The following is a 57,671-nucleotide window of genomic DNA, read 5'->3' on the forward strand; positions in this document are numbered from 1 at the left end:
CGGTGACGAAGACGATGTGCTCGATGCCGGCCTCGAACGCCTCGTCAACCGCATATTGCACGACAGGCCTGTCGACCACCGGCAGCATTTCCTTCGGCATGGACTTGGTCGCCGGCAGGAACCGCGTTCCGAGCCCCGCCACCGGTATGACTGCCTTCCTGACTTTTTTCATTGCATGTTCCTTCTGAGGAGATCGATTTCAACCCTGTCGCAGGCGGCGAAACTGTCTTCATTCACCTGCAGCCCTTCACCTCCCCGCCACCACGGCAAACTGTGCCGCTACCCTTCGCAGCCGGACGGCGATCGGCATGCTCATATGCCGAACCGCCGCCGGATCGCTGAGCGCCGTCCATATCGCCTTGAGCGGGGACCGCGCCTTGATGTGCTGGACCAGCGACAGGAATGATGCCGCCCGGCGCAGGCTGCGAGCGCGCCTGGCGAACGCCGCCTCGGCCGCAGCATCCATGGAATGGGTCGCGGCGAAGGTGGCATCGGCCCTGCGCATCGCCTCGACGTGATGAAGTTCGAGCACCCGGGAGATGGAGCCGGTGCGAATGTGGTAGATATAGCCCGTCGTCGGCTCGACCACGCATTTGCCCCCCTTGGCCAGAGCACTGGCCAGGAGGATATAGTCTTCGCCAATGATCAGGCTTTCATCGTAACGCAGCCCGTTCTCGTTCAGGAACCGGCGCTGGAAGATCGGCTTGAGGTAGCCGAGATTGAACCTCGATTCGAAGAGGACGTTGCCGCCGATGAAATCCGCCAGCGAGATTTCACCGAGGCCTTCCAGATAGTCGGCCGGGAACATCGTCTCTTCGGCAACGCCATCCTCGCGAACGACCTGCAGATTATCGACCGCGATTTCGGCGCCCGCTTTCTCCGCGCGTTCGATCATGGTGCAGAGTCGCCCGGGATAGACCGCGTCGTCGGAATCGAGGACCGCGACCCACCTGCCGCGTGCAAGCTCAAGGCCGGCATTCCTGGCGCCGCCGGGGCCACGGTTTTGCTCAAGCGCGACAACGCGTACGATGTCTTCGGGGTAGGATCTCGCCAGGTCGAGCGTCCGGTCGCGCGACTTGTCGTCGACGACGATGACCTCGACGCTGATATTGCGCTGGGCGACGGCGCTGGCAATCGCCCGATCGATGGTCGCCTCGGCATTGTAGGCGGCAATCACGAAGCTCACGTCAGGCTGCACGCTTGCCCCCTTGCTGCGGCGAAGACAGGCCGTATTGGCGGATTTCACGAACCCCGACGAGGCCGCTGACGACGCCGACATGCATAATGCCGCGAAGCACGCTGCGGTTCCGGCGTACGGGGTCGATGGCGACCGGAATTGCCGACAGGAAACTGTAGGCGGCCTTTGCCGCGGCAATGCCGACCTGCTTGAGCCGGGCAAGGCCGTGTGCGTTGCGCCCCAGAAGATGACCATGCGTCTGCCCAACGCGGAACCGGCGGCGGCCGAGCCAGTCGAATGCCGCCCTGGCAGGTGGCACCGCTTCGTCGACCCAAGCCTCCGGCGAAAAGGCGATGCGGCCGCCGGCCTTGACCATCTGGTCGAAGAATTCCGTATCTTCGCCGCCGGTCTGGCCACGTGCCAGGCTGAAGCGCCGGCCGCGCAGGCTCTCAGCGCCAATCCTGAGCAGGACGTTGCAGGTGTAGCCGGTGCGGATTTCGCCGCTCACCCAGACCGGCAAGGTCGAGTGGAAATCGCCTTTGCGCATCCAGGCGGGCGCATCCGGCAGGTAACGGGCTTGCACCGGCCCAAGCACCGTCGCAGCACCTGTTGCTTCTGCCGTCGCCACCAGTTCGGCAAGCCAGCCAGCGGTGGCCGTCTCGTCGTCGTCGATAAAGGCGACGAAATCCGCCGCACTGGTATCGAGGCAAGCGTTGCGCGCGATCGAGATGTTGCGGGCCGGGGCGTGCCGGTAGGTCACCGGCAGCTTCAACTCCCCCGCCAGCTTGGCGACCAGCGTTTCGGCCGTCGGCGTATCGTCGTTGTCGGCGATGACGATACCGACGTCGAACCCCGCAGGCATGTCCATGGCCGCTATGGAGCGAAGCGTGTCGGCAAGCTCCGGCCGGCGGAATGTGCAGACGCAGATATCGATGCTTCGATTTTTCCTGACCGGGTCCATCACGCTACCCCGCGCTGCGGTCGCGGTGCGAGCAGTTGCAGCCAGAAACCGACCGACCAGCCGAAATGCATGATCATTGCCGAGACCCCGGCAAGCGCAATGTCGGCTTTGCGCTGGCTGACGGCGGTCCAAAAGCCGTAGCCGAGGCAGACCGACGCCCATAGCAAAAGCGGCACGGCCGCCAGCCAGTGGACGAAGGAAAAGGCGGCGAGAAGAACCACGGGGAACACCAGAAGCGGCACCATCTGCCGGATCTTCGGGATCATGCGGTGCTTGAGAACGTTCTTCGCCCGGCCACGGCCATAGCCGAGATATTGAAAATAGAGGCCCTTCAGCGAGGAGCGCGGGTAGTAGACCATTTGCGTCTTGCCGGTCATCCAGATACGGTAGCCGGCCTGGCGGAGCCGATAGTCGAGTTCGGCATCCTCATTGTGGCTGAAGGTTTCGTCATAGCCGCCGACCGCGGTGAAGGCCGATATCCGTATCAGTGCGTGGTGGCCATGATCGACCCATTCTCCCGCCGAAAGATGCCGGTGCTTGGAGCCGCCGGTGCCGAGCCTGGAGTTCTGCGCCGCTGCCGCTGCTTTCTGAACCATGCCGCTGCCACTGGTCAGCATCGAGACGACGACCGAATCCGCACCGGTGGCCTGCGCTTCTTCGACCAGCCGGTCGCAATAATCCGCAGGATAGCCGCCATGCGCGTCGATGCGAATGAGATAGTCGACGCCTTCCCCGAACCTGGCGACGGCGAGATTGATTGCCGCGCTCTGCAAGCGCTTTTCATTGTGCAGCAGGATCACCCGCTGATCTTTTGCGGCGATGTCCGCGACGATCGTCCTGGTGCCGTCCGTGCTGCCGCCATCGGCAACGATGATCACGGCGTCCAGCCTCTCGGCCGCAGGGCGGAGCTCTCGAAGCAACGCGCCGATATGGGCCGCTTCGTTCAGGCACGGAACCACGATCATGCAGGATGGAATTTCGGTTTGCGTCATCGGCAGTCCTTCTATGCCAATGCTTCGGCAGCATATGGACCGGGAGCCGCAGTCAGCCCGCGGAGCTTTTCGACGAGCGCCCGGCAATCGGCGCGGTCGTAGCTCCAGGTGCGCGGATTGCGGGCGAGAACACGCGCCCTCAATGTCTCGAACCGATGCTGCTCCATCGTGCCGACGGCGGCTTCGAGCGCCTCGGGCGTGGCTTCTGGCAAAAGAACCCCTATGCCTTGCCGGTCGAGGAACCGGCCGGTTTCGGTGGCTCCCATCGAAATCGGCACGGCTCCGAAGCGGCAGCCCTCATAGAGCCGGTTGGGCAGCAGCCATTCGGAGTTCAGGCCCTGCTCAAAAAAGTCGATGGCCCAGGAAAAGTGAACCTCGCGGTAGATCGCCGCCATGTCCTCGGGATTGCGGTAGGGCCCGCCAAACGAGAGCCAGGGTTCCGATTCGACAAAACCGTGGAAATCGGGAAATTCGGACAGCGCCGGGCGGCCCCTGAGGACGATTTCAAAGCGGCCGTCGAGGCGGCGCGAAAATTCGGCCAGAAGCTCCAGGGAACGGCGGCAGCGGAGCGCCCCGAACCAGCCGATCCGCCAAGGCGGCGCTACGGGGTTCTCCGGCGCCGCGCGGTCATCCAGCGAGGCCGCGGCTGGCTCGAAATACTTGTTTTCGAGCAGTTCGACCGGGGCGGCAATCTGTCCGAACGGCTTGAAATAGTTGGCGATGAAGGCCGGAGAGCTGGTCACCAGAAGCTTCACATCCCTGGCCAGGAAGCGTTCTGCGCCGCGCATCGCCCAGCCCAGCGGATCGTCGCGAAGCAGCAGGCGATGGATATCCAGGCACTCGTAGACGATCGGCACCGTTGCCTGGAAAGCCGACCTGGCGCGGCGGGCAAGCGCCAGCATTTCCAGATTGCGCGCGATAATGAGGTCGGGCCGTGGCATTGAGCCCAGCTTCGAGCCGGTCGAGACGACTGCCTTCATGATCGCGGCCAGACGTTGGGCGAATCGGCCATCACGAGTCGGGCCGAGATCGATCGGCTGCAAGCCCTCGACATCAGCAACTGCGCTTGCCGTACGACGAAAGCCCGCCAGCGTAACCTGGGCGCCGCCTGCCTTGAGCATTATGATCCGCCGGCGCACTGCCGGGTCGGAGACGTCGTGTACCAAGTACAAGACATGCAGCATGAAAACTCGACCGCTGTTGGCCCGCCCGCGACAATGCTAGTACAGCTCTTGCTGCATCGCAACATTTTTGGTTGCAGCGTAGCAAAGATCCCCGTTTTTTGTTGCACTGCAAAATCGATGGGTTAATCTCGCTCTGCTTGGGCCACATGGACCGCGCGTTGGCCTGCCATCGGGCTGCGCGCCAATAATCACGACGCGAGGACCATCCTTGGCGTGCAGCATTTTCGGCCAACCCGCCTGCAATCCGCCCCTTCGCACCCGTCGATGGAAGCACGGGACTACTCACGAAATGAGGTCATTCCATGAAGATCGCGGTTGAAAACACCGTCTGCCTGAATACCGGGGATGCAGCGATTCTCCTGGCGATCCGCCATGTTTTCAAGACGATCGTGCAAGACGATATCCAGTTCTGCGTCTTCGACAGCCAGCCGGAGGTGGCGGCGAGGCTCTACACGAAGAAAGAGTATCCTGATCTCGAATTCCACAAGCTGCTGTCGGAATCGCTGTTCCGCTACAAATACGGCAGCGGGCTGAAGAACCTGTTCAAGCCGATCTACAATCGGCTCGTCCTCAATGCCCTGCGGCGGTTCGGCATCCGCGGCGTTCTCGGGCGTTTGTTCAGCTCAAGCAATCGCCGTGGTCTCGAGATCTACAAAGGCGCCGACCTCGTGGTCACGACAGGCGGAACCTATCTTGTCGAGACTTACAATCTGGAACGGCGACTCAATCAATTCCGGATCGACGCGATTCTGGGCAAGGACCCCGTCTTCTTCACGCAATCGCTCGGCCCGTTCAACAAAAGTTACAATCGCCAGGAGTTGAGCCCAATCTTCGATCGGAGCCCGCTCATCCTGCTGCGCGACGAACGTTCGCGAGGCCACATTGTGGACATGGTGAAAGACCCCGGCAAATGCCACGTCGTGGCCGACGCCGTCTTTGCCCTGGCCGACACCGACAGGATCGGAAAAATTCTGGCCTCCGGCCAGTCGGCGACCGTCACCGGCCGCGTCGCCATTTCCGTCCGTCACTGGAACTATGTCAGCGACGGCGAGGGCGGCATGCGCCGCTACATCGACTCGATCCGCGCGATCGCGACCATCCTGGTCAGGGACCACGCCAAGGAGGTCACCTTCGTCTCCACCTGCCAGGGCGTGCCGGAATACGCCCATGATGATTCCAAGACGGCGCGGGCTATCGTTGCCGAACTCGATCCGGAGATCGCCAAGCATGTCAGCGTGGACGCTTCGTTCCACACGCCGGAGCAACTGATGGCACTGGTGAAAGGCTTCGACTTCGTTGTCGCAACGCGCATGCACATGATGATCATGTCGCTCTGCGTCGGCACGCCGGTGCTGCCGATCGCCTATGAATTCAAGACCAAGGAACTCGCCAAGCGGATCGGCGTCGCCGACCTGCTGCTCGACATCGACACGGTGACGCCCGAGGAAGCGAGCGAGAAGCTCGGCAGACTTACCGCCAATCTCGACCTCTATCGCAGGACGAGCCTTCAGGCAGTGCTTGAGGAGCATGCGTCGGCGATGTCGGCAGGTGAGCTTTTGAGGCCGGTGATTGCCGGCCTAGCGGGCGTTGCGCATGGCGCTGGAAAGCGTGGTGAACAGGGCGCTGCGCGACTGGCGAAGGGCAAGCATGAGGACCAGGCCGATCGAATAATTGAGGGCAACCGCCAGGACCACCGCGAGCAGGTCTGACTGGCTGGTCAGCGATGCCGGCAACTCCCGGTACACGGACCAGGCAAGCAGCGATGACGCGATGAAAAGCCCCTGCATGACCAGGAAGTCGGCTGCGGTCACCGGGCCGACCCGGTGGACAAGAACGGCAAGCACCGGGACGCGCAGCACATAGCCGCTGATCGCATAGGCCGCCGCGACACCGACGGCGCCCCAGTGCAGGCCGATGATGAAGGCGGCGACCGTCGTCAGCGACGAGTAGATGCCCCAGTGGAACATGGTCTTGGTCTTGCCCTGGCAGATGAAGATCCAGCCGGTGGTGCTCGAGACGGACTGGATCAGGCTGGCGATGCCCAGCCAGGCGAAGATCGGCGCCACCGCCGTCCAGCGCTCGCCGAAGAGAAGCCCGACGACCTGGTCCGACGTCAGCGTCAGCGCCGCGATGCCGGGCATAGTGATGGCCGCCAGCATCCAATTGGTTCGCACATAGATGTCGCGAAACCGCGCCTTGTCCTCATGGATGCGGCTCAGCAGCGGCACCATCACGCGTGTCAGCGGCTGGTTGATGTTCTGCAGCGGAAACAGCAGGAGCTTGTAGGCGCGGTCATAATAGCCGAGCTCGATCGCGCCCGAATATTTTCCGATCAGGATGTTGTCGAGATTGCGCGAGAAGAAGTTGGCCAGATTGAAGCCGGTCAGATTGGCGCCGAAAGACAATATGTCGGTATCGACCTTCAGGTCCGGCCGCGACGGCGTCCAGCGCGCCACCTGCCATGCCGCGGCCAGCGCGACAACGGCCGATACCGCAGGGCCGATGACCAGCGACCAGTAGCCCAGCCCCGCATAGGCGGCGATTGCGGTAGTCGCAAGTCCGGCAGCAGCGGTTATCACGTCGTTCAGCGCGAGCTGGCCAAAGCGCAAGTGACGGTTCATCAGCGCCAGCGGCACCGCGGCGAGGCTGCCAAGCAGCAGCGGCAAGGCAGAGCCGATGGTGATCCCCACCATGCGTTGATCGCCATAGAAGGCAGCGATGGCGGGCGCCAGGCATGCAACCACCACGGCACTGCCTATCCCCACCAGCGCACTGATCCAGAATACCTGGTTGAGCTGCTCGGTGCTGATATCCTTGCGCTGGACCACGGCCTGTTGCAGGCCAAGATTTTGAAGCAGCCCGACAAAGGCCACGATCGGCCCGACGGAAGCCACCAGGCCGAAATCCTCGGGCACGAGCAGACGCGCAAGCACGATGACGGAGAGAAACTGGATCGCCATCTTAAAGCCTTGCGCGCCGATCGTCACCACGCCGCCGCGCAGGGCGACGCGACCGAACTGGGGGGGCGGGTTGGCGTTCATGCCGGCTGCCTGGCTTCGGCCAGTTGAGCAACGATCTGCGCAAAACGTTCGTTGAGTACGTCCGCGTTGAAATCCTGCTCGATCTTGCGGCGCGCCGCACGTGCGATGCGCTCGCATTTGTCCGGGTTCTCGGCCACCCAGACAAGCTTGCGGGCCAACGCCGCAACGTCTCGCTCCGGTGCGAGGAAGCCTGTCTCCTGATCCTCGATCAGTTCGGGGATGCCCGAGTGATAGGTGCTGACGACGATCAGCCCGGCGGCCATAGCCTCCATCAGCGCCACCGGAATACCCTCGAGATCGCCGTCTCGCGCGGCAACGCTAGGCAGCAGGAATACGTGGGCATTGCGCAGGCGCTGCTTGACCTCGGCGTGCGGACGCGGCCCGAGGAAAGTCACCCGGTCGGCAATGCCGAGATTTGCGGCGAGCTTCTTCAACTCTTCCAGCAATTCGCCGCCGCCAATCACCGAATAGACCCAGTCGCGCCGCGGCAGGCTGGCGAGCGCCCGAAGGGCGAATTCGATGCCCTTCTTTTCGGTCAGCCGGCAGACCGAGATGAAGGACAGCGTGTCCCGGTCCCAGGAACGCCAATGGTAGCCGATCTCACCGGGCCGCACGCCCATATGGTGAACCATGACTTGCGCGGGGGGTGCGCCGACGCCGATCAGGGCGTCGCGGAAAAACGCGTTCACCGGGAGCTGGAGAACGCCCTTGTCGAAGACAACCTTGTAGCGCGTGAGCGTGTTGTCATGCAGCGGTTCGCCAACATCGCGGCCGTGGAATATGGTCACCAGCGGAGCGGAAATCCGGCCTCGTTTCATGGCGCGGGCGACGCGCATGCCGTTATTGCCGAAATGCGCGACGATCACATCGGCGTCCTGCAATTTGCGCGCAAAAGCGATGTCGATAGCGGTCGAGAGCTTATCCCAGAACCTGCCCGACCATCTCCTGAGCGTCGGGCGAAAGCGCCCCAGCCCGCCCCACCAGCAGACGACCTTGCCAGGGAGAGCCTGCCAGCGGCGATCGTCGATGTTGCGGTCCTTGCCGAAGGACGTCTCGTTGCAGACGACGCCGACTTGCATGCCGCGCTCGAGGCACCCTTCTATCTGGTCGAGGACGAAGGTCTCCGACAAAGAGGGGAACTTATCAACTACGAAGCAAATCTTCATCGGATGGACGATCTTTCGAGGCCGGTCGGCGATCTGCTCGCGCGGATGAGGGCTGACGCCCGTCGCTACCGTGCGAGGCGCCTCAAGCGTCTGGTGTTGTGCGTGTCGTTGTCCCAAGGCAGCTCCCACCCCGGTCAGGCGCGAGAGCCGGCTTTTGGGCAACGTGCATGGTTTTGGACGAAATGCATCAGGCGGCACGCTCCAGCGCGCCTTGCCTGGCGTTGTCGAGAACGCGGAGGAAGGTCGCGAACTGGCTGTCGGGGTTCATTTGCGGCCGCTCCGAAAACAGCTGCGCCGCCGCCGACAGCCGATCGTACTCGGCCTTGTCGCTCCATAGTCGCCTGACCGCGGCGACCCAGTCGTCGAGCGGTGCGTCATAGTCGAGCACCACGCCGCCGGCGCCAATCGCTTCCGGCAGGCCGCCGCGACGGGACCCGACGACTGGAATGCCGCTGCAATGGGCCTCGGATGCCACCCGCCCCCAAGCTTCTTCCCATTTGCTGGGCGCCAGCAGGATCTTGGTGCGGCCATAGACGGTCTTCATGTCGCTGGTGCGGCTTTCCAGCCTGACGTTGCGCAGCGGCGCGATGATCCGTTCGATCTGCGCCCGGTGGTCGTCGTCGAGCTTCCAGCTTTCGACGAACAGGAACGGAATTTCGGGGCATTGGCCGGCGATGCGCACGGCGAGTTCGAACCCTTTTTCATTGTAAGGATTGATCAGCGTGACGAATTCACCGGTGGTCGGCGTGCTGTAGAGCCCGGGATTGATGGTCGGCGGGATCACGGTCGAATCGATGCCGAACCTTTCCTTATAGGTGCGCGCAGTGAATTCGGAGTTGGCGATATAAAGCGCCGAATGCAATTCGCGCAGGTCGCCGGCCAGTTCGTGGAATTCGACGTTCCGCAGATAGACCACCAGCGGCACGCCGAGCGCCTGCAGCGCCTTTCCGATCGGCACCGATTTGTGGCACTGCACGACGGCGACATCGGGATCGAGCCGTTCGACCGCGAAGCGCGCCGCCTCCCAGGGAAACCATGCCCGCACGACCGGATAGCCGGGATAGCTGTCGATGACCGCTCGCTGGCGAAGCAGCTTCATCTTGGCGCGCGCCTTGAAGCCGAACATGCCGTCACCGAACAGCGCCGCCAGAACCGAGGCGTCATGACCGTGCTCGCGCAGCTGCTCGACCAGATGATGCGTGCTCGACTGAACGCCACCGCTGAACTGCGGCGTGTAGCCGTTGCCGCCCGCAAACAGAACTTTCATGGACCTGGCTCCTTGCTGGACCGCCCTAGCGTCACGCCGCCATTCTGCCGATGCTGTGGTATTCGATGCCGTGGCGGGCGATGACCTTGGGGTCGTAGAGATTGCGTCCGTCGAAGATGACGGGCGTGGTCAGCGCGTTCTTCAGCGCATCGAAAGACGGCGCGCTGAAGCTTTTCCACTCGGTCACGATCAAGAGCGCATCGGCGCCTCGCAGCGCGGCCTCCTTGGTGCCGCACAGTTGCAGGTCGTCGCGCAGCCCGTAGATCGCCTGGCATTCCTGCATCGCCTCCGGATCATAGGCCTGCACATTGGCACCAGCGGCCCAGAGCGCTTCCATCAGCGTGCGGGCCGGGGCCTCGCGCATGTCGTCGGTATTGGGTTTGAAGGCCAAGCCCCACAGCGCAAATGTCTTGCCTTTGAGATTGCCCTTGAAATAGCGGTCCACCTTCTCGAACAGGACCGACTTCTGCTGGTTGTTGCGCTCCTCGACGGCACGCAGCAGCTTGGCGTCGAACTTGACGGCCTCGGCAGTCTTGATCAGGGCACGCACATCCTTCGGGAAGCACGAGCCGCCATAGCCGAGGCCCGGATAGATGAAGTGGTAGCCGATCCGCGGGTCGCTGCCGATGCCCTTGCGGACCTCCTCGATGTCGGCGCCCAGTTGCTCGGCCAGGTTGGCCATTTCATTCATGAAGCTGATCTTGGTCGCCAGCATGCAATTGGCCGCGTATTTGGTGAACTCGGCACTGCGCACATCCATCACGATCATCTTTTCGTGGTTGCGGTTGAACGGCGCGTAGAGCTCGCGCATCACCGCCTCGGTGTCCTCGTTGCTGGTGCCGACGATGATCCGGTCGGGCTTCATGCAGTCGCTCACAGCGGACCCTTCCTTGAGGAATTCCGGATTGGAGGCGACGTCGAAAGCCAGATCCTCGCGCCCGCGCGCCTTCAGCGTTGCGGCGATCCTGGCCTTTATCCTTTCGCAGGTGCCGACGGGCACGGTCGACTTGCCGACGACGATCTTGGGCTCGTCCATCTCACGACCGATGGCCTCGGCGACGGCCAGCACATATTTGAGGTCGGCCGAACCATCCTCGCCCGGCGGCGTGCCGACGGCGATCATCTGGATCTGGCCATGCTTGATCGCCGCGGCGGCGTCGGTGGTGAACTTGATGCGGCCGGCGGCATGGTTCTCCTTGACCATGCTTTCGAGCCCAGGCTCGAAGATCGGGACATGACCCTGGTTGAGCCGCTCGACCTTTTTTGCATCGATGTCGACGCAGACCACCTGATGGCCGACTTCGGCAAGCACCGCCGCCTGTACAAGACCGACATAGCCGATTCCAAAGACAGTCAAATTCATTCGGTTTCATTCCTGTTCAGTGTTTCGGGCCTGTTCGAGCTTCGGTTTTCCGACCACCTTCGGCCCGGCCGGTTCAGATGCGCTTCTAGTTTGTGTTGCATGCCAGCGATTCGGGGAATTGGCAGGGCTGGCCAAGTGCGGTGAATGCAACGCGATCCACCTGCATGGTGAGCTTGCGGCCGGGATCGGAGAACGGCCCCATCCAGCCCTTCATTGTATCGCTGCCCCAAAGGCTGAAATAGATCCTTTGCGAATGGGTGGGCAGCTTCGCCGGATCGGTGATCTCGTGGACAAGCTTGCCGTTGACGTACCAGCGCAGCCGGTCCTTTTCCCAGACGAAGGCGTAGTCGTTGAAGGCCTTGTCGGTGCCGCCAGCGACGTCGACCAGTTTCTCGTTCTTGCCTTTGCCGGCTATGTAGGCGTTGACCTGAACCTTGGACGTGTCCTTGGTCAGCACCTCGAAGTCGATTTCATCATGCGGCTGCTTGTCGGCATCGCCGACGAAGCTGAAGAATGCCGCGTTGACGCCGGAGCCCGTGTCGGTCTTCATCCGCGCCTCGTAAGTGCCGTAGCCGAAGCGCTGCTTGGTCTGGATCTCGGCGCAGGCGAATTCGCGATCCTTCAGCTTGCGCTTCTCGAAACCGAGCGTCAGCATGCCGTCGGAAAGCCCGATCAGGCTTTTGGACCAGGTGCAGTTCTGATGCTTGCCGTTCGTCCAGCCGTCGGAAATGTACCAGCGCGCGCGACTGAGGCTGGTGAAATCATCGACAAAGGACGGCGCGGTTGGGAGATCCTGGGCGCGCACGGGGACCAGGCCCGCAACCATGCTGCCGAGAACGACCAGCAGAAACGCGCCGTCTGAACGGAGCCGCCGCAGCTTGCCTGGGATCGGGCGCGTGAACGGGGTGCCTCGGGTTGCCGGGGCGGGCGTGCTTTTAGGATCTGCGTTCATATCAAACTCACCTTGTGCTGTGCGCCCCCAAAGCGATCGTTCGAACCGTGACGAAACAACCTGATCTTGACCTCTGTCGCTCCCAAGCTCCGTGTTGTGCCTAAAACCATTGCGCCGACTCGGGGTGTTCGCTCAGCCTGTGCCGGAATCGGCGGGCTTCACAAAATCGGTCCTTATGTCGGGGCCGTTCTGCCGATTCTCATCGAAGATTTCATCCAGCGAATGACGGAGATCCTTCATCATCTGCTTCTGGCGCGAGAGCGCCGCGATGCGTCGCTCGCAATTCAGGATCGACCTGGTCAGTTCGCCGACTTCGGAGGACTTGCGGGAGGAGACCGCTCCGTTCTCCATGGCCTCGACCAGGAAGGCGGCATTGGTAGCCGTTGTCCTGTAGCGGTTCTCAAGCCCGTTCTTCTCTGCCTCGACCTCGGCCGAGATCTGGTCCAGCAGCTTTGCCAAGCGATCGAGGCGCGAGGTGTCGGTCTGCGTGTCGCGCGCCGGATCTCTCGATCGGAAGCGAAAGATCGAGGCCATGCAGTCAGCGCCCCATCATCGTCGAGCTGGTGACCGGCCTTGGCGCCCGTCCGCGTTCAAAAGACATTTCTTGCATCGTCCAGCTCCTCTGACAGGGGGATATCTTGGGCCAGTTCGGTTGGCCGTCCAAAATTGCTGCACCGCAACATAGATTGCCATTCCCTGCGCGGATAGGCAACCACCTAGATCGTAAACTCATGAATCTCGTTGAAACCGTCCGAGCCGACCGAAGGGTAAGGGAGTAGCTACCGCCGTCGCACGTTGACGGGCCTAGCTTTCGCTGGCCGTGCTGGTTCCGGCCATGAGGAAGCGCAGCGGCGGCACATGCTGACGCTTCGCGGCGAGGCCGGCGCGGCGAAACAGCGCATCCAGCTTATCGGAGGCGACGCCGCGGACGACGGCTGTGAGGTTGGACGAGCCGGCCAAGGCGTAGGCCGCGGCCGGCGCCAGCCCGCGCTCAGCCTTCACGTCTAAAAACTTCCGCAACCGGTATTTGTCGCGGATGTGCCGCTCGTGCCTTCTCAGCGCAGCCTTCGATGCCTCCGGCAAACTGTCGATCGCAAGCAGTGCCAGGTCGGCATCGGCCAGATGCTTCAGGTCCTGGGTCTTGTGCCGTCCGCTCAGCGAATCGGCGCGCACGATCGCGCCGTAGCCACAGGATTTGATGACCTTGAAGCGCGCGCCATGGGCAACCGCGCGCGCATAGAGTTCATAGTCTTCACCCAGGCGCAGCTTCTCGTCGTAGCGCAGCCCATGCCGATCGAGAAAGGCGCGGCTGATCACTGGCTTGAGGAAGCCCAGTTCCCCGCGTTGCACACGGCGCCTGGAGATGTTGGCGTCGATGAAACCCTCGAAATCGAGGAATTCCGGCTCGGGCGAGAACGGTGGAGCAACGATTTTCGAAACGTCGGTTGCCGCGTCATCCCTGACAAGCATGATATTGTCTGCGGCGAAATCCCAATCGGTGCTGGCGAACAGTCTGTGAAACCTGCCTTCGAAAAAGAAATCATCAGCGTCCAGAATGCTGATGAACGGCGACCTGGAACCGGCTATCGCGGCGTTGCGTGCAAAGGATGGGCCGCGATTGACGTCGAAGCGGATGACGGAAAGGCGGCCCGTGCCGTCGCCGGCCGCGTGGGCGACTTTCGCGGTATCGTCGGTGGACGCGTCGTCGACGACGACAACTTCCGCAACCTCAGGCTCGCGTAATGCCGATGCAATGGCAGCCGGGATTGTCCGCGCCGCATTGCGGGCGGCGATGATCACGCAGACCTGGAATGATGTCATGGACATGCCTCTCGATTGCAGAAGTCGTTGCGGATTTCCTCGCCCCGTCCGCTCAATGCCCCACCGCCCATTCTGAAATGCATCGGCCCAAACGCCTATGCTGCAAGTGCGAAGCAAGCATCGCCAAAATCATCGGCGCCGTCCAGTTTTTCATTTTGCTGGGTGTCATGGCCCGGTTGGGCAGGCGGCGAGCCTCAATCGGGATGGCTCCAGAAATGCGCCGCTTTGGCAGAGCCGTTCCTACACGCTCTATAGAGCGCTCGACTGGCAGAAACCAGTTGCTGATCCTCGCCGACCGGACGGCGGCGGGGCGGAGCGAGCGCGTCGAGGCCCGCAGTGTCAAGGAATTGAAAGAACAGGAATGCCGACTGCCGGTGTTGTTGAGGCGAGCAATTCGTCAGAGGACCGGCGAGCTTAACCACAGGTCATATGGACATCGCAGACCGCGGCCAGGCCCGAAATCAGTGAAGGCCTCTCCTGGCGCTGAGTTTCTCGCCTTCGGCCGCTTCGTTCGAACTCAGCTTTCGTTCAGCGTCGCGAATTTTGTCGGCCGGGGTCGGGGCATTTCTGGCGACCATGGCAAAGACCAGCAGAAAATAACCCAGTTGGATGACTATGGCACAGCCGATGACGCGAAACAGCGTCGTACCGAGCGAGGCGCCGCCCAAATAGGACCAGACGATCACGATCGCCAGCGCAAAACACATTCCGATAATGAACTTTGGCAGTGACATACCCGATAGCCCATCAACCGGCTCGGGAAAAAATGTCGACAAGCCCACCCCGAGCACCTCCCTTAAACTCTGCGAGCTTATTTAGGTTGCCCGCGTCTGGCCGGTTGCTTCCGGCCTAGCCCAATCTGTCCATAGTCCGACAGAAACAATTTACAACTCTATTGAGCCGCGCAATAGGCGGCAAGGGCAGCTGCGGAATAAATTTTAAACGAATCCTCGGGATCGACTCTGCCATGGTGCAACGCACACGTCGGCATCACCACTGATTGCCGGATATCGACTCGCTCCAGTATGATTCATAATATTGAATAGTATTTTATCATAACATCAGTCATTATCTTGAAATTCTAAATGACGGCAAAGCTCCACAGGAGGGTATAAAGAGCGATTCGCCTAAAATCAGCCCAAAAATTGGACTAGCTTTTCCAAAATTGCCCATAATCTGTCTCTTTTGCGACATAAATGGGAAATTTTGTGCAGGACGAGTTTATTATTTAGTCAGTTCATGACGCGACTATTACAGCCGTCTGAGAAATTGTGTGTTGCGCTGCAACATTTTTTTGGTATCGTGCGGTAAACCATCCGTTCAACGTATGGAGTTTACGCATGAGGGACGTAGCCAAGCCGGCCGATGCGGATTTTTCGCAGGCCGGCGTCGATTTTCCGCCACCGATTGGCGGCCTGCTCAAACGCAGCTTCGATATTGTCGGTTCGCTGATCGGCCTGGTCGCTCTCAGCCCGCTGTTCGTAATGATAGCGCTGCTTGTCAGGTTTTCCGATGGCGGGCCGATTTTCTATGGTCACAGCCGAATCGGCCGCGGAGGACGGATTTTTCCGTGCCTCAAGTTCCGCACCATGGTTCCAGACGGCGAGCGGGTGCTTGCTGCCTATCTCGCCGCGAATCCGGAGGCCAACGCCGAATGGATAGCGACCCGCAAGTTGAAGAACGACCCGCGGATCACGCGCGTCGGAGCGGTGCTGAGGAAGCTCAGCCTCGATGAGTTGCCGCAGATCATCAACATCCTGCAGGGGGATATGAGCCTGGTCGGGCCTCGTCCCGTGGTGCGCGATGAGCTGGAGATATATGGCAATTCGGCCGTCTATTACCTGAAATCGCGCCCCGGCCTCACCGGGCTTTGGCAGGTCAGCGGACGCAACGATGTTTCGTATGACAGCCGCGTCGCATTCGACAGGCACTATGTCGAGAACTGGTCGATGTTCGAAGACATTCGCATCATCATCAAGACCGTACCTGCGGTCTGGATGTCGCGAGGCTGCTACTGACGGCCGCTTGCTGGCCGTGCATCGAGGAGCGACTGTCCAGAATTCGGGCCCAGAACTCAGGCCCCTAACTCAGGCATCGGCAGCTCATCGGGCGGGGCAAACCAGATCGGAAACGCTCAGTTGAAAGCAGATATAATCGATATCTTTTGCACCGGCATTCTCTCCAGACGCATGCGGCGAGTACGGCTTTTGACGACTTGCCTTACAATGGCGACCGGCCTGACGCTGTCGCTAGCCCTGCCACAGTTTGCCTTCGCCGACGACTATCGCCTAGGAGCACAGGACAAGCTGACCATCCGCGTGGCGGAATGGCAGACCGTCGAAGGCACGTTCCGTGACTGGTCGGCCATCAATGGAGAATACACGGTCGGCCCCGCTGGAACCTTGTCGGTTCCCTTCGTCGGCGAGATGCCCGCATCCGGCAAGACGACTTCGGAGATCGCGGCATCGCTCGGTGAGGCGCTGCAGCGCAAGCTCGCTCTGGCCGACAAGCCGGAGGCTTCCGTCGAAATGGCGCAGTACCGGCCATTCTACATCTCTGGCGAGGTGCAATCGCCCGGCCAGTATCCTTGTGTGCCTGGGTTGTCCGTGCTGAAAGCGATGAGCATTGCCGGCGGAGCCCGGCGGAACCCGGAGAGCGGACAGCGCTACGACCGCGACCTGATCAATGCCAAGGGCAATTTCGACGTACTACAAGACCAATTGGTCAGGCTGACCGTCAAGCGCGCCCGCATCGAAGCGGAACTAGCGGACAAGCCGACATTCGCGGTGCCGAAAGAGGTGGCCGACGATCCGAAGCTGCCCAGCATCGTTGCCGATGAGACGGCGATCCTGGCGGCCGACCAGAAGAAACTCAAGCTGCGCTTGCAGGCGCTCGACGATTTGAAGGCACTGCTGCAAAGCGAGATCGATTCGCTGCAGAAAAAGATCGTCAACCAGCAGAAGCAGGTTGATCTGGCGAAGGAGCAGCTCAACGGCATCGGCTCGCTGGCGCAAAAGGGGCTGGTCGTCAACACGCGGGTTTTGAACTCGCAGCAAACCATCGCCGACCTCGAGGGCCAGATCCTGGATTACGAAACGGCGATTCTCACGGCCAAGCAGTCGATCAGCAAGGCCACCCAGGACGCCATCGATCTCGAGAACACCCAGAACTCCAGCCTCGCGACCGACCGGCAACAGACGGAAGCCGATCTCAACGAGGTGACGCTGAAGCTGAATATGGAAAAGGCCTTGATGTCCGAAGCCTTGTCGGGCAGCCCCATGCCGCAATTCTACGGCAACAACGAACCAGCGGCCTTGTCATTTTCCCTGGTGCGGGTGGTCGACGGCAAGACCAGCGAAATCACCGCCGATGAAGACACGCCGGTGCTGCCAGGGGACGTGATCAAGGTCAAACCGGCGCCCATGGCCATCCAGTAGCTTCTTTCCACCGGAGCAAAGCACCAACCCCGCAGGCAGCGGTCTGCGGGGGGTTTTTGCGTTTGGGATCTTATGGGTCAGAAAACAAGGCGGCCTTCGGGCAACGAACCGCCTGCCGCCCGCTCTAGCCTCGCACGGCGTCCGGTTCCTCGAGATGGTTCACGGCGCTCCACCGGGAAGGAGCGACGGCCGGCACCCTCACCAGCTTGAAGTAGCTGTAGTACAGCAGGAACGATCCCATGATGTAGGGATTGAGGGTCTCGACCTCGACGAAGGATCGGATGAACAGAAGCACCATGACGCCGGCAAGAATCACGGAGTCGGCTTGCCATGTCCTGAATATCAGCGCCGAGACGTGACCCCAGAGCGTGCGCAGGATGATCAGCGAAAGCAGTGTCGCGCCGACGAAGCCGAGTTCCACCAAGGTCTCGATGTAGGTGTTGTGGAAGTGGAAGCCGCTTCGCGCGGCGATATAGAATTCGTTCCACAGCCGCTCGGCCTCGGAGAAGCCCTGCACCCAATAAGCCGCGTAGCCGACGCCGAGGATGGGCGATTGCTGCGCGGCATTCCAGCCCTGTTGCCAGAGGTAGGTTCGTCCGGTGAGCGTCGAATCCTTGCCGAAAAGGCCAAGGACAAAGTCCATCAGCCCGAGATTCAGCGCAATCACGGTGCAGGCGACCAGCCCGCCCGCACCGATTATGAAAATCACCCGGCGATGGCGGAGCGAAAGCAGCTTGCCGATGGAAAGCAGGGCGACCAGAGCGAGAACCGCCGGGGTCGACGCCATCGAAGTGGCCGAATGCGACACGACCAGCAGATAGCCCGACAGAAGGACGATCGGTACAATCAACAAAAAGCTTATGCGTCCGCGCCTGAGAAAGGCGAGGTAGACAACGCAGAAATAAATGCCGAGCGATGCGACAAAGCCGATCTGGTTCTTGGAGCTGAAAGCGCCGACGAAATTGTATGTCCCGTCGAGAACGTCGTAGGAATAACTTGCGACCTTGAGCGAGTAGAGCAGAACGACGAAAATCCCGATCAGGGCGCCTATGGTCAAGGTCCGGACGCTGACGGTGCGCGCGGCAATGTAGGCGCAGGCGATATGGGAGCAATATTGGACGGCCGTTCTTGCCGTGGTGCCGGGAGCCGCCGACCAGAACACCGAGAAGCAGACATAGGTTGCAAAGGCCAGCGGAAGCCAGGCGCTGGAAGCGTGCCTTAATATCTTGCGGTAGTCGACCAGGATGAGCGGTAGCCAGACCGCATAATAAGCCAGGATCATGGCCTGGCCGAAAATGGTCGAGTAGGAGAACGCCCAGATCGAGACGGCAACGGCAAAGCTGCCATAGACCGTGTTCTTGTCCGGATCGATCAACAGAGATTTTGGAATCTTCATCTCGATAGCGGTTTTCCGTCCTTGCAGCTCAATGCCGATTTCATGGGCCGCTCGTGGGCCGATTCGTCGGATCGATGGGAGCCTCGCCTGCAGGCGCTCGCATTGTGCAGTGCAATATAACCCATCCGGCGCCGCCTGTCACCCGGATGCCAACCGGGCGCGTCGTTCCAGCCGTTCTCTCCATACCGGGCGAGACGATTTGGCCAGAAGGCAGTGCCGTACAATTGACCGGTGCTGGCCCATCATAAGCTGTTCTGAGGTTGCAAGTCCGCGCTTGAACTTGTCCGCCGTTGACTTCACATTCGCCGCCCATTGGGAGGAAGACCACATGCCGATGAGTTTCGCGGGACGATTTGCCGGACGATCTGCTGTTATCACCGGCGGCGCCTCAGGCATCGGCCTGGCCGTCGCGCAAAGGATCACTGACGAAGGCGGGCGTGTTTCGGTCTGGGATCGCGATGCCGCCCAGATCGAGCAGGCCAAGGCCATTGTTCCAGGCCTGCACAGCGTCACCTTAGACGTCGCCGACCCCATAGCGGTCGAAGCCGCCGCCGGAGAGACGATCGAAGCGCTTGGCGCGGTCGATGTCCTTGTCACCAGTGCTGCCATCACCGGGCCGAACATGACGACCTGGGAGTATTCGGTGGAGGATTGGCGCCGGGTCACCGACATCAACATCAACGGCGTCTTCTTCTGCAACAAGGCGCTGGTCCCGCATATGCTCGAACGCAATTACGGCAGGATCATCAACATCGCCTCGATTGCCGGCAAGGAAGGTAACCCGAACGCCTCGGCCTACAGCACCTCCAAGGCGGCGGTGATCGGCATGACCAAATCGCTCGGCAAGGAACTGGCCAAGACCAAAGTAACGGTGAACTGCGTCACGCCGGCGGCCGTGCGCACCGCGATCTTCCAGCAGATGAGCCAGCAACACATCGACTTCATGCTGTCCAAAATACCGATGGCGCGGTTCGGCGAGGTCGAGGAGGTGGCGGCGCTGATTTGCTGGATCGCGTCCGAGGAATGCTCGTTCACGACGGCGGCCGTCTTCGACGTCTCCGGCGGCCGGGCGACCTACTGAGGCGGGGCCGGACGCAAACCGCCCGACCGGATCGCGGCGCCTCAGTCGTGAAGCTCCCGCGAGATCGGCGGGCCGATCGAAAAATCGCTGAATGTCACTTCGAAGCCCTCGCGCTGCGGCGAACAGCACATCATGCCGACATCGACCGTTTTCGACGGCGGGAAATAGGCAAGCCGCACCGGTTTCCAGTGCTTGTCAGATGCGTCGCGATACTGGACGCGGATCGTCTCGGCATGGCGGGTCATGCGGATCCTGACCCCGTCCGGATCGGCCGGAATGCTGGCCAGCGACCAGTCGGAGGCATCGTTGGTGACGACGACGGAAAAATACATCAGCCCGTCGGTGTATTCGATGCCGGCCTTGATCCAGTGCGTCTCGCTCAGGCGGACCATAAGCCCGGCCTGATCGTAAAGCACCTCATAGTGCCCCTTGACCGTGACTTCGGCGCTGAAATCGCCCTCGACCTCACGATAGAGGAAATGGCCATTGTCGCGCCAGAAGCCGTAGAACGTCTCGCGCCAGAAGTCGGTCTCCTCACCGGTCCGTACATGCACCGTATTGTTGCCGAAGGCGTGGTGCGGCGGCGGATTGAGCCAGGTCAGGTCCGTATTCTCAGATGCCATCGACTTGCTCGCTGCCTGGCTGGTCTGCCGCCTTTTCTTAGCCGGCAAACGTGTAAGCGGTCTTCACCGTGGTGTAGAACTCTGCGGCATAGCGGCCCTGCTCGCGCGGGCCGTAGCTCGATCCCTTGCGCCCGCCGAAAGGCACGTGGAAGTCGACGCCGGCCGTCGGCAGATTGACCATGACCATGCCGGCTTCCGAATTGCGCTTGAAGTGCGTGGCATGCTTGAGGCTCGAGGTGCAGATGCCGGACGTCAGCCCGAACGGCGTGTCGTTGGCCACCGCCAGCGCCTCGTCATAATCCTTGACGCGGATGACGTTGGCGACCGGGCCGAAAATCTCCTCGCGCGAGATGCGCATGGCGTTGGTGGTTTCGGTGAACAGCGCAGGCTGCAAATAGAAGCCGCGGGTTTCGCGATCGAGCCGCTCGCCGCCGAAGGCGAGATCGGCACCTTCCTGACGTCCGATGGCGATATAGTCCTCGTCCTGTTTGAGCTGGCTCTGGTCGACAACCGGCCCGATCTGGGTCTTCGCATCGAGAGCGTCGCCGACGATCAGCTTGGCCATGCGGTCCTTGAGCACCTCGACGAAGCGGTCGTGGATGCCGTCCGTCACCACCAGCCGGGACGACGCCGTGCAGCGCTGGCCGGTCGAGAAGTAGGCACCGTTGATGGCGCAGTCGACGGCGACGGCAAGGTCGGCATCGTCGAGCACCACAAGCGGGTTCTTGCCGCCCATTTCGAGCTGGAACTTGCGCATGTGCTCGACGCTGGCGGCGGCGACGCGCTTGCCGGTGCCGACCGAGCCGGTGAAGGTGATGGCGTTGAGGTCAGGACTGTCGAGCATGGCCTGGCCGACCACCGAACCTTTGCCCATCACCAGGTTGAGCACACCCTTGGGCAGCCCGGCGCGGTGCAGGATGTCGACAATGGTCCAGGCGCTCTCCGGAACGAGTTCCGCCGGCTTGAAGACGATGGTGTTGCCGTAGGCCAGCGCCGGAGCGATTTTCCAAGCCGGAATGGCGATCGGGAAATTCCACGGCGTGATGATGCCGACGACGCCGACCGCTTCGCGGGTGATCTCGACGCCGACGCCGGGCCGCACGCTTGGCACCAGCTCGCCCGACAGGCGCAACGCCTCGCCGGCGAAAAAATCGAATATCTGGGCGGCCCGCACAGTCTCGCCGATGCCCTCGACCAGTGTCTTGCCTTCTTCGCGCGCCAACGCCCGGCCTATTTCATCTTTCCGCGCGGTGATCTCGTCCGACGTCTTCCTCAGCACCGCATGGCGTGCCAGCAGGCCCGATCGGGACCATGCCGGAAATGCCGCTTTCGCCGCGGCGATGGCCTGCCGAGCATGCTCCGCGCCCCCCGATGCATATTCGCCGACCACGTCGTCGAGATTGGACGGGTTGATGTTGCGGGAGCCGGCATCGCCTACCCACTCGCCATCGATGAGGTTCTTTCGAAACGGGATCATGTTGCTGTCTTCCTTGTCGTCCTTCGATCGCCGTCTATCTGGACCACCGACCGCCGCACCGCAAGGCCGAAGAAGGCAAACTTCTCCTTCTCGACAGGCATGTGATAGGTGTCGGGGGCGGGAAAAGACGATTCTTGTGTGGTGCGACGCGGATCGCACGGGAGGTAAAGTATCATGTCCGACAGCGCCTTGCCGCTGGTGATCAGCGCACCCGAACCGCGCACGCTCGACCTGATCTTCACGCCGGCTGCGCTGGCGAAATTTCGATCGAAATACCGCATCGTCGAAACATCGCCTGAAGGTGTCGCGGCGCTGCCGGCCGATATCCTTGGCGAGGCGCGCTACATTGTCGGCCAGCCGCCGATCACGCCGGAGACGCTGGAGAAAATGAAGGCGCTGCGCTGCGTCTTCAATGTCGAGAGCAACCTTATCGACAACATGCCGTACGAGGCGCTGTTTTCGCGCGGCATCCATGTCGTCACCACCGGGCTGGTGTTTGCAGAGCCGGTGGCCGAGCTCGGCCTTGCCATGGCGCTCAACCTCGCCCGCGGAATCGTCGACGCCGATCTCGCATTTCGTCAGGGCAAGGAGCTGTGGGGCGGCGACGGCAACCGGACGGCGCGGCTTCTTTCCGGCGCGGATGTCGGCATTATCGGCTTCGGCGATCTTGGCCGTGCGCTCAACCGGCTGCTGTCAGGCTTTCGCACGCGGACAAAAGTCTTCGACCCGTGGCTGCCGCCGTCGATCCTGATCGAAAACGGCGTCGAGCCGGCCTCTCTTGACGACGTTCTGTCGAACAGCGATTTCGTCTTCGTCGTCGCTTCGGTGACCAGCGAAAACCAGGGCTTCCTCGGCGCCGAGGCGTTTGCCAGGATGCGCAAGGGAGCCGCTTTCATCCTGCTCAGCCGAGCCGGCGTGGTCGATTTCCCGGCACTGATGGACGTCGTCCGCAGCGGCCATATCGTCGCCGCCAGCGATGTTTTTCCTGAGGAGCCTCTGGCCCAGGATCACCCGGTCCGTACGTTGCCGGGGTTCCTGTGCTCCGCCCACCGGGCCGGCGCGCTTGACATCGCCTTCAAGCGGATGGGCGACATGGTGCTGGAAGACATGGACCTGATCGACCGCGGCCTGCCGCCGATGCGTTCGAAGCGGGCCGAGCGTGAGACCGTTTCGCGAATGCGTTCGAAGCCGGTCGACAAGAATTAAGCCGCCTGCCGACGGTCGCACATGCTCAGACGGTGAAGGACCAAAACAGGCAGGCCAGTGTCGCTGCGGCGAAGATGACGAAGAACAGGCTTCTCAACAAGATGTTGCGGCGCAGCTCGTTGATGAACAGATGGCATCCGACGACGCCTGCGACAAACAGGAAGCGCCAGTTCAGGAGTGCGGAGAGCACATCGCGCTGACCGAAAGCAAATCTCGCGGCGAGACATCCAACGATGAGCGCAAACAACACGATGACCGTCCAGAAGATCGCATCGGCGGCATGTGTCAGGACGATGCCAGCGAGCCTGATCGGCAGAACCATCATCAGCAGTGCGCTGAAAAAATAGATCGCCGCGAGCGGAATGAACGTCCCCGCATCGGCGACGTCGCTCAAGCGCTTGGCGCCGATCGCGCCATAGGGATAGCCATGCCTGGCCACCGCCAGGCTGAGCGCCATCAGCAAGGCCGTCAGCACGGCGGCAAGCGCGAATGAGGTCAGGGCTTTGCTCATGAGGCTCCCGTTCCGAGCGAATCGAAGTCAGAACGTTGGTAGCCCATGGTTTGTAAATTGCTAGTAAGCATCATGCAGCGGCGCGGCAGAGTTCCTCCGCGCATCACTCCGCAGCTTGCAGACGCCGCCCGTCGATAATGGTCTTGATCTCGGCGCGGCAAGAGCCGCAATTGGTGCCGGCGTGAAGGGCGGCGCCGATTGCCGCGACGCTGGTACAGCCGCCGCGTACCGCTTCCGCGATCTGGTTGGCACCGACCCCGAAACAGGCGCAGACGATGGCACCGCGGTCGACGCTGTTGCCGCCCGGCCGCCCGGCGACAATCGCCAACCGCGCCTGCCGATCGGCATGGTCAGCACCAAGTTGTTCGACCGCCCAGCCGCGCGACACCGCCACCGGGGTAGGCGCCAGATAGAGCGAGCCGACCAGCCGACTGCCCGCGAAACGGGCGAAGCGATGGTGCCCGCCGGCGATGTCGTGATAGGCGAGCGTCTCGCCTTCGAGGCCGAACAGCGAGGCGGCAAACCCGGTCCAGTCACGGCCGGACTGCAGCGCAATTTCAAGGCGCCAGCCGGCGGGGCAGCGGGCGAGGCTCCAGTAATCGGCGTCGATCGATGCGGGTCGTTCGGCAAGCACGGCGAAGCCGAAGGCAGTGGCGGCGAACCGCTGGATGCGGGCGGCAACGTTCTTCGAGGCCGGCTGACCTGAAATCGCATCGGTCGTCGGCGGGACCAGTGCATCGACACGCGCGCGGGCGGAGATCTGATCGGTCCAGTGCATCGGAACGAATACAGAGCCTTGGCGTTGGCGCACCGTCACCAGCGCGCGGACCAGCACCTCGCCATGGCCAGTCGAGACGCGCACGATGTCGGCATCGCCGATACCATAGTGCTGCGCATCCGCCGGGTGGATTTCGACGAACGGTTCGGCCATGTGCTGCGACAGGCGCGGGCTCTTGCCGGTCCGCGTCATGGTGTGCCAATGGTCGCGGACGCGCCCGGTGTTGAGGACGAGCGGGTAGTCCGGGTTGGTGCGGGTTTGTGCGGCTGGGCGGATGGCAATGAAGCGCGCCTTGCCGTCGGGCGTGTAGAAGCCGCCATTGGCGAAGAAGCGGATGCTGGCTGAGCTATGTCCAGCCTGAACACCCCCCTCTGGCCTGCCGGCCATCTCCCCCTCAAGGGGGGAGATTGGCGGTTTTGCCGGCTGCGCCCACTCATCAACCTGGGAGACTGGCGACAGCCGAGCAGCAGGCTGATCTCCCCCCTTGAGGGGGAGATGGCCGGCAGGCCAGAGGGGGTCATCTGCGACGGCCTCCACCTCGGTGGGGCGACCCGGAGAGGTCGAGACTTCACCACCGACCCCACCCCGTCCCGCTTGTTTCGCTTTGCTCAACGCGCGTGCCGACCCTCCCCTCAAGGGGGAGGGTGAGGCCGGCGCTGGCCATTGGAACGGCAGAAGATCCTCATAGGCCTCTGCACCGATATCGCCATACGCGCCTATATCAAAATCGCGCGCGCCGTCATTCTCGAAGCCCGACAGCGCCGCGTGCTCGGCGAAGATGTCGGTCGGCGACACATGCGAAAACGCCTCGCCGAAGCCCATCAGCTTGGCAACTTCAGCGATGATCCACCAATCTGGCCTTGCCCCGCCGGGCCTGGCCAAAAAAGCCCGCTGGCGCGAGATGCGGCGCTCCGAATTGGTGACGGTGCCATCCTTTTCGCCCCATGCGGTGGCCGGCAGCCGGACATGGGCGTGGCGGACCGTGTCGGTCTCGCCCAGCACGTCCGAGACCACAACAAACGGGCAGGCCTTGATCGCCGCTTCGACGGCATCGGCATCCGGCATCGAATCGACCGGGTTGGTGGCCATGATCCACAGCGCCTTGATGCGTCCGTCGGCCACCGCTTGGAACATCTCGACCGCTTTCAGGCCGGGTTTTTCGGCGACGGTTGGGGCATTCCAGAAGCGCCGCACGCGTTCGCGGTGCTCGGGGTTTTCGATCTCCATGTGGGCGGCCAGCATGTTGGCCATGCCGCCGACCTCACGGCCGCCCATGGCGTTGGGCTGGCCGGTCACCGAGAACGGCCCGGCGCCGGGCTTGCCTATGCGGCCGGTGGCTAGATGGCAGTTGATGATGGCGTTGACCTTGTCGGTGCCCGAAGACGACTGGTTCACGCCTTGGCTGTAGACGGTCACCGTCTTCGCCGTCGCGGCAAACAGGCTGTAGAAGCGGGCCAGTTCGTCCTCACTGAGACCCGTGGCAGCCGCGATGCCGGCAAGATCGAGCGCCGAGGCGGCGAAAAGCGCTTGCCCGAAGCCGGTCGTGTGCGCCGTGATATAGGTGCGGTCCAGCGCGTTGTGCTGGCCGAGATAGGCGAGCAGCCCGGTGAACAAAGCGACGTCGCCATCGGGCGCGATCGCCAGATGCATGTCGGCGATGTCTGAGGTCATTGTGCGGCGAGGGTCGATCAGCACCACCTTCATCTCGGGCCGCTTTTCCCGGGCGGCGGCAATGCGCTGGTAGAGTACCGGATGGCACCAGGCGAGATTGGAGCCGACCAGCACGATCAGGTCGGCAAGTTCCAGATCCTCGTAATTTCCCGGAACGGTGTCCGAGCCAAAGGCGCGGCGGTGGCCGGCGACCGACGAGGCCATGCACAGGCGCGAATTGGTGTCGATATTGGCCGAGCCGATAAAGCCTTTCATCAGCTTGTTGGCGACGTAATAGTCCTCGGTCAGCAACTGGCCGGAAACATAAAAGGCGACCGAACCGGGGCCGTGTTCGGCAATGGTTTGCGAGAAGGTCGAAGCGACAAGGTCGAGCGCTTCGTCCCAGTCGGTGCGGCGACCGTGGATCTCCGGGTATAGCAACCTGCCGTCGAGGTCGATGGTCTCAGCCAGCGCCGAGCCTTTGGAGCAGAGCCGGCCGAAATTCGCCGGGTGGTCCGGGTCGCCACGAACGGTTATTTCACCGTCCGCGGCGACCTTCGCCAGCACGCCGCAACCCACCCCGCAATAGGGGCAGGTGGTCCTCACCTCGCGCGCTTCATCAATCTGCATGGTTCACGCCGCGCGGCTGGCCAGCGCTTCAAGCGCAATGAACAGCCGCTCGCCGTCGATCCGCACCGCAATGGTGCGCACCGCGCCCTCGTCCGCGCCGAGCGCCTTGCCTGTCTCCAGCGAGATCACCCAATTGTGCAAGGGACAGGTCACCGCCGTGCCATGGACGATGCCCTGGCTGAGCGGCCCACCTTTGTGCGGGCAATGGTCGTCGATGGCGAAGACTTGATCGTCGGCCGTGCGGAAGACGGCGATCTTGCCTTCGGGCGTGGCGACGCAGCGCGCGCCGCGACGCGGAATGTCCGAGAGCGTGCCTATCGATACCCAGTTCATGTGGCTATTCCTCTTTTGCGCGTGTTCTTGTCCGAAAACGCATTCCACTTTTCGGGAACACGCGCCTACTCCGCCGCCTGGGCAAAGCCGACCGAAGCCATCGGCCGGAATTCATGCTTGTCCTTGCCGGAAGCACGTTCCGACCATGGGTCGACCTGGGCGAATTTCTGCGAAAAGACGAAGCGGTCGAAATAGGCTTTGCGCTTCTCGCCATCGTCCATGATCTGACGCTTGATCTCAGCTATGCCGACGCGCTTGGCCCATTTGTAGATACGCTCGAGATAGCGGCCCTGCTCGCGATACATCTGCGTCAACGCCACGATATGCTCCAGCGCCTCGTCCTCGGTCTTGACCAGGCCGAGCACTTCGGTGCCCTTGATGTCGAGACCGGCGGCGCCGGCGAAATGGATCTCGTAGCCGCTATCGACGCAGATCACGCCGACATCCTTGCAGGTCGCCTCGGCACAGTTTCGCGGACAGCCCGACACCGCCATCTTGACCTTGGCCGGGGTCCACGAGCCCCACATGAATTTTTCGATACGGATGCCCAAGCCGGTCGAATCCTGCGTGCCGAAGCGGCACCAGTCCGAGCCGACGCAGGTCTTCACCGTGCGCAGTCCCTTGGCGTAGGCGTGGCCGGAGACGAAGCCGGCCTGTCCGAGATCGGCCCATACCGCCGGCAGGTCTTCCTTGCGGATGCCGAGCATGTCGATGCGCTGGCCGCCGGTGACCTTGACCATCGGGATCTCGAACTTGTCGACGACGTCTGCGATGGCGCGCAATTCGGCGGCATTGGTGACGCCGCCCCACATGCGCGGCACTACCGAATAGGTGCCGTCCTTTTGGATGTTGGCGTGGACGCGCTCGTTGATGAAGCGCGACTGGTAATCGTCGGCGTATTCGTCGGGCCAGTCGCAGACGAGATAATAGTTGAGCGCCGGCCGGCATTTGGCGCAGCCGCAGGAAGTCTTCCACTCCAGTTCCTGCATGACGGCGGGAATGGTCTTCAAGCCCTTGGCCTTGATCAGCCGGCGGACCTCGTCATGGCCAAGCGCGGTGCAGCTGCACATCGGCTGGACCGCCGCGGGGTTGTATTTGTCGCCGATGGTCAGCACCATCAGCTTTTCGACCAGCCCGGTGCAGGAACCGCAGGACGCCGACGCCTTGGTGTGGGCGCGCACGTCGTCGAGCGAGGTCAGGCCCCTGGCGGTGATCGCGCCGGTGATCTTTCCCTTGCATACGCCGTTGCAACCGCAGATTTCCGCATCATCCGGCAAGGCTGCAACGGCCGCCATAGGGTCCAGGGGGGCGCCTCCCTGGTAGGACTGGCCGAAGATGAGCGTATCGCGCATCTCGGATATGTCGGTCTGCTTCTTCTTGAGGTCGTTGAACCAGGCGCCGTCCGCCGTCTCGCCATAGAGCACGGTGCCGATGATGCGGTCGTCCTTGAGTACCAGGCGCTTGTAGACGCCGGCCGCGGCATCGCGCAGCACGATCTCCTGGCGGTCATCGCCCTCGGCGAAGTCGCCGAGCGAGAACAGCTCGATACCGGTGACCTTGAGCTTGGTCGGCGTGTCCATGTGGACGAAAGCCGCCGCCTCATTGCCGGCCAGATGGCTGGCGGCGACGCGCGCCATCTCGTAGAGCGGCGCGACCAGCCCGTAGACCTGGCCGTTGACCTCGGCGCATTCGCCGATTGCGTAGATATCGGGATCGTTGCTGCGCATGCCGGCGTCGACGACGATGCCGCGATTGACCGCAATGCCGGCTTCCTTCGCCAGCGCCGCGTTCGGCCTGATGCCCACCGCCATGACGACGAGCGTTGCGGGAATGACTGTGCCGTCGGCAAGCTCCACCCGCTCGACCTTGCCGTTGCCGGTGATCGCCTGGGTGTTGGCCTTGGTGATGACCTTGATGCCGCGCTGCTCGACGGCGCGCTGCAGGAGATATCCGGCGGCCGGGTCGAGCTGACGCTCCATCAGCGTCGGCATGACGTGCAGCACGGTGACGTCCATCCCTTGTGCGTTCAGACCCGCAGCCGCTTCCAGGCCGAGCAGGCCGCCGCCGATGACCACCGCCTTGGCCCGCGACTGGGCGGCAAGCATCATCGCCCGGACGTCGTCGAGATCGCGATACGTGAGCACGCCGGGCAGATCATGGCCTGGCACCGGAATGATAAACGGCACCGAGCCGGTGGCGATGACGAGCTTGTCGTAGGGCTCGGTCACGCCATGATCGGAGGTGACGGTCTTTGCCTGCCGGTCGATGGCGACGATCTTGTGGCCCTTGTAGAGGGTGATGCCGTGCTTGATGTACCAGCCGTCGCCATGGATGATGATCTCCTCATAGGCCTTTTCGCCCGACAGAACTGGCGAGAGCATGATGCGGTCGTAGTTCACGCGCGGCTCGGCGTTGAAGATGGTGACCTGGTAGCGCCCAGGCGCCTTTTCCAGGAGGTGCTCCAGCATGCGCCCGGGGGCCATGCCGTTGCCAATGATAACGAGTTTCTCGGTCATGTCCTGATCCACTCCGGTCTCACTCAGCCGCGTAGGAAAGGCCTGAAGCTTCGTCAGACGCCGTGCGCTCCATCCGACGGATGGAAAAATGCATCCAGGCAAAGCAGGTGGCGACGATGACGAAGAGCAGCATGAAGCAGCTCGACCAGACGCCGGTGAGGTCGTTGAGCACGCCGAAGACGATTGGCAGGATAAAGCCGCCGAGCCCGCCAATCATGCCGACAACGCCGCCGACCGCGCCGACACTCTGCGGATAGTAAGCCGGGATGTGCTTGTAGACGGCAGCCTTGCCAAGGCTCATGAAGAAGCCGAGCACACAGGCAACGGCTATGAAGGCGAGCGGGCCGACCTCGAAATGGAAGGCGATCGGCCCGCTGACACCGCGCACGACGTAATCTGCCGAGGGGAGAGACAGAACGAGAGTCGCGGCGGCACTGACAGCGAAGGTCCAGTAGAGCACGGTGCGGGCGCCGATCCGGTCGGAAAGCACGCCGCCATAGGCGCGGAAAATACTTGCCGGAATTGAATAGGCCGCCCCGATCATGCCGGCGGTCGCAAGCCCGAAGCCGTAGACGCCGATCAGGTAGCGGGGCAGCCACAGCGAGAGCGCCACGAATGCACCGAAGGCGAAGAAATAATAGAAGGCGAAGCGCCAGACCTGCAGGTTCTTGAGCGGCGCGAATTCCTGCAAGAAGCTTCTCGCGGGCGCTGCCTTGCCGGCGCGGCGCTCGCGGATGACTGGATCGTCGCCGGTCGTGAACCAGAAGACGGCGGCCATGACGACGAGTGCTGCCGCCCAGATCAGCGCGACCGACTGCCAGCCCCAGGAGAGAAGCACGAACGGTGCCAGGAACTTGGTGACCGCGGCGCCGACATTGCCGACACCGAAAATGCCAAGCGCCGTACCCTGCTTGCCGGCCGGGAAGAAGCGCGAGACATAGGCGACACCGACGGCGAAGGAACCGCCGGCGAGCCCAACGCCTAGTGCGGCGACCAGCATCTGCCCGTAGGTGTGCGCAAAAGCGAGCAGAAAGGTCGCGACCGCCGCCGCAAGCATGGTCGCGGTGTATACCGGCCGTCCGCCAAAACGGTCGGTCCAGACACCGAGCACCATACGGACGAGCGAGCCGGTGAGGATCGGCGTGCCGACGAGCAGGCCGAACTCCGTCTCGTTCAGCCCCAGCTCCTGCTTTATGCGCACGCCGATGATTGAAAAGATCGTCCACACCGCGAAGCAGACGGTGAAGGCGATGGTGGACATGGCAAGCGCCTGCCGGGGAGCGCTGTCCTGGCTGGGCGCGGCTGGGAGATTTGCGGTCATTTTCTGGCTCCGGTTTGCGGCGTGGGAGGCACCGCCCTTGTCTGTTCGTTCGCGACTGTCAGCGGCGCAGCATCGGCGAACTGGTTGAACCCGACCTTTGCGCGGTCACTTCGAGACCCTTGCCGTCAGTCTTGGCGCCGGCGGGAAAGAGGACGAGCGCGGCGGTGAACAGCGCGCTGCTGGCCAGAAAATGGCGGCGCGTGAGTCCGCGAGGCACGCGCCAGTTCCAATCCGTTTCGTCATCGTCGTCTCCGGTTGGGCGCCGCTTGGGACCAGCGCCGTCGATTGCGTCAAAACAAAAAAGCCGCCGGCCAGGTCTTCGCGTCCGGGGTTCCGGGAGCGCGTGTGGACCTGAGCGGCAGCTTTGCCTGTGGCGCCCGCCATTGGACGCCGTTTCACTTGGCCCTTGCGGGCCCTACATTTTGGAAAGCAGGAAGCGTGCCAATTCGACAGCGCTCTTAATTATCGAATGAAATCAATATGAACCGCAGCCGCGCGACTTTTGACCAAGCTCGGCAGCGGATCAAAGATTAGTCAAAATGCCTTGCACAGCAGCATAATATTTGTGCAATGCGGTAGATTGCCCATTGCCGATGCAGATTGCCAATGATGATGACGAGTTTTCCCGTTATGGCCTTACTCCGCGGCTTCGACGAAGCGGTGGCGTTCGTAGAGGAATTTCAGCACCGCCTCGCGGCAGCGCAGGAAGGTGCGGTCGGAGGAAAGCTCGATGCGCCGACGCGGCCGGGCCAGCGGCACGGGAAGAACCTCGCCGATGGTGGCCGCCGGCCCGTTGGTCATCATGACGATGCGGTCGGACAACAGCACCGCCTCGTCGACATCGTGAGTGATCATGATCGTCGTCGAGCCGAGCCTCGAATGGATATCCATCACCGCATCCTGAAGATGGGCGCGCGTCAGCGCGTCGAGCGCCCCGAACGGCTCGTCGAGCAGCAGGATCTTCGGCTCCATGGCCAGCGCCCGGGCGATGCCGACGCGCTGCTTCATGCCGCCCGAAATCTCGGCCGGACGTTTGTCCTTGGCATGCGCCATCTGAACGAGATCGAGATTGCGCATGATCCATTCATGCCGCTCGGCCCGGCTCTTGCTCCGGCCAAAGACCTTCGTGACTGCCAAATTGATGTTTTCGTAGACGGTGAGCCATGGCAGCAGGCTGTGGTTCTGGAACACCACGGCGCGTTCCGGGCCGGGACTATCGACCTCCTTGTCTTCGAGCAGAACCGCGCCGGCCGAGACCTTGGTCAGGCCGGCGATCAGGTTGAGCAAGGTCGACTTGCCGCAGCCGGAATGGCCGATGATCGAGACGAATTCGCCCTTGTCGATGGTCAGCCGGATGTCCTTCAGCACGTCGCTGACCTGGCTGCCGCGGGCGAAGGATTTGTCGATATGGTCGAGTTTCAGATAGGCCGTCATCGTCCCTCTCCTCACTTTGCCGTTGTGCCGCGGGTGACGAAGGCGCCGACCGCCGCGACCAGGCGGTCGAGGCAGAAACCGGTGACGCCGATATAGGCGAGTGCGACGATGATGTCGGGCAGCCGCGACGAATTCCAGGCATCCCAGATGAAGAAGCCGATACCGACGCCGCCGGTCAGCATTTCGGCGGCGACGATGGCCAGCCACGACAGGCCGATGCCGATGCGCAGGCCGGTGAAGATGTAAGGTGCCGCGGCCGGCACCATGATCTTCACAAAGAACTCGAACTGGTTGAGCCGGAGGATACGGGCGACGTTGCGATAGTCCTCTGGAATGTTGCGGACGCCGACGGCGGTGTTGATGATCACCGGCCAGATCGAGGTGATGAAGATGACGAAGATCGCCGACGGGCTGGAATCGCGGAACGCCGCCAGCGACAGCGGCAGCCACGCGAGCGGCGGCACCGTGCGCAGGATCTGGAAGACCGGATCGAGACCGCGCATCGCCCAGATCGACTGGCCGACGAGCGCGCCGAGCGCGACGCCGACGATTGCTGCCAGGCCGAAGCCCATGGCGACGCGCTGCAGCGACATCAGCACCCGCCAGGCGAGCCCAATGTCCTGCGGGCCATTGTCGAAGAACGGGTGGGCGATCAGGTCATAGGCCTCGTTCCACACCTGGCTCGGCGGTGGCAGGCTGGCTGTGGGCGACGAACAGGCGACCTGCCAGACGACGAGCATAATGGTGATGACGATGACCGGCGGCACCAGCGTGCTGGCCAGCTTGCCTGCGATCGCGGCCGGGTCGAAGCGGCGCCGCGCCCTGGCGGTGAAGGCGATGATTTCGGCGGGCTTGGCAGGCGCGGGGAGCGGCTTCACCTTGCGGTCCTCGATGGCTTGGATAGACATTTCTCGAAAAACTCCTTGGCGGCAGGTGCAATGCAGGCGGCGCTGCCACCGCCTGCCGCGCATCTATGTCAGGCTCAGGCCGACACCTTGATTTTCAGGCTGTCGAGATAGGCCGACGGGTTCTCCGGATCGAAGATCTTGCCGTCGAAGAACGTTTCGGTGCCGCGCGACGTAGACGCCGGAATATCGGCCGCGGCGACACCAAGATCCTTGGCCGCCTCGCGCCACAGATCCTCACGGTTGACTTGGCCGACCAGTGCTTTGATGTCGGTGGTCGGCGCGAACTTGCCCCAGCGGATATTTTCGGCGAGGAACCAGCTGTCGTGGCTCTTGAAGGGATAGGACACGCCGCCCTGCCAGAACTTCATGTAGAGATCGGTGCCGTTGGCGACGCGGCCATTGCCGTAATTGATGTCGCCCTTGAGGCGGCCGATGATGTCGGCAGTCGGCACGTTCATCCATTGCCGCTTGCCGATGATGGCGGCCATCTCGTCCTTGTTTTCCTTGGCTTCGCACCATTGCTGGGCTTCCATGACGGCCATCAGGATCGCCTTGGTGGAGTTCGGGTACTTGTCGATGAAGGCGGCGCGCAGGCCGAGCGCCTTTTCCGGATGGCCCTTCCACAGTTCGCCGGTGGTGGCGGCGGTGAAGCCGACGCCCTGGTGGACGAGCTGCTCGTTCCACGGCTCGCCGACACAGAACACGTCCATGTTGCCGACCTTCATGTTGGCGACCATCTGCGGCGGCGGCACGACGATGGTCGAGACGTCCTTGTCGGGATCGATGCCGCCGGCAGCCAGCCAGTAGCGCAGCCAAAGATCGTGCGTGCCGCCCGGGAAGGTCATGGCGGCCTTCACCTCCTTGCCTGCGGCCTTTTTCGCAGCGAAGGCGTCCTTCAGCTTGGAGGCGTCGAGGCCGACACCGGTGCCGGCATATTCCTGGGCGACAGAAATGCCCTGGCAGTCGTAGTTGAGCCGGGCCACGATCGCCATCGGCAGCGGCTGCTTGTTTTGAGTCACCTTGCCGGTGTGCATCAGATAAGGCATCGGCGTCAGGATATGGGCGCCGTCAATGCCGTTGGCTTCGCCGCCGAGCACCAGATTATCGCGCGTCGCCCCCCAGGAGGCCTGCTTGAGCACCTCGACGTCGGGCATGCCGAATTTCTCGAACAGGCCTTTCTCCTTGGCAATCATCAGCGGCGCCGCATCGGTCAGCGCTATGAAGCCGAGCTTGGCGCCGGTGACTTCCGGCGCGGCGGGCGCCGCATAGGCGCCGGAGGGCAGCAGCGCACGCGCCGCGGCCAGCGTTGCCGCGGTGGCCGCGCTGATCCTCAGGAAATCGCGGCGGCTGATCGCCGTTTGGGCGGAATGGCTCTTGATGCGTTTCGTCATCGTCATCTCCGGTTGGGCGCGGCTTGGGATCGGCGCCGTCGATTGCGTGTTCGACCAAAACAAAAAAGCCGCCGGCCAGGCCGCGCGCGTCCGTCCATCCGGGATCGCGTGTTGACCTGAGCGGCAGCGTTGCCTGTAGCGCCCGCCATTGGACGCCTATTCCGTGACCCGAGAAGAGTCTGCCTATTGCAACGCAGGAACCGTGCCAGTTTCGGAATGGATGACAAACATCAACGAGATCAACGACATGCCAAAATCGTCGGCGCGCCGGCCCGCTGGGCGAGCAAGCCAAAGATTGTTCATTAGCGCAGTTGCACGCACATTTTTTGTGCAGCGCACAAGAATGCCGCCGAAATGATCAGACTTCGGCGCGCGCCAATTTCTGGCCGGCAATGTAGGCCTCGATCTCGTCGGGATCGAAGATCTGGCCATCGAAGAAACCATCGGGACCGAGCACCAGGCTTGCCCCCGCCGAACCGACCGGAGTCGCGGCCTTCAGCGCGCCCTCGACCTTGGCATTGGCACCGGGAAGCGCCACGCCAAGCGGCTTCAACGCCGAGCGGTAGAGATCGGGGCGGTAGCAGTCGCGGGCAATAGCGAGGTTTTCCGGCGTGTGCGCGACATGCCCCCAGCGCACCATCTGCGTGTAGAACCACAGCGCATGGCTCTTCCACGGGAAGTTCGCCGCCTTGCTGAAGGACAGAAAGAAGTCGCCGACGCTCAGTTCGGCGCCGCCGCCGAGCGCAAGATGGCCGCTGAGGATCGGCATCTGCAGCGCCGGCTCAAGCCCGAGGAAGGCCGGCTGCGCCATCAGGGCCGCGAGTTCGCCGCGGTTTGCCGGATCCTGGCACCAGCGCGCCGCATGATGCAGCGCGCGCAGCAGGGCCGAAAGCGCCTCCGGCTCTCTTTCCGCCCATGCCTTGCGCACGCCGACGACTTTCTCGGGGCTGGTCTTCCAGATGGCCGCCTTGATCGTGGCAATATGGCCGGTGCCCGCGACGACCGAGGCGCTGTTCCAGGGTTCGCCGACGCAGTAGCCGTCGATCCTGCCAGCGGCGAGTGCGTCGGCCATGAAGGGGGGCGGCACGATGACGATCTCGATTTCACGCGACGGGTCGATGCCACAGGCGGCGAGCCAGTAGCGCAATTCGTAATTGTGCCCGGAGTGCGGATGGACGACGGCGAAGCGAAGCGGATCGCCGCCGCCATTCGCCCGTTCACGAATCAGCGCTCCCAACGCCTTGCCGGCCCGCGCCGGATCGAGATCGGGTTGGGCGCCGTGCGCGGCCATGCCGGCCCAGACCGCGTTCGAAACCGTCACGCAATTGCCGCCGAGGCCGAGCGAGAACGGCACGACGGTATCGGAGGCGAGCGGCGTCAGCCCCAGATTGCAGGCGATCGGCATCGGCCCCAGCATGTGAGCCAGATCGAAATGGCCGATGGCGATGCGGTCGCGGATGTTGGCCCAGGACGTTTCCCGGTTGAGCGTCAGGTCGATGCCTTCACGCAGGGCGAAGCCGATTTCCTTCGCCGCGACAAGGACAGCGCTGTCGAAGAGCGGCATGAAACCAGCATTGATCCGGTGCTCGGCCGCCATTCTCAACTCTCCTCGGGATCCAGCAGGCCTGCCGCCGTTACCAGGCTCTGGGCGATCTCGGCGATCTTGCGGTTCTGGTTCATGGCGGTCTTGCGCAGCAGCGTATACGCCGCGTCCTCCGACAGGCCGCGCGACTTCATCAGGATGCCCTTGGCGCGATCGATCACCTTGCGGCTTTCCAATTCGCTGCGGGCTTCTTCCAGTTCGCGCGCCATGCGCGAAAACGCATTGAAGCGGCTGATTGCCATGTCGAGGATCGGCTTGACCCGCTCCTGACGCAGGCCGTCGACGACATAGGCCGACACTCCGGCTTCCACCGCTGCTTCGATCGAAGCCTGATCGGAGCGGTCGACGAACATGGCGATCGGCCGCTTCACCACGCGCGAAAGCTGGAACATGTTTTCGAGCATGTCGCGGTTGGGATTTTCGAGATCGATGACGATCACGTCGGGTTCGATCTCGGCGATCCGCCGCGCTATGCCGGCGACGTCGTGGATGACCGTGACCTGCTGATGCCCGGCCTCCCGCAATCCCGCTTCGATTATCGAAGCGCGGATGTGGTTCTCATCGATCACCAGGACAGTGAGGGATTTGCGGATCATGCCGCATTTTGCGCAGGCGAGACGATTGTGCAATGCGGCATCGCGAGATTCACGGAAACAAAGCCGGCGTCCAGGCGCCGCCTGAGGAATTGGACGCGACGGCCAGCGTCGCGGGCGGCGGTCGGCGACAACGAACGGGCAACGCGCCTGTCCGGCGTACGCTGCTGGCAGGTGATCACCGCGCTCTACGTTATCTCGAGCGTGCTCGTCGGCACTGCACTACATCGGCCTGATCAAGGCCGTCGCTCGCCGACCCGCTGGTGCTGCCTTGGGTGGCCGCCGCCGTCGTCGGCGGCACCTCGATCTTCGGCGGCCGCGGCGGCTGCACCGGCACAATCAACGGCGCTGATCCCTACCGCGCTGACGACGCTGCTGACGATTTTGCAGATGCCGGAAGGGGCGTGGTGGATATTGTTTGGGTTAATCGTGCTGTTTGTGACGGCGGCCTATTTGCGGATTGTGGAGGAGAGATAGGGGGAAGCTGAGGCGGGGGCTGCTTTGACCCAATCACGACGCTCACTCCGGTCAGTGGTAACGTCCGGATTTGGCGCGATTCCGACCTCGGCGAACGAAGTTATGACACGCCATTCCAGTGTATGCTTGCTTCGCCAAATTGGGTGTGCGCTGCAATAGCAGCCCGAGACAGTCGCGCTTGCCGAAGGGGCTGTCGGCTTTGACGGGATTGGCGTAAGCTACAGTTAAGGGGGTGCACACATGCACCGCATCATCGCCATAGCGATCTTAGTTCTCGCGGCCGTGTTCAGCTCCGCGCGGGCGGAGGTGCTGATCGGCGTCTCGGCTGCGATGACGGGACGGCTCGCCTGGATTGGCGAGCAGGGACAGCGCGGCGCGGAGATGGCAGTGGCCGACGTCAACACGGCGGGCGGCGTGCTCGGCCAGAAGGTGAGGCTCATCTCGGTCGACGACTTCTGCGATCCCGAGCAAGCTGTGGCGGCCGCCAAGAAGCTGGTGGCTGACGGGGTCGTGCTCGTCGTCGGGCATTATTGCTCCGGGGCCTCGATCCCCGCATCAAAAGTGTACGAGGAGGCGGGCGTCGTTGAGATATCCCCAGGCTCGACCAATCCGCAGCTGACCGAACAGGGCCGTGCCAATGTCTTTCGCACTATTGGCCGCGACGACGCGCAAGGTTTCATCGCCGGCAACTACCTTGCCGATCGCTGGGGCAACAAGAAGATTGCGATCCTCCACGACAATTCGACCTATGGGAAGGGTCTCGCCGACGAGACCAGGAAGCAGCTGAACAAGCGGGGCGTGACTGAGGCCGTTTACGACGCATACATTCCCGGGAAGGACGACTATTCGGCCGAGGTCGCTACGTTGCAGACCGCCGGCGTCTCCGCCTTATATGTGGGTGGGTATCATGCCGAGGTTGCGCTGATTGCTCGCGCTGCACACGACAGTGGCTACACGGTTCAGCTCATATCCGGAGATGCTTTGGCGACCGAGGAATTTGCCCTGATCGCCGGCCCCGCGGCGGAGGGGACCCTCTTCACGTTCCCGGCGGACCCGAGGCGAAGCCCCGAAGCGGCCGCGGTCGTTGAGCAGTTCCGTGCGGAGAAGTTCGAACCCGCGGGCTACACGCTGTTGAGCTACTGCGCGGTCCAGGTTTGGGCCCAGGCAGTCTCGAAGGCAGGTTCGCTGGAGCAGAAGGCCATCATTGCGGCACTGCACGAACAGGAATTCGACACCGTCATCGGCCGGGTCGATTTCGACGACAAGGGCGACCTCACGAAGCAGAGTTGGGTTTGGTACGTCTGGCGCGGCGGAGAGTACGTGCCGGTTGAATAGGGTTCGCTGATCGCCGGCGTGCCGGCTGAGATGTCTAGTCTGATGCAGACCAGTGTGGCCGGACTGTTCCGACTCGCCGAGCTTGAACGCCTCGGCATACGCGGCCGGCTGTTGCTCGCCTTTTTCGGGATCAGCGCCCTTGCGGTGCTGGCAACCGCTGCGGCGCTTTATGCCTTCCTCCAGGTTGGCGACGTCGTGGACCGAATTACCACGGATCGAGTGCCCTCGGCGCTCGCCTCCCTCCAGCTGTCGCGCCAGGCCGAACGGGTCGCTGCTGCCGCGCCATCGGTGCTGGCAGCGACAAGCAGGGCTCAGCACAGCGAGGTCTCGGCTGCCGTCGCGCTCGAGATGTCCCGCCTCGAGGCCCTGCGCACGGACCTCCGGGATGCCACGTTGGGCACAGTGCCTTTGGCCGAGATCGAGGAAGCCGCGATTGTTCTGAGGCGCAACCTGAAGGAGCTCGACTCTCTTGTTGTCGCCCGGCTCGACGTGGTCGCCCGCAAGGAGGAGCTCCTGAACCGCCTCGCCGCGACGACGACCGGAAGCCAGCGCCTTGTGGCCACCGGCATCCTAGTAATGGATTCCAGGCTCCCGCAATGGCGGGCGGTCGCGGCCGACACGTCGCTGTCGCCCGATCGACGCGCAGCGGCGATGGCCGACCTGGTCCAGGCGATTGCGGCTTACATTCCCCAGCAGAAGGCGCAGCTGGAGATCTCCGCGGTCAACGACGCGCTGGTGAAGGTCGCGAACGCGCCGACGCCGGGCGACCTGGCGTTGATCCTTTTTCCGCTACGCCGTTCGCTCACTGCTCTTGAAAAGGTTTCCACGGAGATCGACGAAAAGCTGCGGACCCGCTTCCGGCAGCGTGTTGACGAGTTCAGGGGTTTGACCGACGGCGAGGACAGCATCCCCAAGGTGCGGGAGGACGAGTTTGCTGTCCTGGCACAGGGCGAAAGGCTTCTGGCCGAGAACAATCGACTGTCGCGCAATCTCACCGCTGGCGTCGATCGCCTGGTCGCCACGGCAGATCAGGAGATCGCTGCGTCCGGTCGCGAAGCCGCGCTCGTCCAGCGCTACGGCACCGCGGTTGTACTCGGCTCCGCCTTTCTCAGCCTCCTGAGTTCGGTTCTGGTTGTCTGGCTCTATGTCGACCGCAGCCTCCTCGCCCGACTGGGGGCCGTGAGCCAAGGCATGCTCGCGATTGCGGGGGGCAATCTTCGTGCGCCGCTGCCAGCCGCGGGCAGCGACGAAATCGGGCGCATGGCCGAAGCGCTGAGACTCTTCCGGGATACTGCTGTCGAGGTCGAGGAAAAGAACCTGCGCGACGTTGCGGAAGCTCGTCAGCGGCTCATCGATGCCATCGAAAGCATCTCCGAAGGATTCGCTCTGTACGACTGGGAGGACCGGCTCGTCCTCAGCAACAGCCGCTACCGCGAATTGCTCTACACCGGTCTGGAGAGCGAACTGACGCCCGGCACGACATTCGAGCAAATCATTCGCCGATCCGCTGAGCGCGGCTACATCAGGGACGCCGAGGGGCGGGTCGAGGAGTGGGTCGCCGAGCGCCTCTCGCGGCACCGCAACCCTGGCGAACCTTGGGTGCAGAGGCGAGGCGACGGGCGATGGGTCATGGTCAGCGAGCGGCGGATCAGCGCCGGCGGCACGGTCGCCGTCTATTCGGACATCACTGAGCTGAAGCAAAGGGAGGAGAACCTCGCCGAGAAATCCGTGGTTCTGGAGGCGCTTTCCAGCAAGCTGGCGAAGTATCTGGCGCCCCAGGTGTATCGCTCGATATTCACCGGCCGCCAGGAGGTCAGGATCGCCAGCCAGCGGAAGAAACTGACAATATGCTTCTCCGATATCGCCGGCTTTACCGAGACCACTGACAAAATGGAATCCGAGGATCTCACCCAACTCCTCAATCACTATCTGACGGAAATGTCGAAAATTGCTTCGGATCACGGCGCGACGATCGACAAATATGTCGGCGACGCGATCCTGATGTTTTTCGGCGATCCCGAGACTCGCGGCGTCAAGGAGGACGCGCTGGCTTGCGCGCAGATGGCACTTGCAATGCAAAAGCGGATTAGCGAGCTTGCCGAAGTCTGGCGGGACATGGGGATCGAAACACCGCTGCGCTGTCGCATCGGCATCCATACCGACTACTGCACCGTCGGTAACTTCGGCAGCGAGGACCGGATGGACTACACGATAATCGGCGGCGCCGTGAATCTCGCCTCGCGCCTGGAGCAGGAGGCGCCGCCGGGGGCCATACTCATTTCCTACGAGACGTTTGCGCAAGTGAAGGACGCAATCGACTGTGAGGAACTGGGGCAAGTCCAGGTCAAGGGGATCGCCTATCCCGTCGCCACCTACCGCGTCATCGATCTGAAGGCCAATTTGGCGGCCACTCGTCGTGCTGTTCGAACGGAGCTGCCGCACTTCAGGTTGGAACTTGAACCGGAGCTGATGTCCCCTGACGAGCGTGGCGATGCCGCCAATGCACTTCGAGACGCGCTGGATCGGCTTCGTCACAAGCCTGGGTAGTAGGGCTTGGTCCACAACGACCCCTCCCAATGGACACAAGGAGTGGGATGTGGGACGCCGCTCATTGGCGCTATCGATGCGAAGGCCGCAGAACGGTCGCGGTCAGTCTTCGAACTCGGGCGGAACGTCCGCATCGGAGCCGAGACTTAACATTCACGGCATCACTGGCAAGGCCGGATATGGCGCAAAACAAACTTAGCCCCCTGCATGATAAGCGGTGCTTTCCCAGAGTGAGTTCGTTCCCCCTTCACACCAAACTCCTCTGCTCCGCCTCCTCCGCATTGGGATCCCCCGGCGCAGTCGCCCAGGCGAGTTCAACCAGCGTCACCGTCCGCCTTCCAGTGCTATCAAGCTGGCAGACGATGAGGCCTTGCTCCTCGATATAGGTCAGCAGGCGCCGGGCGCGGCGCAGCGAGTGCGAGCCGTAGGCGCGGGCGATTGCCGCGTCGCTCGGGCAGGGCCAGCCCTCCTTGGCGGCGCGAGCGATCATCATGAACACGCCTTGCATGTCCTCGGGCAGCAGCGAGGCGCGCGCCGAAACGTCCTGCCAGGCGTCGTCGCCTGCCATGTCGGAGCCGAGGCCGGCGCGGGCGCGGGTCAGCATGCGGCGGAACTCGGGCAGGTCCGGCACGACGGAGGCGAGGCCCTCGATGCGGCAGCGGACGACGAACTCCTGATAGAGCACGCCGATGACGCGGAAGCCGGCGTCGGGTTGCGCCAGCACGGCGCGCAGAACCCGGTCGACGCGCTCGCGCCGCTCCGCCAGATCCTCGGCGCTGATCGGCGGCTCCACCGGTCCGGGGCGGATTTCCAGCGCCGCCGATTTTGCTGCCATCAGCTGATCGAGCAGGTCGGCGACGAGCGGCGCTGCGGCCGCACGGTTTCCGGCGGCGGCGCCGCCAGGATGATCGCGCGGGCATCCTCCAACGCCGCTTCCGGCAGCGGCATCAGGCGCGGGGTCGCGTTGCGCGGACTCGTTTCGGTCGGGCCGATGCGCAAGCCGAGCGGACGGCGCGACAGCGCCGGGCCGAGCGCCATGAACTGCCCGCGCTCGAGGTCGCGAAAGGCCTCGGCCTGGCGGCGCTCCATGCCGAGAAGGTCGGCGGCACGCGCCATGTCGATATCGAGAAAAGTCCGGCCATCGGGGCTCTGCTTGGCTTGCCGGTCACACAAACACGATAGGGTTTTTCTCGCGCCGTGCCATGCGGATCAATTCCGATAGTCCATCGGCAAATTCCCGAACCCATGCGTCGGTGCTTGATTCGATCAGCCGCAATTCGCGCTCAAGCTCGACAAAGCTCGGCTCCTCGATGACGTCTCCGACACTGCAGGCTGAAAAAAAGGACAATCCGTTCCAAGGCCGAGCCTTCGCCGAGAAGGCCGGCAATCGCCTCTCTAAGCGCGGCGACGTGGGCGATGTTTCCGACACACCAGTCGCACACCGTGACCACGTCCCAGGTGAGATTTACGCCCTCGGGATGGATCACCTCGCATTCGCCCGTTGTCGGTTCCCGCTGAAAGCGATAGCCGGGGAATTCCCGCTCCATGGTCGAAGCGCTTTTGAAAACTGCAACGTCGAGACCCATTCCGATCCTCCGGCTAGCCCCAAGCCAAAGCAGGCGCGCAGCACTACTCCGGCAGCCCCGCCACCCGCATGGCGTCGGTCACGATTCCTTGCGGGTGCTGCCGCCACGAATCGATCATAAATGGCCTCGCGCCATCAGGCGAAACACATCTAGGTTAGCGCCTACCAAGAAAACACTTGGCGTGAGCGGACTTAGCGATCGGGTAACTCAGCCCAAAGCTTCTTCGCGAAGCCCCGTTCGTCGAGTTCCCACAAGTCGTCTGCTATCTCAGCTTGGCCGTTGCGGCATCGATAGGAATAAACGGTATCGTGACCCGTCGCGACGGCTGGAACGTCTTTCGCGTTTGGATTCTGCCGACAGAACTCATCCGCACCAGGATTGTCGCGTGCCGCATTCATCTTGGTGCAGGGCAGGTTGGCGCCGACGAAGCAGACCATGACCTTGCCGTCCATGCAGCGATATTGGGCCTGTGCCCGCAGTTCGGAATCGTCCGGCGCAATTTGAGCGTCCGGAGCGAGCGCCTTGAACGCCTGGACCGTCTCGTCATGAAGCGCGGGCGAATAGTCCTGGATCGTGTCGTCGTTGTGCACCTGGCGGCACAATTGGTGCATGTCGGCAGCCTCCGCTTTCGTGACGCCGAGCGCGGCAAGGCTGAGCAGGGCTCCAACCAGCCATGCCGCAGCGCCGGTGTTTGAAAAACGGGACATTTTCATCGCAAAACCTCCTTCGAAAAATGCGCATGAAACCGCTCGCGACTTGGCGCCGCAGAGCAGACACTTGAGCAAGAGTGTCAGGATAGCGCGCAATTTGACCGCCACCAGCCAGTAGACAGTCCCACCGACGGCGGCGCAGAATAGCCACCATCAGGATTTTCTCCGCCCGGGAGACGGCATGGATGCCATCAGAGCGCATGTACCCGATCATCACTGCGACCGCCCCGGCAATCTAGAGCCGTAGCGGCTTTCTGCCGATCAGCCGCCGCGGGACCTCGATCCCGATCGCGAAGATCAGCATAGCGTACAGCGCAGCCAATGCGCCGAGCAGCGTGGCGCCAGTCTCATACAGCCAAACTCCCCTGCTCCGCCTCCTCCGCATTGGGATCCCCCGGTGCCGTTGCCCAGGCGAGCTCCACCAGCGTCACCGTCCGCCGGCCGGCTCCGTCGAGCTGGCATACGATCAGCCCCTGCTCCTCGATATAGGTCAGCAGGCGCCGGGCGCGGCGCAGCGAGTGCGAGCCGTAGGCGCGGGCGATTGCCGCGTCGCTCGGGCAGGGCCAGCCCTCCTTGGCGGCGCGAGCGATCATCATGAACACGCCTTGCATGTCCTCGGGCAGCAGCGAGGCGCGCGCCGAGACGTCCTGCCAGGCGTCGTCGCCCGCCATGTCGGAGCCGAGGCCGGCGCGGGCGCGGGTCAGCATGCGGCGGAACTCGGGCAGGTCCGGCACGACCGAGGCGAGGCCCTCGATGCGGCAGCGGACCACGAACTCCTGATAAAGCACGCCGATGACCCGGAAGCCGGCATCGGGTTGCGCCAGCACGGCGCGCAGCACCCGGTCGACGCGCTCGCGCCGCTCCGCCAAATCCTCGGCGCTGATTTGCGCCTCCGCTGCTTCCGGGCGGATTTCCAGCGCCGCCGACTTCGCCGCCATCAGCTGATCGAGCAGATCCGGCGACGAGCGGCGCTGCGGCCGGACGGTTTCCGGCGGCGGGGCCGCCAGGATGATCGCACGGGCATCCTCCAACGCCGATTCCGGCAGCGGCATCAGGCGCGGGGTCGCGTTGCGCGGGCTTGTATCTGTCGGGCCGATGCGCAAGCCGAGCGGACGGCGCGACAGCGCCGGGCCGAGCGCCATGAATTGCCCGCGCTCGAGGTCGCGAAAGGCCTCGGCCTGGCGCCGCTCCATGCCGAGAAGGTCGGCGGCGCGCGCCATGTCGATATCGAGAAAAGTCCGGCCCATGAGGAAATTGGAAGCCTCGGCGGCGACGTTCTTGGCAAGCTTGGCCAGCCGCTGGGTGGCGATGATCCCGGCCAGCCCGCGTTTGCGGCCACGGCACATCAGATTCGTCATGGCGCCGAGCGAGAGCTTGCGCGCCTCGTCCGAAACCTCGCCGGCGACGGCCGGCGCGAACAGCTGCGCCTCGTCCACCACCACCAGCATCGGGTACCAGTGGTCGCGGGCGACCTCGAAAAGCCCGCCGAGGAAGGCGGCGGCGCGCCGCATCTGGTTCTCGGCGTCGAGCCCCTCGAGATTGAGCACCGTGGAGACGCGGTGGATGCGCGCCCGCTCGCCGGCGCTCTGCAGGCCGCGCTCGGTATGCTCCTCGGCGTCGATCACCAGATGGCCAAAACGGTCGCCCAGCGTCACGAAGTCGCCTTCGGGGTCGATGATGGTCTGCTGCACCCAGGGCGCGCTCTGCTCCAAGAGCCGGCGCAGCAGGTGGGACTTGCCGGAGCCCGAATTGCCCTGCACCAGAAGCCGCGTCGCCAGCAGTTCCTCAAGATCCAGCGCCGCCGGGGCGCCTGCGCTCGTCTGGCCCATCTCGATCGCAACGGTCATGTCTCGACTCTCCTTGCGGAGAGGGCTTATCAACCGCATCACAGCCCGTCGAGCGCGCCATGGCCGGCGCTCCGTGTTGCACACAGGCTGGATGTCGCGGACGATCGAGGATACGGAACGTACCGTTTCGATTCGATGAGGCTTGCCTCTTCAGGTCGAAAACCGGTACCCGCCTTTCACCGGCTGGGCCTGCCTGGCTTTCTGCGAGCCGGCGCGCGCGGCCGCCGCAAGAATGCTCTCCATCAGGTCCTTTTCGCGCAGCGGTTTGCCGAGCAGCGGCACGTCGGGAGGCCGGTCGGCGATCGCGTCGGCATCGGCATATCCCGTTATCATCACCGCCGGCCAATCGGACCGCAGATTGCGGGCGAACCGAATGACCTCCAGGCCCGAGACCAGCGGCATGGCAAAATCGGTGACGATGACATCGAAATCGTACGGCGCCCGCTCGATCATCGCCAGCGCTTCGGCACCGCCCCCGGCACAGGTAACCGCAAAGCCGTGTTGGCGAAGCGATTGGGCCGTCAGTTCCCGTAGTACATTGCTGTCGTCGATCAGCAGGACCGATGGATAGTCCTCGCCGGCATTCCCGACGCTGTCGTCGGGATCGGACTTCTCGGCGATTTCCACCGGGCGCTCGATTGAACGCGGCAGCCAGAGCTGGACGGATGTTCCACTGCCGACGGTGCTTTCAATGCGAAGCGTGCCGCCCGATTGCTTGACGAAACCATGCACCGTGCTCAGACCGAGGCCAGTGCCTTTGCCGACCGGTTTTGTGGTGAAGAACGGTTCGACGACCTTGGCGAGAATGTCAGCCGGTATGCCCGACCCCGTGTCCTTGACCGTGACCACGACATAGTCGCCCGCCGAAATATCCTCGGCTGCACTGCCCAGCGTTCGATTTTGCGCCTCCACGATTATCGTGCCGCCGGACGGCATGGCATCGCGCGCGTTGAAGACCAGGTTCATCAGCGCGAGCTCCAGCTGGCCGGCATCGACATGCGCCGGCCACACAGTGTCGTCGACAAGCCAATCGAAACGGATCAGGCCGCCCAGGACCGGGGCCACCAACCCGTTCATTGTATCGCCGAGCGCGGCGAGGCGCACGGCCTGCGGCCGCAGCGTCTGGCGGCGCGAGAAGGCAAGCATGCGGTTGACGAGCTCGGCGCCTTGTTTTGCCGACCGGCGTGTCAGTTCCAGAACCTGCCTGGTCTGTCCGTCGAACTCGGCATGGCGCTCGAGCAATCCCAATCCGCTGAGAATTGCGGCAAGCAGATTGTTGAAATCATGCGCCAGGCCGCCGGTAAGCTTGCCGATCGCGTCGAGGCGCTGCGACTGCAGCAGCTGGTCCTCAAGCTCGCGCCGTTCGGTAACGTCCAGCAATGTGCCGAGGATCTCGGGCTTCCGGCCGTCGGAGCCATTCGACAGGACGCCCTGATCGAGAAAAATCCGGTAATTGCCGTCGGCGCATTGCCAGCGGAATTCGCAGGTGTAGGAGCCGGTGGCCTTGGCTGCGAGCAGGACCTCCCTCACTCTCGGCAGATCGTCGGGATGAACGCGGCTCAGGCCGAAGCCTGGATCGGCGGTCAGCCGTTCCGCAGGAAAGCCGGTCAGGCGTTCGACCCCTTCGGTGACAAAGCTGGCGCCGAACGGCGGCTCCGCCGCCCTTGCGTGGAAGCAGACCGGAAGAGAGCTCAAAATGGCATGCTGCCGCTCCTGTGCGCTGCGCAGCGCCCGCTCGGCCTCGAGCTTTTCCTTCTGCGCCTGCAGTGCCTGGGCCAGCAGCCGTTGCTCGGCAGCCGCCTTTTGCTGGATTTCGAGCGTCTTCTCATGAAGTTCGACGAACACGGCAACCTTGGAACGCAGCATGGCCGGGTCGAAAGGCTTGAACACGTAATCCACCGCGCCGGCGTCGTAGCCGCGCAGCATGTGCGCGTCTTCCTTGTTGATGGCGGTGAGAAAAATTATCGGCGTTCGCCTGGATTGCTCGCGCTGGCGGATCAATCCCGCGGTCTCGTAGCCATCCAGCCGGGGCATCAGCACGTCCAGCAGGATGACTGCGAAATCCTCCTTCAGCAGTGCGCGCAACGCCTCTTCGCCCGACTGCACGCAGACGACTTCACCGATAGGGGCCAGAACCTCGCCGATCGCCAGCAGATTGCGCTCGTCGTCATCCACGGCCAGGATGCGCGCCTTTGCCGGCCCCGCTGCCGGCGCCATGACCTCCAGCTTCCTTGCTCCGTTTCTCGACAGCTTCTGCATCGAGCGGCCGTCAGTTCACTGCCATGAGCGTCTTTTCCGGACCATGGACACGGGATCGCGAACGGCCGATCCAGACACGCAGCAATGCCAACAGCAGATCGAGGTCGACAGGCTTGGCGATGTAGTCGGAGGCGCCGGCGTCGAGGCACTTCTGCCGGTCGCCCTTCATTGCCTTGGCTGTGACCGAGATCAACGGGATATGGGCGATCGCCGGCATGCTGCGGATCTGCCGCATCGTCTCGTAGCCATCCATTTCCGGCATCATAATATCGATCAGTGCCGCATCGATGTCCGGGCTCTGCTCCAGAAGCGCGATACCTTCCCGGCCGCGCTCCGCATGCAGTACCTGGATGTCATAGGTCTCGAGAACGCTGGTAAGCGAATAGATGTTGCGGATGTCGTCGTCGACGATGAGGACCTTTGCGCCGGCGAGGTCGAATTTGTCCGGCTGTTCGGCTGCCGCACCATCGTTTTCGTGGCCTCGCCCGGGGAGTGTTGCCGACATCAGGAGAGCCAGCTGCGCGAAATTCTCCGCCCGCGGAACATCCGCCAATGCCGGATGCAAGGCGAGCGACTGTTGCAGCGCTTCCGGATGAGGCGCAAAGAACAGCAGTCGCGACACCAACTGCCCGAACAGGACGGCAATCTCATCCAGCATCTGGGCGTTGTCCTTGGCCGAGCGGCCAAAGCCGAGCACAACGGCATCATAGTTGGCCATGCCGATTTCGTCCGCATTCGCCGCGACGCGGCCGATCGCCGTAACCGAGGTGACGCCGTCGCGGATCGCCTCGATCAGCGAAAGGCGGCGCTCGGGATCGGGATCGGCAATCAGGACGCGGCTCTGGACGCGGAGCTTTCTGGAATGAATATCCTGGAAGACCTTCATCAGTTCGTCCGACGATACGGGCTTGGTTGAAATGCTGGATGCACCCTTGCGGGCAAGCACCTCGATGTCTTCGGCGCCCGAGATGACATGAACGGGAATGTCCTTGGTTTTCGGGTCATGGCGAAGCAGATCGAACAACACCCAGCCGTCGATATCCGATAGTCCGAGATCGAGCGTAATCGCGTCGGGAACCAGCTTGCGTGCCAAAGCCAGCGTGCCGGAGCCCGCAGTCGACAGGACGCCTTTCAGCCCGGCCGAACGTGCAAGGCCGAGCAGCAATCCGCCGAAGGTCGGGTCATCCTCGACGATCAGCACGACCCGATCTTCCGACGAGATCGTGTCGCGGTCATCGAGCAATTCGGAGGACGGCGGGCTCGGCTGCGCTGTCGTCGCGGCCACCTCCATCGCCGGCAGCAACGCCGATTGCGGGGCCAAGGCCATCCGGGGTCCGTCGAATGGGATGACCAGAGTGAACGTCGAACCCTTGCCCGGCGTGCTCTCGACCCGCAATTCGCCGCCGAGCAGCCGGGCAATCTCCCGGCTGATCGAGAGCCCAAGCCCGGTGCCGCCATATTTGCGGCTTGTGGTGCCGTCGGCCTGCTGGAAGGCCTCGAAAATCAGCTTCTGCTTGTCTTGCGGAATACCGATGCCGGTATCGGTGACCACGATCGCGAGCGCCTCCATCGGTTGCGCCGAAACGTTGTGACGGCCCGTCTTTTCGGCCCGGAAATTCAAGCGGACCTCGCCTTGCGAGGTGAATTTGAAGGCGTTCGACAAAAGGTTGAGCACGATTTGCTGCAAGCGCTTCTCGTCGGTGCGGACGGTCTCCGGAAGCTCGGGGTCGACATTGATGGTGAAGCCAAGCCCCTTGTCGGTCGCCAGCTGCCGGAAGGTTCGCTCCATATGCTGGCGAAGATGCACCACGGGCATATCGTTGATATCGATCGAGACGGTGCCCGATTCGATCTTCGACAGATCGAGGATGTCGTTGATGAGGCTCAAAAGGTCGGTGCCGGCCGAATTGATGGTGCGCGCGAACTCGACCTGCTTGTCGTTGAGATTGCCCTGCTGGTTGGTTGCGAGCAGGTTTGAAAGGATGAGCAGCGAGTTCAGCGGCGTGCGCAGTTCGTGGCTCATATTGGCGAGGAATTCCGACTTGTATTTCGAGGTAAGCGCCAGCTGCTCGGCCTTCTCCTCCAGCGCCCGCCGCGCCATCTCGATTTCCAGGTTCTTGTTCTCCACCTGCTTCTTTTCGTTCTCGAGCAGCTGCGCCTTTTCCTGCAGCTCCTCATTGGTGGCGTGCAGCTCCTCCTGCTTCTTGGTCAGTTCGGTCTGACGCGCCTGCAATTCCGAGGTCAGCAGCTGCGACTGCTTGAGCAGGCCTTCGGTGCGCATGGTGGCGGCGATGGTGTTGAGAACGATGCCGACGGATTCCATCAGCTGGTTGAGGAACGACTGGTGCGTGTCGCGGAATTCGCTGAACGAGGCGAGTTCGATGACGGCCTTCACCTCGTCCTCGAACAGAGCCGGAAGAATGATCACGTTCGCCGGCGCGGCATTGCCAAGGCCGGAGGTAACGCGCAGGAAATTCGGCGGCACATTGTCCAGCATGATGGCGCGCTTGTCGGCGGCACTCTGCCCGACAAGCCCTTCACGCAGATCGAGGCGTTGCTTGATTTCCGCCTTGCTTTCGGCGCCATAGGAGGCGGCGAGCTCCAGATAGAATTCATCCTCGTCGCGGTTGGTCACATAGAACACGCCATATTGCGCATTCACCAGCGGGGCGAGTTCGGACATGATGAGGCGCGAGATCGTGGCCAGGTCGCGCTCGCCCTGCAGCATGCGCGAGAAGCGGGCGAGATTGGTCTTCAGCCAGTCCTGCTCGGCATTCTTCAGCGTCTGGTCCTTCAAATTGCGGATCATCTCGTTGATGTTGTCTTTCAGCGCCGCCACCTCGCCGGAGGCCTGGACGCTGATCGAGCGGGTCAGATCGCCCTTGGTCACCGCCGTCGACACCTCGGCGATGGCGCGCACCTGAGTGGTCAGGTTGGCCGCGAGCTGATTGACGTTGTCGGTCAGGTCGCGCCAAAGGCCGGCAGCGCCGGGCACCCGGGCCTGGCCGCCGAGTTTGCCCTCGATGCCCACCTCGCGGGCGACGTTCGTCACCTGGTCGGCAAAGGTTGCGAGCGTCTCGATCATGCCGTTGATGGTGTCGGCGAGCGAAGCGATTTCGCCCTTGGCGTCGACCGTCAGCTTGCGCCTGAGATTGCCTTGGGCAACCGCGGTCACGACATCGGCGATGCCGCGCACCTGGTTGGTCAGGTTCGTCGCCATCAGATTGACGTTGTCGGTCAGGTCCTTCCAGGTGCCGGCAACGCCCTCGACGCGCGCCTGGCCGCCGAGCTTGCCTTCGGTGCCGACCTCGCGGGCAACGCGTGTCACCTCGCCGGCAAAGGAATTCAGCTGGTCGACCATGGTGTTGATGGTCGATTTCAGCTCGAGGATCTCGCCCTTGACGTCGACGGTGATCTTCTTCGACAGGTCGCCGCGCGCCACGGCGGTCGTCACCTCGGCGATGTTGCGCACCTGGCCGGTCAGGTTCTCGGCCATGGAATTCACATTGTCGGTCAGGTCCTTCCAGGTGCCGGCAACGCCGCGCACCTGCGCCTGGCCGCCGAGCTTGCCCTCTGTGCCGACCTCGCGCGCCACGCGCGTCACCTCCGAGGCGAAGGAATTGAGCTGGTCGACCATCGTATTGATGGTGTCCTTCAGCTCGAGGATTTCGCCGCGCACATCGACGGTGATTTTCTTCGACAGGTCGCCAAGCGCCACCGCCGTGGTCACCTCGGCGATGTTGCGCACCTGGCCGGTCAGGTTGGCGGCCATCGCATTGACGTTGTCGGTCAGGTCTTTCCAGGTGCCGGCAACGCCGCGCACCTGCGCCTGGCCACCGAGCTTGCCGTCCGAACCGACTTCGCGCGCCACGCGCGTCACCTCGGAAGCGAAGGAATTCAGTTGGTCGACCATCGTATTGATGACGTCCTTGATCTGCAGGATCTCGCCCAGTGCATCGACGGTGATCTTCTGGGTCAAATCGCCGGTCGCAATTGCCGTCGCCACCTTGGAGACGTCGCGCAACTGCACGGTCAGATTGCCGGCCATGGCGTTGACGTTGTCGGTCAGGTCCTTCCAGGTGCCGCCGACACCCTCGACATGCGCCTGGCCGCCGAGCTTGCCTTCCGACCCCACTTCGCGCGCCACACGCGTCACTTCCGAGGCGAAGGAATTGAGCTGGTCGACCATCGTGTTGACGGTATCCTTGAGCTCCAGGATTTCGCCCTTGACGTCGACGGTGATCTTCTTCGACAGGTCGCCGCGGGCAACGGCGGTCGTCACCTCGGCGATGTTGCGGACCTGGCCGGTCAGGTTGGCGGCCATCAGGTTGACGTTATCGGTCAGGTCTTTCCAGGTGCCGCCGACCCCTTTCACCTCGGCCTGGCCGCCGAGCTTGCCTTCGGTTCCGACCTCGCGCGCCACACGCGTCACTTCCGAAGCGAAGGAATTGAGCTGGTCGACCATCGTGTTGATGGTGTCCTTGAGCTCGAGGATTTCGCCCTGCACGGCGACAGTGATCTTCTTCGACAGGTCGCCCGAAGCGACCGCAGTCGTCACCTCGGCGATGTTGCGCACCTGGCCGGTCAGGTTCTCGGCCATCGAATTGACGTTGTCGGTCAGGTCCTTCCAGGTGCCGGCGACGCCGCGCACCTGCGCCTGGCCGCCGAGCTTGCCCTCGGTGCCGACCTCGCGGGCGACGCGCGTCACCTCGCCGGCAAATGAATTCAGCTGGTCGACCATGGTGTTGATAGTCGATTTCAGCTCGAGGATCTCTCCCTTGACGTCGACGGTGATCTTCTTCGACAGGTCGCCCAGCGCCACAGCCGTCGTCACCTCGGCTATATTGCGCACCTGGCCGGTCAGGTTCTCGGCCATCAGGTTGACGTTGTCGGTCAGGTCCTTCCATGTGCCGCCGACACCTTCGACGCGCGCCTGGCCGCCGAGCTTGCCTTCTGTACCGACTTCGCGCGCGACGCGCGTCACTTCCGAGGCGAAGGAATTGAGCTGGTCGACCATCGTGTTGATGGTGTTCTTGAGTTCGAGGATTTCGCCTTTCACGTCGACGGTAATCTTCTTCGACAGGTCGCCGGAAGCGACGGCGGTCGTCACCTCGGCGATGTTGCGCACCTGCCCGGTCAGGTTCGTCGCCATCGCGTTGACGTTGTCGGTCAGGTCCTTCCAGGTCCCGGCCACACCTTTCACGCGGGCCTGGCCGCCGAGCTTGCCTTCGGTGCCGACCTCGCGCGCCACGCGCGTCACTTCCGAGGCGAAGGAGGCCAGTTGCCCGACCATGGTGTTGACGATCTTGCCGATGCGCAGAAACTCGCCGCGCAGCTGCCGGCCGTCGATTTCGACCATCATCGTCTGCGACAGGTCGCCTTTGGCGACCGCGCCGATGACGCGCGCCACTTCGGCCGTCGGCTGAACCATGTCCTCGATCAGATCGTTGACGGAACGGACGCTCGATTCCCAGCTGCCGGTGGCGTTGCGGACACGGCCGCGTTCGCCGATCCGGCCATCCTTGCCGACGACCTTGCTGAGGCGTTCGAACTCGCGCGTGACCTGATCGTTGAGTTCTACGATTTCGTTGAAGGTGTCGGCGATCTCGGAATCAAGGCCGGCGTAGACATTGTCGATACGAACGGAGAAATCACCGCTCCGAAAAGCCTTCAGCGCGTTCAGTATTTGACGGTGGTCCAATTGCCTTGTGGATGCAAGCACGCTCACAGCGCCCCTCCCAGCTCACGGATTTCTTGAATGTCCTGGTGAAACTGTCCCCTGCGGCCGACACAACTCCCCGCAAGCGCAAGAACGCGGCATGCTCGATTTGGTTCCAGACGAAATTGCCGCTATGCGGCAGGAATTTCGCAGCCGCATTCACGAAACGACGAGCAACAAAGATCCATAATGATGTATCGATCAATATTTCTGCCCAACGGAACATCTCGAAAAAACTCTCGTTGGTATAGATCGCGATAGAGCGATGCAACTCGATGGAGACACTAAGATGATGAAAATTCTCTCTGCATCCCTACTTGCTATCGGCCTGGCCACATCTGCCATGGCACAATCCATGGACTCCGCGACCGGTAGCGCCGATGGCAATACCGGCGTCAACACAGGCACTTCCGGCGGCAACACCGGGACCGGCAGCGCAACTACCCCGAACACGATCGATCCGAACGCAACGAACGCTACCACGCCGCAGACAAACGGTATGGAGGACCGCTGTAAGGATACGGCGAGCAGCGATACCGACAACAATACCCCCAGCGGCGCCATGACGTCGGATATGCAGAACTGCAACAAGTAACGGAGTTTTGCTCAGCCGTCATTTCAGCCCGCTGCCTGGTCCAGACCGGTGCTCGCGGTTCAAACCACAGCCAGAAACATGCACTGACCGGGCACGGGCTCATTACTTCTGAATGGATCGGCGAGCCCAAGCCGGGCGGCCGATTAACTAGTCTCAGCTAGGTTCTGCGATAGGCGGCGGCCAGCCCGGACGGGCGGGCGGGCGGGCGTTCTGCTGATTTCGCGGAGAGAACTGGTGGAGCCAATCGGAATCGAACCGACGACCTCTTGAATGCCATTCAAGCGCTCTCCCAACTGAGCTATGGCCCCACTCCGGCAGTTCACCGGCGCCGTTTCCGGCGAAGAGATCCGGCGCGGGTTCTAGACCGCGCCGTTAGTGAAGGCGGCTTCTAACCCCGCCTTCAGTCAATATCAAGCCTTCAAGAACCGCTTTTTCTAGGCAGCGCCGCGAAAGCCGGCGAATGCGGTTCGCTCAGACCTCGTCGTCGTCTTCGCCGACGCCGATCATGTCGGCAACGTCGTCGTCTTCTTCCTCCTCGTCGGCGAGGAACGTGTCATCCTCGTCATCGCCAAGGTCAACGTCGTCTTCGTCATCGCCGAGATCGGGAAGCTCGTCGGCCTTCGCGTCCTCGTCCGCCTCTTCGAGCGAGACGACCTCGACGCCCTCTTCCTCCTCGGCGTCCACTTCCTTCTCGGCAACTTCCTCTTCCTCCTCGAGAGCGGCGATCTTGCCTTCTTCGAAATAGGAGCGCGGATAGCTCTTGCCCGTGTAAGGCGAGACGATCGGGTCCTTGTTCAAGTCATAGAATTTTCGACCCGTCTCCGGGTCGATGCGTTTGGTGCCAAGTTCGGGTTTTGCCACAGCAAGCCTCGTCGATGAAAGTTTGGTCCCCTTAACCAGAGTTTACGGCGCTGTCAAAGCGAAAAGCCGGCGTCCCAAAAAGCTTGAATTCGAAGGCCTTCATACCAAGGGGATGACCATTTCGGTACGCCATGATAGGAGACCCCGCAAACCAGCAGAAAATGGCCGGCCGCCGGCGTTTTCAGGAAAGAACCATGTCGCACACTGCCGCCCCGAAGCAGGCCACCGCCCGCAAATCATCTGGCCTTTCAGGCGCGGCACGGGTGCCGGGCGACAAGTCGATCTCGCACCGCTCGTTCATGTTCGGTGGCCTGGCCTCCGGCGAAACCCGCATCACCGGGCTGCTGGAAGGCGAGGACGTGATGCGTACGGGCGCTGCCATGAAGGCCATGGGCGCCCATATCGAGAAGCATGGCGCTGAGTGGGTGATCCGCGGTACCGGCAACGGCGCGCTGCTGCAGCCGGTAGGCCCGCTCGATTTCGGCAATGCCGGCACGGGCTCACGCCTCACCATGGGCCTGGTCGGCACCTATGACATGAAAACCACCTTCATCGGCGACGCCTCGCTGTCGGGCCGGCCGATGGGCCGGGTGCTCGAACCGCTCCGCCAGATGGGCGTGCAGGTGCTGAAGGCGACGCCCGGCGACCGCATGCCGATCACGCTGCACGGGCCCAAGCACGCCGCGCCGATCACCTACCGCGTGCCGATGGCATCGGCGCAGGTCAAGTCGGCGGTGCTGCTGGCTGGGCTGAACACGCCGGGCATCACCACCGTCATCGAGCCGGTTATGACGCGCGACCACACCGAAAAGATGCTCAAGGGGTTCGGCGCCAATCTGTCGGTCGAGACCGACGAGCGCGGCGTGCGCCACATTTTCATCGAAGGCCAGGGCAAGCTCACCGGCCAGACCATCGCGGTGCCGGGCGACCCCTCCTCGGCCGGCTTTCCGCTGGTGGCGGCGCTGATCGTGCCGGGCTCGGACATTACAATCGAAAACGTGCTGATGAACCCGACCCGCACCGGACTTCTGTTGACGCTGCAGGAAATGGGCGCCTGGATCGACATAATCGATCCGCGCAACGAAGGTGGCGAGGACGTCGCCGACCTGCGCGTACGCTATTCCGAACTGAAAGGCGTCACCGTGCCGCCCGGACGGGCGCCGACGATGATCGACGAGTATCCGGTGCTTGCCGTGGCGGCGAGCTTTGCCGAGGGCGAAACGCTGATGCTTGGCCTGGAAGAACTGCGCGTGAAGGAATCCGACCGGCTGTCGGCAGTGGCCGAAGGGCTGAAGCTCAACGGCGTCGACTGCAGCGAAGGCGAGGCCTCGCTTGTCGTGCGCGGAAAGCCCGGCGGCAAGGGCCTCGGCCAACACCCCAACGGACAGGGCACCATCGTCCAGACCCATCTCGACCACCGCATCGCCATGAGTTTTCTGGTGATGGGGCTGGCGACGGAAAAGCCCGTGACCATCGACGACCAGGCGATGATCGCGACCAGCTTTCCGGAATTCATGGGTCTGATGAAAGGGCTTGGGGCGGAGATCGAGTAGCTTGATAGCAATCAATAGCCTTGGGGGTTGGGGCCAAACTGGAACGTCGGCGGGACAGCGCCCCCCTCTGTCCTGCCGGACATCTCCCCCACAAGGAGGGAGATTGGCAGCTTCGGCGCTCCGCTCAATCCTGCGACGTGGACAATTGGCGAAAGCCGCGATGGCCGCCGATCTCCCCCCAAGTGGGGGAGATGTCCGGCAGGACAGAGGGGGGCGCGAAGGATCGCCACGCCTATCTGGATCATTGCGCTTTTCGATTCCGGTGGGCGGCCAATGACCTCAACTTTCACCATCGCCATCGACGGACCTGCCGGTGCCGGCAAAGGCACCCTTGCCCGGCGGCTGGCCGATCACTACCGGCTGAACCTGCTCGACACCGGTCTTACCTATCGCGCGGTGGCGCATTCGCTGCTCCGGCTCGGCCTGCCGCTCGACAATGTCTCGGCCGCTGAAACCGCGGCTCGCCAGGTCGATCTGGCAAAGCTCGACCGCGCCGTGCTTTCGGCACACGCGGTCGGCGAGGCGGCTTCGAAAGTGGCTGTCATCCCGTCGGTCCGGCGCATACTGGTCGACAAGCAGCGCGACTTTGCAAAAACCCCGCCGGGTGCGGTGCTCGACGGCCGCGACATCGGCACCGTCGTCTGTCCCGATGCCGACGTAAAACTCTATGTCACGGCCAGCGCCGAGGTGCGGGCAAAGCGGCGGCTGGATGAAATCGAGAGCATCGGCGGCACCGCTAATTTCGATGAAATCCTTGCCGATATCGTGCGCCGCGACGAGCGCGACATGGGCCGCATGGACTCGCCCTTGAAGCCGGCCGCCGATGCGCACTTGCTCGACACGTCGGAAATGGCTATAGAGGCCGCGTTTCTGGCAGCTCAGGCGATCATCGACGATGTCCTGGCCAAGAGAAACGAAGCCTGAGCCGGGTTTTCCTGCCGCCGCCGATTGCCGGCGACAACAAGACTTCCCATATCGGGTATGAACCAGCCTGCCAGCATTCTTCATGCGCCGGAATTGCCGCTCAAGGGCGGCCAAGGGCTTTTTGCCCGGAACGCCGGCAGGCCAACGCAACGCTAACCCACGGCGCCCGCCCCGCGACAGATTGCGGGGCATTCCAGGAGAAACTATGTCAGTTGCAAATCCCACTCGCGATGATTTCGCGAGCCTGCTCGAAGAATCATTTTCCGCCGGCCATTCCGGCGAAGGCCAGGTCGTCAAGGGCATCATCACTGCCATTGAAAAGGACATGGCCATCATCGACGTCGGCCTCAAGGTCGAAGGCCGCGTGCCGCTGAAGGAATTCGGCGTCAAGGGCAAGGACACGACGCTCAAGGTCGGCGACACGGTCGAGGTCTATGTCGAGCGTA

Annotated in this window: 44 protein-coding genes, 1 tRNA gene and 3 pseudogenes (2 of these 48 cut by a window edge); 13 read left to right on the plus strand and 35 right to left on the minus strand. The window is 62.9% G+C overall.

All coding sequences use genetic code 11. The features are described from left to right. The 5 genes from NKI67_RS12130 to NKI67_RS12150 form a co-directional block, all read right to left on the minus strand. Positions 1-172, minus strand: the 5' portion of a protein-coding gene (locus NKI67_RS12130) for a UTP--glucose-1-phosphate uridylyltransferase (RefSeq protein ID WP_023676320.1). Its footprint begins 725 nt before the window's first position; the window shows 172 of its 897 coding nt (coding positions 1-172); the start codon lies at positions 170-172; the stop codon falls past the left edge of the window. A 75-nt stretch (positions 173-247) separates the two neighbouring features. Beyond that, positions 248-1,198, minus strand: a complete 951-nt coding sequence (locus NKI67_RS12135) for a glycosyltransferase family 2 protein (RefSeq protein WP_023676319.1) — start codon at positions 1,196-1,198, stop codon at positions 248-250. Then, positions 1,188-2,138, minus strand: coding sequence for a glycosyltransferase family 2 protein (locus NKI67_RS12140; protein ID WP_023676318.1), 951 nt, complete (start codon positions 2,136-2,138; stop codon positions 1,188-1,190). Before NKI67_RS12140 ends, NKI67_RS12135 begins: the two co-directional genes overlap by 11 nt. Beyond that, positions 2,138-3,130 carry a glycosyltransferase family 2 protein gene (locus tag NKI67_RS12145; RefSeq protein WP_023676317.1) on the minus strand — a complete coding sequence of 331 codons (993 nt, stop codon included), beginning with the start codon at positions 3,128-3,130 and terminating at the stop codon, positions 2,138-2,140. The genes NKI67_RS12140 and NKI67_RS12145 overlap by 1 nt, the downstream gene beginning before the upstream one ends. An 11-nt stretch (positions 3,131-3,141) precedes the next feature. Further along, positions 3,142-4,314, minus strand: a complete 1,173-nt coding sequence (locus NKI67_RS12150; protein WP_352645380.1) for a glycosyltransferase family protein — start codon at positions 4,312-4,314, stop codon at positions 3,142-3,144. 302 nt (positions 4,315-4,616) lie between these two features. On the opposite strand from NKI67_RS12150, the pseudogene NKI67_RS12155 reads away from it, so the two are divergent. Further along, positions 4,617-5,669 (plus strand): annotated as a pseudogene (locus NKI67_RS12155) (polysaccharide pyruvyl transferase family protein); the annotation flags it as partial. A 222-nt stretch (positions 5,670-5,891) separates the two neighbouring features. On the opposite strand, the gene NKI67_RS12160 reads toward NKI67_RS12155, so the two are convergent. The 8 genes from NKI67_RS12160 to NKI67_RS12195 all read right to left on the minus strand — a co-directional run bounded on the left by NKI67_RS12160 (position 5,892) and on the right by NKI67_RS12195 (position 14,715). Next, entirely contained in the window at positions 5,892-7,355 is a 1,464-nt protein-coding gene (locus NKI67_RS12160) for a lipopolysaccharide biosynthesis protein (protein ID WP_023676315.1), read from the minus strand. Continuing rightward, complete coding sequence (locus tag NKI67_RS12165) at positions 7,352-8,638, minus strand: glycosyltransferase (RefSeq protein ID WP_245274683.1); 1,287 nt, start codon at positions 8,636-8,638, stop codon at positions 7,352-7,354. The genes NKI67_RS12160 and NKI67_RS12165 overlap by 4 nt, the downstream gene beginning before the upstream one ends. A gap of 70 nt (positions 8,639-8,708) precedes the next feature. Continuing rightward, positions 8,709-9,788, minus strand: coding sequence for a glycosyltransferase (locus NKI67_RS12170; RefSeq protein ID WP_023676313.1), 1,080 nt, complete (start codon positions 9,786-9,788; stop codon positions 8,709-8,711). Between the two features lie 31 nt (positions 9,789-9,819). Further along, positions 9,820-11,151, minus strand: a complete 1,332-nt coding sequence (locus tag NKI67_RS12175) for a UDP-glucose dehydrogenase family protein (RefSeq protein WP_023676312.1) — start codon at positions 11,149-11,151, stop codon at positions 9,820-9,822. A gap of 85 nt (positions 11,152-11,236) precedes the next feature. Beyond that, positions 11,237-12,103 carry an endo-1,3-1,4-beta-glycanase ExoK gene (gene exoK, locus NKI67_RS12180; protein ID WP_023676311.1) on the minus strand — a complete coding sequence of 289 codons (867 nt, stop codon included), beginning with the start codon at positions 12,101-12,103 and terminating at the stop codon, positions 11,237-11,239. 132 nt (positions 12,104-12,235) lie between these two features. Continuing rightward, positions 12,236-12,637 carry a hypothetical protein gene (locus tag NKI67_RS12185; protein ID WP_023676310.1) on the minus strand — a complete coding sequence of 134 codons (402 nt, stop codon included), beginning with the start codon at positions 12,635-12,637 and terminating at the stop codon, positions 12,236-12,238. Between the two features lie 270 nt (positions 12,638-12,907). Continuing rightward, on the minus strand, positions 12,908-13,930 hold the full coding sequence (locus NKI67_RS12190) for a glycosyltransferase family 2 protein (protein WP_023676309.1): 1,023 nt from the start codon (positions 13,928-13,930) through the stop codon (positions 12,908-12,910). 455 nt (positions 13,931-14,385) lie between these two features. Continuing rightward, the gene (locus NKI67_RS12195; RefSeq protein ID WP_245274682.1) at positions 14,386-14,715 is read right to left on the minus strand and encodes an exopolysaccharide production repressor protein; all 330 of its coding nucleotides are present in this window, start codon (positions 14,713-14,715) and stop codon (positions 14,386-14,388) included. Between the two features lie 549 nt (positions 14,716-15,264). Here NKI67_RS12195 and NKI67_RS12200 point away from each other — a divergent pair. Then, on the plus strand, positions 15,265-15,942 hold the full coding sequence (locus NKI67_RS12200) for a sugar transferase (protein ID WP_023676307.1): 678 nt from the start codon (positions 15,265-15,267) through the stop codon (positions 15,940-15,942). 207 nt (positions 15,943-16,149) lie between these two features. After that, positions 16,150-17,361, plus strand: a complete 1,212-nt coding sequence (locus NKI67_RS12205) for a polysaccharide biosynthesis/export family protein (RefSeq protein WP_084641075.1) — start codon at positions 16,150-16,152, stop codon at positions 17,359-17,361. A gap of 124 nt (positions 17,362-17,485) precedes the next feature. Here NKI67_RS12205 and NKI67_RS12210 read toward each other — a convergent pair whose 3' ends face one another. Then, the gene (locus NKI67_RS12210) at positions 17,486-18,757 is read right to left on the minus strand and encodes an O-antigen ligase family protein (protein ID WP_023676305.1); all 1,272 of its coding nucleotides are present in this window, start codon (positions 18,755-18,757) and stop codon (positions 17,486-17,488) included. Between the two features lie 328 nt (positions 18,758-19,085). On the opposite strand from NKI67_RS12210, the gene NKI67_RS12215 reads away from it, so the two are divergent. Next, a complete protein-coding gene (locus tag NKI67_RS12215; protein WP_023676304.1) occupies positions 19,086-19,838 on the plus strand; it encodes an SDR family NAD(P)-dependent oxidoreductase in 753 nt (250 codons plus the stop codon). A 41-nt stretch (positions 19,839-19,879) separates the two neighbouring features. On the opposite strand, the gene NKI67_RS12220 is transcribed toward NKI67_RS12215, so the two are convergent. Together NKI67_RS12220 and NKI67_RS12225 are read right to left on the minus strand one after the other, a co-directional pair. After that, on the minus strand, positions 19,880-20,461 hold the full coding sequence (locus tag NKI67_RS12220; RefSeq protein ID WP_023676303.1) for a DUF1349 domain-containing protein: 582 nt from the start codon (positions 20,459-20,461) through the stop codon (positions 19,880-19,882). Between the two features lie 37 nt (positions 20,462-20,498). After that, the gene (locus NKI67_RS12225) at positions 20,499-21,935 is read right to left on the minus strand and encodes an aldehyde dehydrogenase family protein (protein WP_031211677.1); all 1,437 of its coding nucleotides are present in this window, start codon (positions 21,933-21,935) and stop codon (positions 20,499-20,501) included. Between the two features lie 177 nt (positions 21,936-22,112). Here NKI67_RS12225 and NKI67_RS12230 point away from each other — a divergent pair, with 177 nt between their 5' ends. Further along, complete coding sequence (locus NKI67_RS12230; RefSeq protein ID WP_023676300.1) at positions 22,113-23,144, plus strand: hydroxyacid dehydrogenase; 1,032 nt, start codon at positions 22,113-22,115, stop codon at positions 23,142-23,144. A gap of 25 nt (positions 23,145-23,169) precedes the next feature. Here the strand turns inward: NKI67_RS12230 and NKI67_RS12235 are convergent, their stop codons facing one another. The 9 genes from NKI67_RS12235 to NKI67_RS12275 form a co-directional block, all read right to left on the minus strand. Then, on the minus strand, positions 23,170-23,655 hold the full coding sequence (locus tag NKI67_RS12235; RefSeq protein ID WP_023676299.1) for a hypothetical protein: 486 nt from the start codon (positions 23,653-23,655) through the stop codon (positions 23,170-23,172). 103 nt (positions 23,656-23,758) lie between these two features. Continuing rightward, positions 23,759-26,713 carry a nitrate reductase gene (locus tag NKI67_RS12240; RefSeq protein WP_023676298.1) on the minus strand — a complete coding sequence of 985 codons (2,955 nt, stop codon included), beginning with the start codon at positions 26,711-26,713 and terminating at the stop codon, positions 23,759-23,761. A 3-nt stretch (positions 26,714-26,716) separates the two neighbouring features. Beyond that, entirely contained in the window at positions 26,717-27,046 is a 330-nt protein-coding gene (nirD, locus tag NKI67_RS12245; protein ID WP_023676297.1) for a nitrite reductase small subunit NirD, read from the minus strand. 65 nt (positions 27,047-27,111) lie between these two features. Then, the gene (gene nirB / locus NKI67_RS12250; RefSeq protein WP_023676296.1) at positions 27,112-29,562 is read right to left on the minus strand and encodes a nitrite reductase large subunit NirB; all 2,451 of its coding nucleotides are present in this window, start codon (positions 29,560-29,562) and stop codon (positions 27,112-27,114) included. A gap of 19 nt (positions 29,563-29,581) precedes the next feature. Beyond that, positions 29,582-30,883 (minus strand): MFS transporter, encoded by a 1,302-nt coding sequence (locus NKI67_RS12255; RefSeq protein WP_352645383.1) that lies wholly within the window; start codon positions 30,881-30,883, stop codon positions 29,582-29,584. A gap of 58 nt (positions 30,884-30,941) precedes the next feature. Further along, complete coding sequence (locus NKI67_RS12260) at positions 30,942-31,100, minus strand: hypothetical protein (protein WP_023676294.1); 159 nt, start codon at positions 31,098-31,100, stop codon at positions 30,942-30,944. Positions 31,101-31,519: 419 nt separating this feature from the next. After that, positions 31,520-32,317: an ABC transporter ATP-binding protein gene (locus tag NKI67_RS12265; protein WP_023676293.1), complete on the minus strand. Its 798-nt coding sequence runs from the start codon at positions 32,315-32,317 to the stop codon at positions 31,520-31,522. 11 nt (positions 32,318-32,328) lie between these two features. Beyond that, positions 32,329-33,225 carry a nitrate ABC transporter permease gene (gene ntrB / locus NKI67_RS12270; protein WP_352568361.1) on the minus strand — a complete coding sequence of 299 codons (897 nt, stop codon included), beginning with the start codon at positions 33,223-33,225 and terminating at the stop codon, positions 32,329-32,331. A gap of 74 nt (positions 33,226-33,299) precedes the next feature. Beyond that, positions 33,300-34,616: a CmpA/NrtA family ABC transporter substrate-binding protein gene (locus NKI67_RS12275; RefSeq protein WP_023676291.1), complete on the minus strand. Its 1,317-nt coding sequence runs from the start codon at positions 34,614-34,616 to the stop codon at positions 33,300-33,302. Here NKI67_RS12275 and NKI67_RS12280 point away from each other — a divergent pair. Then, complete coding sequence (locus NKI67_RS12280) at positions 34,603-34,731, plus strand: hypothetical protein (protein WP_280952097.1); 129 nt, start codon at positions 34,603-34,605, stop codon at positions 34,729-34,731. The genes NKI67_RS12275 and NKI67_RS12280 overlap by 14 nt on opposite strands. A 243-nt stretch (positions 34,732-34,974) precedes the next feature. Here NKI67_RS12280 and NKI67_RS12285 read toward each other — a convergent pair whose 3' ends face one another. After that, positions 34,975-36,213: a CmpA/NrtA family ABC transporter substrate-binding protein gene (locus NKI67_RS12285; RefSeq protein ID WP_031211676.1), complete on the minus strand. Its 1,239-nt coding sequence runs from the start codon at positions 36,211-36,213 to the stop codon at positions 34,975-34,977. A 2-nt stretch (positions 36,214-36,215) separates the two neighbouring features. Then, complete coding sequence (locus NKI67_RS12290; RefSeq protein WP_023676288.1) at positions 36,216-36,815, minus strand: ANTAR domain-containing response regulator; 600 nt, start codon at positions 36,813-36,815, stop codon at positions 36,216-36,218. A gap of 117 nt (positions 36,816-36,932) precedes the next feature. Between NKI67_RS12290 and NKI67_RS12295 the strand changes: the two are divergent. The 3 genes and pseudogenes from NKI67_RS12295 to NKI67_RS12305 form a co-directional block, all read left to right on the plus strand. After that, positions 36,933-37,289: pseudogene (locus NKI67_RS12295) on the plus strand (ABC transporter permease subunit); the annotation flags it as partial. Positions 37,290-37,529: 240 nt separating this feature from the next. Further along, positions 37,530-38,624 carry a branched-chain amino acid ABC transporter substrate-binding protein gene (locus NKI67_RS12300; protein WP_023676286.1) on the plus strand — a complete coding sequence of 365 codons (1,095 nt, stop codon included), beginning with the start codon at positions 37,530-37,532 and terminating at the stop codon, positions 38,622-38,624. 42 nt (positions 38,625-38,666) lie between these two features. Further along, complete coding sequence (locus NKI67_RS12305) at positions 38,667-41,171, plus strand: adenylate/guanylate cyclase domain-containing protein (protein ID WP_023676285.1); 2,505 nt, start codon at positions 38,667-38,669, stop codon at positions 41,169-41,171. 247 nt (positions 41,172-41,418) lie between these two features. Here the strand turns inward: NKI67_RS12305 and NKI67_RS12310 are convergent. The 6 genes and pseudogenes from NKI67_RS12310 to NKI67_RS12335 all read right to left on the minus strand — a co-directional run. Next, a pseudogene (locus NKI67_RS12310) lies at positions 41,419-42,311 on the minus strand (ATP-binding protein); the annotation flags it as partial. Between the two features lie 143 nt (positions 42,312-42,454). Then, positions 42,455-42,757, minus strand: coding sequence for a hypothetical protein (locus NKI67_RS12315; RefSeq protein WP_156937525.1), 303 nt, complete (start codon positions 42,755-42,757; stop codon positions 42,455-42,457). Positions 42,758-42,948: 191 nt separating this feature from the next. Then, the gene (locus tag NKI67_RS12320) at positions 42,949-43,575 is read right to left on the minus strand and encodes a hypothetical protein (RefSeq protein WP_352645387.1); all 627 of its coding nucleotides are present in this window, start codon (positions 43,573-43,575) and stop codon (positions 42,949-42,951) included. A 239-nt stretch (positions 43,576-43,814) separates the two neighbouring features. After that, positions 43,815-45,314, minus strand: a complete 1,500-nt coding sequence (locus tag NKI67_RS12325; protein ID WP_352645389.1) for a helicase HerA domain-containing protein — start codon at positions 45,312-45,314, stop codon at positions 43,815-43,817. Positions 45,315-45,464: 150 nt separating this feature from the next. Further along, positions 45,465-47,531 carry a PAS domain-containing hybrid sensor histidine kinase/response regulator gene (locus NKI67_RS12330; protein ID WP_245274681.1) on the minus strand — a complete coding sequence of 689 codons (2,067 nt, stop codon included), beginning with the start codon at positions 47,529-47,531 and terminating at the stop codon, positions 45,465-45,467. A 52-nt stretch (positions 47,532-47,583) separates the two neighbouring features. Further along, positions 47,584-53,295: a HAMP domain-containing protein gene (locus tag NKI67_RS12335; RefSeq protein WP_352645398.1), complete on the minus strand. Its 5,712-nt coding sequence runs from the start codon at positions 53,293-53,295 to the stop codon at positions 47,584-47,586. Between the two features lie 286 nt (positions 53,296-53,581). Here NKI67_RS12335 and NKI67_RS12340 point away from each other — a divergent pair, with 286 nt between their 5' ends. After that, a complete protein-coding gene (locus tag NKI67_RS12340; protein ID WP_031211671.1) occupies positions 53,582-53,887 on the plus strand; it encodes a hypothetical protein in 306 nt (101 codons plus the stop codon). Between the two features lie 232 nt (positions 53,888-54,119). Here the strand turns inward: NKI67_RS12340 and NKI67_RS12345 are convergent. Beyond that, positions 54,120-54,195, minus strand: a tRNA-Ala gene (locus tag NKI67_RS12345). A 163-nt stretch (positions 54,196-54,358) separates the two neighbouring features. Next, positions 54,359-54,748, minus strand: a complete 390-nt coding sequence (locus NKI67_RS12350) for a TIGR02300 family protein (RefSeq protein ID WP_023676282.1) — start codon at positions 54,746-54,748, stop codon at positions 54,359-54,361. A 194-nt stretch (positions 54,749-54,942) separates the two neighbouring features. On the opposite strand from NKI67_RS12350, the gene aroA reads away from it, so the two are divergent. The 3 genes from aroA to rpsA all read left to right on the plus strand — a co-directional run. Beyond that, positions 54,943-56,301 (plus strand): 3-phosphoshikimate 1-carboxyvinyltransferase, encoded by a 1,359-nt coding sequence (gene aroA, locus NKI67_RS12355; RefSeq protein ID WP_023676281.1) that lies wholly within the window; start codon positions 54,943-54,945, stop codon positions 56,299-56,301. A 273-nt stretch (positions 56,302-56,574) separates the two neighbouring features. Continuing rightward, positions 56,575-57,225 carry a (d)CMP kinase gene (gene cmk, locus NKI67_RS12360; protein ID WP_023676280.1) on the plus strand — a complete coding sequence of 217 codons (651 nt, stop codon included), beginning with the start codon at positions 56,575-56,577 and terminating at the stop codon, positions 57,223-57,225. A 205-nt stretch (positions 57,226-57,430) separates the two neighbouring features. Further along, positions 57,431-57,671: the beginning of a 30S ribosomal protein S1 gene (gene rpsA / locus NKI67_RS12365; protein ID WP_023676278.1), read on the plus strand. The gene runs 1,457 nt beyond the window's last position; 241 of the gene's 1,698 nt are visible here — the first part of the coding sequence; the start codon lies at positions 57,431-57,433; the stop codon falls past the right edge of the window.

This window comes from Mesorhizobium sp. M0408 (assembly GCF_040321495.1).
In the GTDB taxonomy this organism is placed as follows: domain Bacteria; phylum Pseudomonadota; class Alphaproteobacteria; order Rhizobiales; family Rhizobiaceae; genus Mesorhizobium.

Excerpts from the sequence above, each read along its gene's own strand:
- NKI67_RS12140 (WP_023676318.1), bottom strand. The coding sequence starts at position 2,138 with ATGGACCCGGTCAGGAAAAATCGAAGCATCGATATCTGCGTCTGCACA.
- NKI67_RS12145 (WP_023676317.1), bottom strand. The coding sequence starts at position 3,130 with ATGACGCAAACCGAAATTCCATCCTGCATGATCGTGGTTCCGTGCCTG.
- NKI67_RS12150 (WP_352645380.1), bottom strand. The coding sequence starts at position 4,314 with ATGCTGCATGTCTTGTACTTGGTACACGACGTCTCCGACCCGGCAGTG.
- NKI67_RS12160 (WP_023676315.1), bottom strand. The coding sequence starts at position 7,355 with ATGAACGCCAACCCGCCCCCCCAGTTCGGTCGCGTCGCCCTGCGCGGC.
- NKI67_RS12170 (WP_023676313.1), bottom strand. The coding sequence starts at position 9,788 with ATGAAAGTTCTGTTTGCGGGCGGCAACGGCTACACGCCGCAGTTCAGC.
- NKI67_RS12175 (WP_023676312.1), bottom strand. The coding sequence starts at position 11,151 with ATGAATTTGACTGTCTTTGGAATCGGCTATGTCGGTCTTGTACAGGCG.
- exoK (WP_023676311.1), bottom strand. The coding sequence starts at position 12,103 with ATGAACGCAGATCCTAAAAGCACGCCCGCCCCGGCAACCCGAGGCACC.
- NKI67_RS12185 (WP_023676310.1), bottom strand. The coding sequence starts at position 12,637 with ATGGCCTCGATCTTTCGCTTCCGATCGAGAGATCCGGCGCGCGACACG.
- NKI67_RS12190 (WP_023676309.1), bottom strand. The coding sequence starts at position 13,930 with ATGTCCATGACATCATTCCAGGTCTGCGTGATCATCGCCGCCCGCAAT.
- NKI67_RS12200 (WP_023676307.1), top strand. The coding sequence starts at position 15,265 with ATGAGGGACGTAGCCAAGCCGGCCGATGCGGATTTTTCGCAGGCCGGC.
- NKI67_RS12205 (WP_084641075.1), top strand. The coding sequence starts at position 16,150 with ATGGCGACCGGCCTGACGCTGTCGCTAGCCCTGCCACAGTTTGCCTTC.
- NKI67_RS12210 (WP_023676305.1), bottom strand. The coding sequence starts at position 18,757 with ATGAAGATTCCAAAATCTCTGTTGATCGATCCGGACAAGAACACGGTC.
- NKI67_RS12215 (WP_023676304.1), top strand. The coding sequence starts at position 19,086 with ATGCCGATGAGTTTCGCGGGACGATTTGCCGGACGATCTGCTGTTATC.
- NKI67_RS12220 (WP_023676303.1), bottom strand. The coding sequence starts at position 20,461 with ATGGCATCTGAGAATACGGACCTGACCTGGCTCAATCCGCCGCCGCAC.
- NKI67_RS12230 (WP_023676300.1), top strand. The coding sequence starts at position 22,113 with ATGTCCGACAGCGCCTTGCCGCTGGTGATCAGCGCACCCGAACCGCGC.
- NKI67_RS12235 (WP_023676299.1), bottom strand. The coding sequence starts at position 23,655 with ATGAGCAAAGCCCTGACCTCATTCGCGCTTGCCGCCGTGCTGACGGCC.
- NKI67_RS12240 (WP_023676298.1), bottom strand. The coding sequence starts at position 26,713 with ATGCAGATTGATGAAGCGCGCGAGGTGAGGACCACCTGCCCCTATTGC.
- nirD (WP_023676297.1), bottom strand. The coding sequence starts at position 27,046 with ATGAACTGGGTATCGATAGGCACGCTCTCGGACATTCCGCGTCGCGGC.
- nirB (WP_023676296.1), bottom strand. The coding sequence starts at position 29,562 with ATGACCGAGAAACTCGTTATCATTGGCAACGGCATGGCCCCCGGGCGC.
- NKI67_RS12255 (WP_352645383.1), bottom strand. The coding sequence starts at position 30,883 with ATGACCGCAAATCTCCCAGCCGCGCCCAGCCAGGACAGCGCTCCCCGG.
- NKI67_RS12265 (WP_023676293.1), bottom strand. The coding sequence starts at position 32,317 with ATGACGGCCTATCTGAAACTCGACCATATCGACAAATCCTTCGCCCGC.
- ntrB (WP_352568361.1), bottom strand. The coding sequence starts at position 33,225 with ATGTCTATCCAAGCCATCGAGGACCGCAAGGTGAAGCCGCTCCCCGCG.
- NKI67_RS12280 (WP_280952097.1), top strand. The coding sequence starts at position 34,603 with ATGCGTTTCGTCATCGTCATCTCCGGTTGGGCGCGGCTTGGGATCGGC.
- NKI67_RS12275 (WP_023676291.1), bottom strand. The coding sequence starts at position 34,616 with ATGACGAAACGCATCAAGAGCCATTCCGCCCAAACGGCGATCAGCCGC.
- NKI67_RS12285 (WP_031211676.1), bottom strand. The coding sequence starts at position 36,213 with ATGGCGGCCGAGCACCGGATCAATGCTGGTTTCATGCCGCTCTTCGAC.
- NKI67_RS12290 (WP_023676288.1), bottom strand. The coding sequence starts at position 36,815 with ATGATCCGCAAATCCCTCACTGTCCTGGTGATCGATGAGAACCACATC.
- NKI67_RS12300 (WP_023676286.1), top strand. The coding sequence starts at position 37,530 with ATGCACCGCATCATCGCCATAGCGATCTTAGTTCTCGCGGCCGTGTTC.
- NKI67_RS12305 (WP_023676285.1), top strand. The coding sequence starts at position 38,667 with ATGCAGACCAGTGTGGCCGGACTGTTCCGACTCGCCGAGCTTGAACGC.
- NKI67_RS12315 (WP_156937525.1), bottom strand. The coding sequence starts at position 42,757 with ATGGGTCTCGACGTTGCAGTTTTCAAAAGCGCTTCGACCATGGAGCGG.
- NKI67_RS12325 (WP_352645389.1), bottom strand. The coding sequence starts at position 45,314 with ATGACCGTTGCGATCGAGATGGGCCAGACGAGCGCAGGCGCCCCGGCG.
- NKI67_RS12330 (WP_245274681.1), bottom strand. The coding sequence starts at position 47,531 with ATGGCGCCGGCAGCGGGGCCGGCAAAGGCGCGCATCCTGGCCGTGGAT.
- NKI67_RS12340 (WP_031211671.1), top strand. The coding sequence starts at position 53,582 with ATGATGAAAATTCTCTCTGCATCCCTACTTGCTATCGGCCTGGCCACA.
- aroA (WP_023676281.1), top strand. The coding sequence starts at position 54,943 with ATGTCGCACACTGCCGCCCCGAAGCAGGCCACCGCCCGCAAATCATCT.
- cmk (WP_023676280.1), top strand. The coding sequence starts at position 56,575 with ATGACCTCAACTTTCACCATCGCCATCGACGGACCTGCCGGTGCCGGC.